The organism is Paraburkholderia sp. RL17-368-BIF-A (assembly GCF_046054045.1).
GTDB lineage: Bacteria > Pseudomonadota > Gammaproteobacteria > Burkholderiales > Burkholderiaceae > Paraburkholderia > Paraburkholderia graminis.
The window spans coordinates 1-57,671 of record NZ_JARESN010000023.1; the positions used below are offsets into that span (position 1 = coordinate 1).

The following is a 57,671-nucleotide window of genomic DNA, read 5'->3' on the forward strand; positions in this document are numbered from 1 at the left end:
AGCTTGAACCCGACAAATGGGCCCGCATTTCTGGCACGCTCAGCGCCCGTATCTGCAGCCCGGACAAATACACCTACGGCTATCTGAATGCCGCGGGCTATTACATCGTCCGTCTGGATGCCGACTTCGGCAACTGGCCCAAGGGTGGTGAGAGCGTACCGCTGCGGCTTGCAAAGCCGTTCGCGGGCAAGCTGCAAACCGGCATGCACTTCGTCGCGCTGGACAACGACGAGGCCGTGATTGCCTTCCGGGACGGCGATCCTGACAAGCCCGAAATCACCGCGTTCCACCATCACAGCCAGGCGCGCGACCTGGTGACGAATGACCGTCGCTGGCTCTCACGCAACATGATCCGCACGCAGGCGAACAACAAGCTGCGCATGGAAGACTGGGCGGGCCAGGAAGGCATCAAGCTGAGCACCGAGCATTCGGGCAAGTCGCAACTCAATCTTGGTTACCTCGTCAACAGCAAGCTCGAATATCGGGGCGAAGGCTATGAGCTAAGGTCATCGGGTTGGGGGGCGCTGCGCGCGGGCAAGGGCATCATGGTCACGACTTATGACCGCCCCGGCGCGAGCCGCAAGCAGCTCGACATGCAGGAAACCATTGCGCAGCTGGAAAGCGCGCTGGCGATGGCGAAGGCCCTCGCTGCGTCCGCCAGCAGCGCGAAGGCCGAGCCTGCCGACACGGGCGCACAGCAGCAGATGAAGGAGGATTTCGACGGCCTGAAAAAGCCGGGACTGCTGATGAGCACGCCCGCATCGGCGGGCATTGTCGCGGGCGACGGCGTGCAGTTCGCGGCACAGGGCAATATCAACACGGTGGCCGGCAAGAACGCCGACTGGAGCGTGACGAAACGCTTCACGGTTGCGGCGGGCGAGAAGATCTCACTGTTCGCGCAGAAGCTCGGCATCAAGATTTTTGCGGCCAAAGGCCCGGTTGAAGTGCAGGCACAGAGCGGCCCGATGTCCCTGATTGCGGACAAGGACGTCAACCTTGCCAGCGTCAACGGCAAAATCAACCTTGCCGCGGCCAAAGAAATCATCCTCGAATGCGGTGGTGCATTCGTCCAGATCAAGGACGGCAGCATCACGCTCGGCGCTCCGCTCGACCTGTTCATCAAGACCATCACGGTGCAGAAGAAAGGCAAGGAATCTCGTGACCCATCGTTCCCGGTCATGCCTGACGGGAATCTCTACGAGCAGGACTTCAGGCTCGTGAATCACGCAGATAATGCGCCCCTTCCAAGCGCGAATTACGTAATTACCACGTCTGGCGGAAGTCAGGTGTCCGGACAGGCATCGGACAGCGGCATCACCAGGCTCGTAGTCACGAGTCCTGCGGAACAGCTCAAGGTGCGTCTAACGGACGAAAGCACTGACAACTACCACCTCCACTACTGCGACGCATTTGGACGCGTAGTGTGCGGCGGCGACAACAGTGTCAACCGAATCGTCTGAAACGGATTTATGAGGAAAATATGGGACCGCGTGCTCCTAAACGTGCCGAAGAGCCAAAATACGGCGGCGACGAAACTCGCCCTCGAGCCACCACACCGGTAACACCGCTTGCCAACCCGCTAGACAAGGCATATCTCTGTGCAAAGTGCTGCAGGGCGCTGATACAGCCAGATTTGAACCGCTTGAGCTATCCAATGTATCAGCGGACAGTGACACGCTCGATATGGGCCGACAACGAAAACGCCAAGCCAACACAGCATTGGCGATATAAAGGGGAGGTCGGTTACGACATGACGAAAAATCCCCCCGCGCCGATCATGTCAGCCAAAGAACCGCTTCGACCGAGCACGTTCCCTCTTTCGGCGTTGCATTCGATCAACCGAGACCCTCAAGCGGCAGCGGAAGAGGCAGCTGACGCAGCAGGCAATCTGCTGACGCGGGACGAACTTGAATTGGCCGGTGGAAAGCGCCTGCGCATTCCAGACGTAATCGTACTTCAATGTCCACCGACCCTCTTGGCGGAGTTGAAAGCTGGTACGGCCGAAGACCGACACTTCTTTCCAGTGCAGCCGAACATCGAACGTATAGTTGAGGTCAAATTCGACGGCGATTGTCTAGACCTGCTGCAAGCACGAGCCTACCTAAGAATTGCCGGCCAGAAAGCTGAGTTCAGTCAATTGCAGCCAGAACATCCTGATGGGGACTGCGGTTGCCGCTGTCGCCAAGGAAGAAAGAAGCTTGCTCCGTCGCCAGTTCCTGAAACAAGCCGCGTACCGAGGCGAATGCCGCAACAACGTCAAGCACTGGTTACCATTCAACCTGATACTTTCCCTGGTGGAATGCGCCCGCTCAGTGAGACTTTGCAAGAGACGCCAGCCAGTCAGGTATCGGGTTGGTCACTTGTTCTTGTTGGCGCGCTAGTAGTTGTGGCGATTGCCGCCGCTCCCGAAACTGGCGGAGCCTCACTGATTCTGCTTGCCGCTCCCTGATCCGAGGTTATTGATTTATGACACATCAAGAGCTTTCCGACTACGCCTACGACTGCGATCATGTCGCTCCAGATAGCCTGAGCACGACTATCGTTATGTTGTCAAATTGGTACTACGCGCTACCTTGTTCTTCACCGATGGCTACACGCCTGAAGCTAGGCGCGCCCTGCAAGCATGCTTCGAAGATTACCTCGCCCACTTTGCAAAAGAACTGAAATGGGGCTGGGATCCACAACCAGCTAGTGGAAAACCGACTCCTTGGAAGTTGGACGATCGTCTAGCGGAAGTCGCCAAAGATGCTTTCCTATCGGTAAAACCCGATGATTCGATTGTGGAGGGATTTGCGAGTAGCTTGAATCCCCACTATGTTGGCGACTACGGAATCCAGTGTCTAACAAGTGCGAAGTGGGAACAGGCAGTCGGCCAAGACACGTCCTATATAAGCTTTTGGGTCCCGTACGATGCCGCTCATAAGGGGAGCTGGGACGGCGGTAGCTTTCCGCTTCATGATTTCCTTCTGTCATGCTGCAACCGACTCAACGTTACACAAGGGTACGCAGGTCTGGCAATCGCGCTCCCTCACGAGTACGCGCGCTGGGAGTCATACGAACTGGAACTTGCTCAAAACTACTACGGAGTCGAGATCGACAATCCGATTAACGTCCTCGGGATGATTGAAAACTGGCAAGGCGTTAAAGGTGCAAACTGGTACACCATTCTCGGCAAGCATTATGCGAACAAGCTGGGGGGCGGCAAAGCGATCCGCTCGAAACTTCCAGATCCAGCATTCCACGCTTATGACACTTCAGGTGGCGGAGTATTGATCCGCGCCGGAAAAGAGCCACAAATGGCTCCTGTCGAGGAAGGCTTACCCTCTCTCTATGTTGCGGTCAACGACGTAATCCGCCCGGTTCGGACGACGGAGATCCGCTCTATCGGTATGGGTTCAAACGCCGGGGAGCTTCGCTTTAATCTGCGCTTGACTGACCTCTGGATGCGCCGTTTTGATGCGCCAGGTATCTGGCCACCGGCACACCCTTGACTGCTATCAATTCTTTCTACGAAACGTGGAAGGAGGCATTAGTGTATGGCGATAACTCGCCAGGGCAGCGGGCCGACCGGCATGGAATGACGTTTGTGTGACGACCACTGAGCCTATCGGCCATCGCGTCCACTGCCCTTCTTCTGTCCGCCCTCCGCCTGGATTTTCGTTCGCATTGCCCATGACCTACCGCGCCATTACAGTAACCCTTGACGACATAGGAGGCGTTGTTTTTGAGAAAGACAGGAGTGGCGGCACGGTCGCCACGATGTTTAACGTAACAATCGCTGGACGACGTCAGTACGCCGTGAAGATGGACGGCAAGCCGAGGCTTGAAAGCGGCACGGTAGTGACCGCAGTACTGCGCGACCCGGATAACTGGCAGACACTGGTCGGCTGGCTGGATCACGCGACTGGGCAGATCTGCGGCGTCAATTCGCCCGTAAAGTCTTTGGGTTCGTTTGTCGTTATTGCCGTTATCTCAGCCGCTTTTTCAATTAAGTGGTTGGGTGAAGTCCTCAGTGGAGGCGCCACTACGGTCGGAACCGTCGTTTGCCTTCTCGCGGGTTTGGCGATGAATGCATGGGCGTTCTCCCGTTGGCGGAAGTCAGCGACGGTGTACAAACTGGTGAGGCCATGAAGTTGCATCGCTGCCACTGCGTTGCGCCTGGGGTTTTGCCACCTTTCGGCGCGGAATGGCAGATGTCATCCATAGGCTATTCGAGACAGCGATTGGGAGAATGGCCGTTTTCCCTGCACCGCAGCGGGCGAGCGGGGAAACGTAGGTGAACAAATGTTCGAACGACAGCGAGGAATACATTTTTCCGCGCAGGCCGCGATGAAAGCGTACCAAGGGCAGAGTACTCAAACCCGCCCCTCCCTGCCCATACATCACCCGCCTGCAAATTCAGCCATCGCATCAACCACTTGCGCCGACTATAAGAACGTTGTCCACAGCCCTATGAACAATTTACGTGGATAACCCCGCTCCCCCCGCCGCCTCTTCCCGCGACTGAACCTGCAACACCGCATCGCGCTTATCAAGCAGATGCTGCCGAAGAATCGCGCTGAGCTTCTTGCCGTCGCGCGCCTCGAGCGCCTTCAGCATTTCATCGTGATCGTGAATCGCGCGATCCCACTTCGGAATCTGAAAATTCGATCGAAAGCGCAGCGCCTGCAAACGCCGGTTCACCGACACATACGTCTGCCGCAGCGCCGAATTGCGCGCGGCCTCGTTGATCTTGTCGTGAATCGCCTGATTGCGGCTGTAGTACCCGGCCAGATCGTTCTGCGCGCGACAAGCGAGCATTGCGTAATGCAATGCCTTGATCTCGGCGAGCTCGGCCGCCGTCATCCGCTCGGCCGCGAGTTCGCCCGAGAAAGCCTCGAGACCGCTCATCAGTTCAAACGTCTCGCGCAGTTCGGCTTCCGACATCTTCGACACCGACGCGCCGCGATTCGGCGAAATCTCGATTAGCCCTTCAGCGGCCAACACCTTCAGCGCCTCGCGCAACGGCGTGCGTGAAATGCCGAGCGTTTCGCACAACTCGCGCTCGTTCAACTTCTTGCCCGGCTCCAATACGCCTTCGACGATAAACCGGCGAATGTGCTCGACCACCGTGTCGTGCAAACGCTGACGCTCCACTTTCGGCAACACTGCCGAACCCGCCGAACCTGCTTCAATTTCAGAATTTTGCATACAAACGTCCTTAGATGCCTCTCCAGCGCAATTTTATCGGATCACCGCCGACAACGATACAGCGCGGGTAAACACCTGTGCCCGCACGCAATTTTCGCCTTTCGCTCGCGCAACTTCGTCTGATATAGTTTTTTGCATGCAAAATTCAATCGGAGGAGCGTAATGCTGAAGCTAGATTTCCATCCCGCTGGCCGTCACTTCCTGCAAATCCCTGGGCCGAGTCCCGTGCCGGATCGCATCCTCCGGGCGATGAGCTATCCCACCATCGACCATCGCGGGCCGGAATTCGGCGAACTGGGTTTGAAGGTGCTCGACGGAATCAAGAAGATCTTCAAGACGCAGCATCCGGTCGTGATTTATCCGGCGTCCGGCACCGGCGCATGGGAAGCGGCGCTCTCGAACACATTGAGTCCCGGCGATCACGTGCTGATGTACGAGACCGGCCATTTCGCGACGCTCTGGAAAAAGATGGCGGAGAGTCTCGGCCTGAAGCCCGAGTTCCTCGGCCTGCCGGGTATCGAAGGATGGCGGCGCGGCGTTCAACCGAACCTGATCGAAGAACGGCTGCGCGCCGACACGCAGCATTCCATCAAGGCAGTGTGCGTCGTGCACAACGAAACGTCGACGGGTGTCACGTCCGACATTGCCGCCGTGCGCCGCGCAATCGACGCCGCGGGCCATCCCGCGCTGTTGCTCGTCGACACGATTTCGGGCCTCGCCTGCGCCGATTATCGCCACGATGAGTGGGGCGTCGACGTGACGGTGTCAGGCTCGCAGAAGGGCTTGATGCTGCCGCCGGGCATCAGCTTCAACGCAATTTCGCCGAAGGCTCTGGCCGCCAGCAAGCACGCAAAACTGCCGCGCAGCTTTTGGGACTGGAGCGACATCGTCGAGATGAACAAGACCGGCTACTGGCCGTACACGCCGAACACGAATCTGCTCTACGGCCTTCACGAGGCAATCGACATGATTCTCGGCGAAGGGCTCGACAACGTCTTTGCGCGTCACGAGCGTCTTGCCGAGGCGACGCGTCGCGCGGTGCGTGCGTGGGGGCTCCAGATTCAGTGCGCCGATCCGACCGTGTATAGCCCGGTGCTGACCGGCGTGATGATGCCCGAGGGCATCGACGCCGACGCGGTGCGCAAGCTCATCTACGAACGGTTCGACATGTCACTCGGCACGGGCCTCGGCAAGATGAAAGGCCGCATGTTCCGCATCGGCCATCTGGGCGATTGCAACGATCTGATGTTGCTCGCTACGTTGGCCGGCTGCGAAATGGGCATGCGGCTCGCGGGCGTGCCGCTCGACGAAAGCGGTCTGCCTGCCGCGATGGACTGGTTGAGCGAGCCGACGCAAGCCTCGGGTTTGAAGGCGGCAGCGTAAGCGGGGCCGCATCAATAACAACAAGCAGGCATCAACGAAGTCAGTTCCGTCATGAAGCCGCGCAGTAGAACGCGGCCCCGAACAATGCGATGGCGAGGCGGCGCGTGCCGTCTCGCGACGACGAAGCGCGCCATCTCAGGAACGCCGTCGATACATGCAAATGGAGAGAGACGATGAAGCGGTTTCGTGTGACCAGTGCGACCAGTATCGTTCTATTGATGCTCTGCATCATGTACTTCATCACTTACCTGGACCGCGTCAACGTCAGTACGGCGGCGGCGGGCTTCGGCAAGGAATTCCATCTTTCGCATACGGAAGTCGGCCTCGTGTTCTCGGCTTTCGCGTATCCGTATCTGCTTTTCCAGATCATCGGCGGATGGGTCAGCGACCGTTTCGGCGCTCGACGCACGCTGCTCGCGTGCGGCGCGGTGTGGGGCATCGCGACCTTGCTGACCGGTTTTGCCGGTGGCCTCATCTCGCTGCTGGCGGCGCGCGTGCTGCTCGGTTTCGGTGAAGGCGCGACCTTTCCGGCGGCGACATCCGCGATGGCGCGCTGGGTCGCGAAAGAAAAACGCGGTTTCGCGCAGGGCATCACGCATGCGGCGTCGCGCGTCGGCAATGCGGTCGCGCCCGGCATCGTCGTACTCGTGATGGCGAACTGGGGATGGCGCGAATCGTTCTACATCTGCGGTGCGTTCAGTCTGTTGTGGGTCGTCGTGTGGGCTTTGACGTTCACCGAGCATCCGAAAGACCATCCGCGTATCACGAAGGAAGAACTCGAAGTGCTGCCCGCGCCGAAAGCAAAGTCGGCGGGCGTGCCCTGGGGCAAGCTGTTTCGCCGCATGGCGCCGGTCACGATCGTCTACTTCTGCTACGGCTGGACACTGTGGCTGTTCCTGAGCTGGATTCCGCAGTACTTCCTGCACAGCTATCACCTGGAATTGAAGAAGTCGGCGATCTTCGCTTCCGCCGTGTTTCTCGCGGGTGTGGTCGGCGACACGCTCGGCGGCATCGTGACCGACTTCATCTATACGCGCACGGGGAGCCTGAAGCGCGCGCGTAGCTGGATGGTGTCGGTGTGCATGTTCTTCTGCCTGCTGTCGCTGATTCCGCTCATGTTCACGCACAACCTGTATCTGTCGATGGCGTGTCTCGCGTCGGGCTTCTTCTTCGCCGAAATGACGATTGGACCGATGTGGGCGATTCCGATGGACATCGCGCCGGACGCCTCGGGCACCGCGAGCGGCATGATGAACACGGGCTCCGCGCTCGCGGCGATCATCTCGCCGGTGGTAGGCGGCTTCCTGATCGACTATTTCGGCAGTTGGGAATTGCCGTTCGTCGGCAGCATGCTGTTGATGGCGCTCGGTGTCGTGCTCGCGTTCCGCATGCAGCCGGAAAGCAAGTTCGCAGGCAATGCCGCGGACAAGGGGCAGGTTTCCACCAGCATGGGCGTGTGAGCGATGCTCAAGTCCCCTCACGCCGACGCAATGAAGCCGGGCGCCTCGCCCCTCAGCCGCCTGCTTGCCGATGCCCGCCGCGATCATGCGACGCTCGGCAAGCCGCAGCCCAACCTCACGCCCGCCGACGCCGACGCAGCCTATGCGATCCAGCACGAGATTCTGGCGATCGGCGGCGCGCGCATCGGCGGCTGGAAGATCGGCGCCAAGTCGCCAACGGGCCCGATCCAGGGTGCGCCGCTGCCGCGCATCGACTTGCATTCCGACGGCTCCACGTTGCCGCGCGCGGCCTTTGCACCGTTGGGGCTGGAACTCGAAATCGCCTTCCGCTTCGGCCGCCGCTTCGAGCCTTCGGCAACGCCTTATAGCGAGGCCGACGTGCACGCGGCAATCGGTTCGTTCGGCGCGACGATTGAAATTGTCGCGAGCCGTTTCGCCGCGTGGCCCGACATCGACAAGCTCGCGCAACTCGCGGACTTGCAGAACCACGGCGCGCTGATCGTCGGCGAATTCATGCCGTATCACGACGATTTTCCGTTTGCCTCGCCTGCGCTGCGCTTCGATTTCAACGGACGCGATGTCGTCGAACTGACGCCCGCCAACCCGGCCGGCGATCCGCGCCGCTTGCTCACGTGGCTCGTCAATCACGCGACATCGCGCGGCATTGCGGTGACGCCGGACATGGTCGTCACCACGGGTTCATACACCGGCATGTTCTTCCCGCGAAGCGCGGGCCTCGCGCACGGACGCATCGAAGGACTGCCGTCCGTGAGCGTCACGCTGTACTGAACCTTCGCGCGACGCACGCAATGCACGCAATGCACGCGACGCACGCGACGCACGCAACGCAATAACCATCGACGTTATGACGAATCCCACTTCCGCTTTGCTGGTCAAGCCGATTCATCTTGTGCCGTCCGCCGCGCGTCTGAGGAGTCCGCTCGCGCAGCATCTACGCAAAGCGTTGCGCGGCGACGTGCTGTTCGATGCGGCGAGCCGCGGCCGTTATGCGACCGATGCGTCCATCTACCAGATCATGCCGGTCGGTGTCGTGGTGCCGCGAGATCAGGATGATTTGCGCATCGCGCTGGACATCGCGCGCAGTGAAAAAGTGCCGCTGCTCGCGCGCGGCGCCGGCACGAGCCAATGCGGACAGACTGTCGGCGAAGCGCTCGTGATCGACACGAGCAAGTGGCTCAATAACATCGTCGATTTCGATGCGGACGCACGCACGGTTACCGTCGAGCCAGGCGTCGTGCTCGATCATCTGAACGCGTGGCTCAAGCCGCATGGCTTGTGGTTTCCCGTGGATGTGTCGACGGCAGCGCAATGCACGATCGGCGGCATGGCGGGCAACAATTCGTGCGGCTCGCGTTCGATCGAATACGGCAACATGGTGCACAACGTCGAGGCCATCGACGCGATTCTCGCCGACGGCAGCGAAGCGCGTTTCGCGTCGTTGCGCGACGCGCCGCAAGGCGCGCGCTTGCAGCAGATATTCGAAGGCGTGAAGCGGATCGCGGAGCGCGAGCGCGACGAAATCGCGGCGCGCGTGCCGAAAGTGTTGCGCCGCGTGGCCGGCTACAACATCGATCTGTTCGATTGTCAGAACCCGCGCGCTTATACCGACGACGGCGTCGCCAACCTCGCGCATCTGCTGGTCGGCTCGGAGGGCACGCTCGCGTTCAGCCGTCAGTTGACGTTGAAGCTCGCGCCGCTGCCCGCGCACAAAACGCTCGGCGTGGTCAACTTTCCGACCTTCTGGCAGGCGATGGATTTCACGCAGCACATCGTCAAGCTGAGGCCGGTCGCGGTTGAACTGGTCGATCGCACGATGATCGATCTCGCGATGAGCAACCCCGCGTTTCGTCCGGTGGTCGCGAAGGCGCTGGTCGGCGAACCGCAAGCGGTGTTGCTAGTCGAGTTCGCCGGCGAATCGCGCGACGCACAACTCGAGTCACTCAGGCAGCTCACCGAATTGATGGCCGATCTCGGCTTGCCTGGCTCCGTCGTCGAAATGCCGGACATGAATGCGCAAAAGGCGCTGTGGGAAGTGCGCAAGGCCGGGCTCAACATCATGATGAGCATGAAGGGCGACGGCAAACCCGTGTCCTTTATCGAAGACTGCGCCGTGCCGCTCGAACATCTCGCCGAATACACGAGCAAGCTGACGGAAGTTTTTCATCGGCATGGCACGGAAGGCACCTGGTACGCGCACGCAAGCGTCGGCACGCTGCATGTGCGGCCGATTCTCGACATGCGCCGCGACGGCGCCGTCAAAATGCGCGCGATCGCCGAGGAAGCCGCGGCGCTGGTGCGCGAATACAAGGGCGCCTATTCGGGCGAACACGGCGATGGCCTGTGCCGCGGTGAATGGGTCGCGTGGCAATACGGCCCGAAACTGAACGAGGCGTTCAGCGAGATCAAAACGCTGTTCGATCCGGACAACCGCTTCAATCCCGACAAGATGGTGCGTCCGCCGAAAATGGACGACGCGCGCTACTTCCGCTTCGCGCCAGGCTATCGCGAACGGCGCATCGACACCGCGCTCGACTGGTCCGCGTGGAATGTCGAACGCGATCCGCTGACGGGCCGCGAGAGCGCGCCGGGCAGCGGCAACGATCTGTCGGGCGGTCTCGCGAAGGCCGTCGAGATGTGCAACAACAACGGCCACTGCCGCAAGTTCGACGCGGGCACGATGTGCCCGAGTTATCGCGTGACGAAAGACGAGCAGCATGTGACGCGCGGGCGCGCGAACACGTTGCGCCTCGCGGTCTCGGGACAACTCGGCGAAGCCGGCCTTGCAAGCGACGACGTCAAGGACACGCTCGATCTCTGCGTATCGTGCAAGGGCTGCAAGCGCGATTGCCCGACCGGCGTCGATATGGCGAAGTTCAAGATCGAGGCGCGCGCGGCGCGCGTGAAGCGGCACGGACTGACGCTGCGCGACAAGCTGGTTGCCTTCATGCCGCGTTACGCGGCAACGGCGAGCCGCGTGCCGGGCCTCATCGCATTTGCCGACAACGTGCCGCTGCTGTCGACGTGGTTCAAGCGTTCGGTCGGCTTTGCAAGCGAACGGAGCTTGCCGCGTTTCGCAAAACCGTTTCTGTCGAGCGCGAAGCCGACTGTGAACGCGCGCGGCGCGGCGTTGAACGAAGTGCTGCTGTTCGTCGATACGTTCAATAACAACATGGAGCCCGACAACGCGCGGGCCGCGCAGAAGGTGTTGGAAGCCGCGGGCTACACGGTGCATTTCAACACGCGGCAAGGCGAGCGGCCGGTCTGCTGCGGGCGCACGTTCCTGGCCGCAGGGCTTGTCGATGAAGCGAAGCACGAAGCGCGGCGCATGCTCGATCTGTTCAAGCCCTACGTGGAGCGCGGCGTGCCGATTGTCGGACTCGAGCCTTCGTGCCTGCTGTCGTTGCGCGACGAATTCCTGCACTACGGTTTCGGCGACGAAGCGAAGCGGCTCGCGAAACAGGCGTTTCTCTTCGAAGAATTCCTCGTGCACGAGCAACAGGCCGGGCGCTTGCAGCTTGCGCTGAAGCCTTTGGCGACGCAACAGGCGCTCGTGCATGGCCATTGCCATCAGAAGGCGTTCGACGCCTTCACGCCCGTCCAAACGGTGTTGAAATGGATTCCTGAACTGACGGTATCGACGGTGGAATCGTCGTGCTGCGGAATGGCCGGCAGCTTCGGCTACGAAGCGGAGCACTACGCGACTTCGCAGGCGATGGCCGAGTTGTCGCTACTGCCGGCGGTGCGCAAAATGGACGCCGGCACGATCATGGTCGCCGACGGCACGAGCTGCCGTCATCAGATTCATGACGGCGCGGGTGTCGAGGCGATCCACGTCGCGCGCGTGCTGGCGATGGCGCTGCAATGACACGGCGCGGGCGCTGCGCTAAAAGCCCGCTGCTATCTCACACCGCCGACATAGCCTGCCGGTACGCGCCCGGCGACACACCGACGCCTTCGCGGAAACGATGGCTCAGGTGGCTGGCGTTCGCATAGCCGCATAATCCGGCGACTTGCGCGAGCGGCAGCGCGGTGGTGCGCAGCAGCGTCCGGGCGCGCTCGAGCCGCTGCTGCGCGATCCATGCAGCGGGCGGCAATCCGAACGACGTGCGGAACATCCGCGCGAGGTGAAACTCCGACAATGCGGCGACACTCGCGAGTTCGCCGAGCGTGAGCGGCTCGGCGAGATGGCTCTCGATGTAATCGCGCAGACGCCGCCGCGTCCCGACCGACAAGCCGCCCTTCAGCGCGACGCCGCTGCGCCGCACGCCTTGCGCCTGCAGCAGCAGACTCAGCACTTCATGCGCGGTTTCGTTGGTGCGCAGCAAGCCGTCGGCATCGTCCCAATGCTCGTTGGCGAGCGACTGACATAACCCGGCAATGCGCGCATCCTCGAAATACGTGCGATCGGCGAGCGTCAGCTCGCGCGGTTCGCGGTCGAGTTCCTGCACGGCGCGCTGCGTGAAGTGCTCGGGCAGAAAATACAGGTGCATGAAGTGCATATGGCCGCGCACCCACCAGCGCGATTCGTGATCGCCGGGCAATGCGCACAGCCGGGACGGCGCACCATAACGCCCGGGCATTTTCTGCCGCTCCGTGCGATAGCCGCCGTCCAGATAGCAGGACAGCGTGTGATGGCCTGGTCGCTCGTAGACGGTTTCGGCGACTTCGGTGTCGCGCGTCCAGACGGCAATCGCGAGACCGTCGCCGAGCCACGCGAAGCGGTCCAGATTCGCATTCGAGGTGCCGAGCGTGTGACATACCGACTGAATGCCGAACGGCGTTTCAGTGGCGTCGATGACGGGGACGGGCGGGCTCGTGTTCACGGAATGGGCGGGTGTCTTTCTTGCGAGGAATAGTCACAAGTATACGACCCGCCGCGCATGACGACACACGCCCCGGCGACGCGCGCCAAAAAATGCGCAATCCTGGACAAGTGCCGCGAGCCGCGCCGACGCATAGTCGAACTCCCGTATCCGCTGCTTGCAGGCTTGACCATGAATCTCTTTCTTTATGCCATTACCGTCCTGATCTGGGGCACCACGTGGATCGCGATCAAATGGCAACTGGGCTCGGTGCCGCCGCCGGTGTCGATCGCGTGGCGCTTCTGGATCGCGGCGTTGGTGCTGTTCGCGCTGTTGCGCATCATGCGCCGGCCGATGTGGCCGCCGCGCGCCGCATGGCGCTTTCTGTTCGCGCAGGGGCTCGCGCTCTTCTGCGTCAACTTTCTGTGCTTTTACTACGCCGAACAGGTGGTGCCGAGCGGGCTCGTCGCCGTCGTATTCTCGACGGCGCCGCTTCTCAATTCGATCAACGGACGGCTTTTCATGGGGCGCCCGTTGCAGCCTTCGGCGATTGCGGGCGCAATGCTCGGCCTCGTCGGCATCGTGTGTCTGTTCGTCCAGCAGATGAGCGGGCATCTCGGCGATCACGCGGCGTGGCTCGGGCTTGGCATCGCGTTTCTCGGCACCTTGTGTTTTTCGGCGGGCAATCTGCTGTCGAGCCGCATGCAATCGATGGGCTTGCATCCATTCGCCACGAATAGCTGGGCCATGCTGATCGGCGCGAGCGTGCTGACTGTGGGCAGCGTGGTCGCCGGTTTCCCGTTCGCGATCGAGCCCTCCGCGCGTTACGTCGGCGCGCTCGCGTATCTCGCGATTTTCGGCTCGGTGATTGGCTTTACCGCGTATCTGATGCTGGTGGGGCGCATCGGCCCGGAGCGCGCGGCCTATTCGACGGTGCTCTTTCCGATCGTGGCGCTCGCGGTGTCGACGGTATTCGAAGGCTACCAGTGGTCCGCGTTGGCCGTGGTCGGATTGCTGCTCGTGGTGGCCGGCAACCTCGTCGCCTTCGACATGACCCGGCGCATCTTCGGGCGACGCGGCCATTGCACGAACATGAAGGCGTAAGGACATAACGACATAGAGACGACGACGCACGGACGCCGCGTTCATCAAAGCCATCGGTGAGCTATTTCGGGAGCGCTGCGAACCTCAGCGCGCGGGCCCGTGCGGCGAATCGCTGCGGGCTCGTCGCGCGGATCACGAATAGACGGCAACGCGCGATCGGTATATAACAAACGTGAAAGGATCGCTCGTTTACCGAAGCTTCAACGGGGAGATGCATCATCATGACGCAAGACGTAACGCCCACGCCCAAGCCGCCCACCGGCGACCGGCCCGATCTCGACAACCTCGACGCGGCGCTCAGTCACGTGAATCAGCAGGTGTCATCCGGCAGCATTGCGTCGGGTGCCGCGAAGGGCATTCTGTACAGCCTGATCGAAACGCTAGGCACGTTCGTCGGCGATCCCGACTTGCCCGAGCATGCGCGTTCCGGTTACGAAGGCTTGCTCGAAGCCGCCCGCGAACTGCGAGCGAAGCTGGAGCACTGAGCGGACTCTCGCGGCTCGCCGCTTGACCCTTGACGATTGCGGCCGGTTATCGCGATAGAGCCTGTTTGCGGGCCGAATCCGCTTCTGTGATAAAAAGGCGCACTGTTTCCAACATTGCGCCTTTTCCATGTTCTCTGTGTCCGCTATCGCGTTATTAGCCGTCGGCATTGTCGTCGTGCTGATCACGCCGGGCCCCACCAATACGTTGCTCGCGTCGGCTGGTCTGCGCCAGGGCGTGCGGCGCTCGCTGCCGCTCATAGCCGCCGAACTCGCCGGCTATCTCGTCGCCATTTCCGTCTGGGGACGCTTTCTCGCACAGGCCGCGCACGCGCTGCCCTGGCTGCCCGCGCTGCTGCGCGTGGCGGCGGGGACGTACATCGCGTGGCTCGCCGTCGATATGTGGCGCGCGGCCGTCGCGTTGCCGGACTCGACGGAAAAAGCGAGCGGCACACTGCGCCTGTTCATCGCGACGCTGCTCAATCCCAAGGCGCTGCTGTTCGCGGGCACCATCTTTCCGGCTGCTGCTTTCGTGCTTTGGCCGGCGTATCTGCTGTCGATGCTGATATTCGCGTGCCTTCTCGCGCCGATAGCGCTCGCCTGGATTGCGTTCGGCGCGGCACTCGGCAGCGGCAAGCTCGGCTGGCTCGATCCGGCGAAGATCCAGCGCGGCGCGTCGGTCGTGCTCGGCGTGTTTTCGCTGACGCTTGCATGGTCGGCGTTGCATTGACGGCACGCGCTGAAGGCGTGCCTATGCGCTCGCTTTCGCTTTCGCTTTCGGTTTCACGTCTTCGGCTTCGGTTTCCGCTTCGTTGTCACCCGCGCTGAGCGCTTCGCGCCATTCCGGCGCCGCCGACGTGATCTGCAGATGCGGCGTGCCGTGCCAATCCGCACACCGTTGCAACGCGCGCCGCAGATCGCCCGCGAGCCGCGCGCTTGGGCGTGCGCCCGCTTCCAGGTGCACCGATTTCAATTCGAAAACGCCTTCTGCGCGGTGCGCTTTCGCATCGACGCGGCCGACCAGACGCCCGCGGCTTAGCAGCGGCAGCACGAAGTAGCCGTATTTGCGCTTCGCTGCCGGCGTATAGCACTCGATCGCGTAGTCGAAGTCGAACAGCGCGGCCGCGCGTTTGCGATCCCACACGACCGGGTCGAATGGCGAGAGCACCGTCGTCACCGTCGATGCGAGCTTGCCGCTCGCGGCGTCGTCGAGCATGGGGCCGAAGTCGCGATGCACGAACGTGTCCTGCTTCCAGCCGGGCACCTGCACAGGAATCAGTTCCCCTTGATCGGCAAGCGCATGAAGTTCGTCGCGATACGGACGGCGCGGCAGCCGGTAGTAGTCCGCGACCCAGTCGGCCCGCGCGACGCCGAGCGCGCGGCACGTGCGGCGCAGCAGTTCGTCGGCGACGGCCTGTTGCGGCGGCAGATCGCGGGCGTCGTCCCAATGCGGCAACACGCGTTCGGTGACGTCGTAGACGCGCTGAAAATTGCGCCGCTCGGCCACCATCAATTGCCCGATGGCGAACAGCACTTCCAGATGACGCTTCTCCGGCTTCCAGTCCCACCAGCCGTTGCCTTTGCCCGACTCGCGAGCGAAATCCGCCGAGCGCACGGGGCCCGTTGCTCGAATGTGTTCGAGCAGTGCGTCGATGTCCTTGCGATGTTTGTGGTGCCAGTCGGCCGCGTATTTCCAGCCCATGCCGCTCGGGTCCAGCATGCGATGGCGCAGCAGTCCGTAGTCTTCGATCGGCAGAAAACAGGCTTCATGCGACCAGTGTTCGAACAGCTTGCCTGCGGCGAGATGTTCGTCGAGCCATTGCTGCGGATAGGCGCCGAGCCGGCTAAAGAGCACGAGATAAGGACTGCGCGCGACCACATGAATCGTGTCGATCTGCAATTGCGCCATGCGGCGGATTGCTTCGAGCACGTCGGCTTTGGTGGCCTTGCGGCGCGGCGGCGACAGCAGACCTTGCGCGGCCAGGTGGAGTGTGCGGGCGGCGGAAAGCGAAAGAGTCTTCACGCGGACGTCGTTCAGTAAGTGACTGCGATGAAGCGGGCAGAAAGCCCGCCTGAATCAGCAGACGCTACTGTAGCGTGAATGCGTCGGCGCTGTGGTTGACGTCGTGACGAGCGAAGCGCGCAGTGACAAGCGAAGCGGCGAGCGGCCGCGTTGCTCGCTCCGACGATTACCAGCCGCGGCCGTGGTGCTTGTCCCAGCCGCGATGATGACGGCCGTGATCGTGATGCCAGCGGCGCTCCCGGTAATAGTCGTCGCGATAGCCGTAACCGTAGACCGGCTGAGGCGCATAGACGACCGGCGGCGGCGCGTACATGACCGGCGGCGCGGCATAGACGGGGCCCGGCGTGTTGACGAACACGCCGACGTCGACGCGAGCGGAAGCGGCAGTCGATGCGCAGGCGGCGGCAAGTCCGAAGGCGGCGAAGACGATCGCGCGTGTGTTCATGCTTTTCTCCTGTGTCCCAGCAAGACAATGGCTGTTTCGACGGTCGGCATTCACTGTCGAATGGCTGACGTCTATCTTACGAGGCAGAAAGAAAAGCAGGTGCAACGAGTTGCAGGCGTGTGTAACAGGGGATTACTTCGGAGGGGACTACTTCAGGGCCGCCGCCCCGCGTGTGGCGGCGGCAGCGGCCCTTGCATGAGCCCGCTTCAGGCCACGGAGGCGACGGCTTCGTCCGCGGAAACGGCCAGCAGTTGGTGAATCTGCGCGACCACGGCCGCGCCTTCGCCGACCGCCGCCGCCACGCGTTTGGTCGAGCCCGCGCGCGCGTCGCCGATCGCGTACACGCCTTTGACGGTGGTCGCCAGATCGCAAGCCGACGCGCCGTCTGCGCCCGTGCCCGTCAATACGAAGCCCTTCTCGTCAAGTTCCACGCCGCAGGTGCGCAGCCAGTCGGTGTTCGGGTCCGCGCCGGTGAAGAGGAACAGATGCCGCGTGTCGATCTGCTCGGTGCCGTCGGGCAAAGGCTTTTTCAGGGCGACCGCCGCGAGTCCGCTTTCGTCCGCGATGAGCTGGCCGATCTCCGAATTCGGATGAACGACGACGTTCGGCAACGAGCGGATACGGTCGATCAGATAGCGCGACATGGTCGCCTCAAAGCCGCTCCGCCGGATCAGTACGTGGACCTTGGCCGCGTGCGTCGCCAGATAGACGATGGCCTGGCCGGCCGAATTGCCGCCGCCCACCAGCACGACTTGCTGGCGCTTGCACAGCTTCGCTTCGACGGGCGACGCCCAGTAGTACACGCCGCGTCCCTCGAAACGGTCGAGTCCTTCCAGCGCGGGGCGCCGGTACACCGCGCCGCTCGCGATGACGATGGTCCGCGCGCTGATATGGCCGCCGCATTTGAGCTCGAGCCGGTACGGCGCCTCGCCGCAATGCAGCGCCTTCACATGCACAGGAATGGCGACGTGCGCGCCGAACTTCTGCGCCTGCACGAACGCGCGGCCCGCCAACGCCTGACCGGAGATGCCGGTCGGGAAGCCGAGGTAGTTTTCTATTCGCGAGCTCGCGCCCGCCTGGCCGCCCGGCGCGCGGCTGTCGAGCACGATCACCGAGAGACCTTCCGACGCCGCATAGACCGCGGTGGCGAGCCCGGCCGGCCCCGCGCCGACGATCGCGACGTCGTAGACCATGCAGTCGTTCAGATCGGGCAGCAGGCCGAGCGCGGTTGCCAGTTCCGGCATGCTCGGATGGCGCAGCACTGAGCCGTCGGGGCAAATCACCAGCGGCATGTCTCCGTCCTGCGCGCCGAACTGCTCGACGAGGCGCAACGCGTCCTCATCGCATTCGTCGATCGTGGAGTGCGGATGGCCGTTGCGCGACAGGAAGCCTTGCAGCATCACGAGCCGCGCGTCGGTACTGCTGCCGATCAGGATCGGCCCGCCCGCGCCTTTCTCGATCAGCGATACGCGCCGCAGAATCAGCGCGCGCATGATGCGCTCGCCAAGCTCGGCTTCCGCCACCAGCAGCGCGCGCAGCCTCTCCGGCGGAATCAGCAACGCCTTGACGTGAGTGAGCGCCATGCCGTTGACGAGCGCGTGACGCCCGGACAGTTGACCGACCTCGGCGAGGAAATGCCCCGGCCCGTGTTCGCCGATCACCACTTCACGGCCGATGCCGTCGCGCTGGGAAATCTTCACGCGCCCTTCGAGCAGCACGAACATGCCCGGGCCGGTGTGGCCCGTCTCGAACAGCAGCTCGCCAGCCTGCCATTGGCCGACTTCGCCGAACTTGCGCACGCGATCGATTTCCGCCGCGGTGAGCTCGGGAAACATCTGGTGCATGCGCGTCGACAGATTGGAAAACGGTGCGTCCGCGACTACCGCATCGGGCTGTACTTCGGGTTCTGCAGTGGAAAGCATCGAACCGCTCCCTCGATGTTCGTTGATTGACTGAACGAAGGCGCGACGGCGCGCATCCGCCAGCGCGCGCGCCAGCGAATGCGCCGCGCGCGGCGTCAGACCGCTTTCGGCGCGATGTGCTCGACGGCGGCTTCGGGTGGCGGCATGCCGGGCAAGCCCTCGACGGGCCGGCCGGAGTCGCGCCAGGCTTCCATGCCGCCGCGCAACGGCAGCACATCGTCGAAGCCCGCTTCGTTCAACTGCTTGGCCATCCATGCGGCCGAAATTTCATTCGGGCACGAACAGTAGATCACCAGTTTCTGATCGCGCGGATAAGTGGCGACGATTTGATCGAGCTGCCGTTCGTCGGCGAATTGCGAGCCGGGAATCACGAACGGATCGAGCTTGCGCTTCTCGTGCGAGCGGATGTCGAACAGCACCGGCGTGTTGCCCGCGGCGACCAGCTCGGCGAGCTCGTCCACTTCTATGCGGGCGGACGCGAGCTTGTTGATCAACTGACGACGGCGAATCCAGCGGTACACCGCATACAACAGCAGCAACGCGATCGCGACCGCGCCGGCGGTGCGCCCGAGACGCCCGGCGGCTGCGAACACCATGTCGATCTGACGCGCGAACAACGCGCCGACGATGAGCCCCGTGCCCGACCACAACGCGGCGCCAATGCTGTCGTAGGTGAGGAAGGTGCGGTAGCGCGTGCCCATTGCGCCCGCCATTGGAATCGACACGATCGACAGGCCGGGGACGAACTTGGCGACGGCCAGCACGCGCACGCCCCAACGCCCGAAAAAGCGCTCGGTTTTCTTGACGCACGTGTCACGCGACAGCGACAGACGGCAGATCGTTTTCAGCGTATTGCCGCCGTACAGCCGGCCCGCCAGATACCAGGCGCTGTCGCCGATCAGCGTCGCGAAGATCGACAGCACGAGCACCGGCAGCAATTCCGTGCCGACGGAGCCGGGATGCATTGCGGCCATCGCGCCGAACAACACGAGCGACGGCATGGCCGGCACCGGCAGGCCGATGGAGGCGGCCAGCACGTTCACAAAGATGAGCGCCGGGCCATATTGCTCGACGAGGTCATGTAGCATCGACTTACATCCGCGGCCTTTTCAGGCACGGCGCGCAGTAGGGAAGCAAAGGAGAATGGAGCGATTATGGACCATTTTCAAGACGTGCAAAGCCCTTGAAATGCCCCGGTTATTCGGGGTTGGAAGCGGCGTTGGAAGCGCTACCGCCGCGCGGCCCGGATTCTAATAATCAGAAACGATTAAAGCTCGCGCGCTCTGAATAAAATCGGCGCGCGAAGACTGCGGGAAGGACGAGCAACAGAGCGGCGAGCATCAGAACCGCGAGCCTCAGAACCGCGAGCAACAAACGCCGACTGCAATGCCGGCGAAAACCGCTGCCTACGCGGCGCCCACCGCAAGGCGCCGCACCTTTGCGTTATTGACGATGATTGTGCTGCTCGCCGGGCAACTCGGCGCCGTGCGCGCGAATCGCGGCAATCAGTTCCGCCGGCGTGATTTCGTAGCGGACTTCCCGATGGATGCCTGGCTTGCGCTCGTCGACTTCGACCAGAAGGATGCCTTTGCCGTCTTCTGTCGACTCGAGGCGCAGCGTGCGCAGTTCACGCCCGGTTGCGTCGTCGTATTCGGTGAGCAGGGCCATTGACCCGGAGGACCCGGTAGTGCGCATCGAAGTTGTCCTTGTTCCGTTGTTGATCGAATCATTGTACGGGCAGCATGACGCGCCGTCTGTCGCGCAATGTTGACGCTTTTGGCGATTGCCGGCGCCTCCGCCTGCAAGCCCGAGCGCCGCCGTGCGCGTGGCCTTGCGGGCCGCGAGTCCATGCAGGCGATGACGTTCGCAGTGACAATGAGTTTAACGGAGTCGTCGCGACGACGGCTGCATTTTTCCTGCCCCGTCGCGGTGCAATCGTTCTTCGACGTTGTCATGCGCATGACGCGCGGTACGGTTAGACGCGACGCGCAACCGCGTGCGCGCTTATCGGCAAAAACGCCCGATGCAAAGCGCACCTGAAGAGATCATGAGGCGCGTGTCGCAGCCTCGGCCCGCAACCCTTGCGCGCCGCGACGCTATAGCGGCGGACGATCACGCTCGTCACGCATGCGCTCCAGCTCCCGCATCTCCGAGGCGCGCAGCGGCGCGTCGGCATCGAGAAAGAACTCGTCGAGTTGCGGCGGCGCGATGGCGGTGCCGCTCAACATCGCATGAACCTGTCCGCGATGATGGATCTGATGCACGAACACATGCGGAAGCACGTTGCCGATGCGTTCGCGTTGCACGCCGATCGACGGACCCCGGTCGATTTGCACTTCGCGCTGCAAGTCGTCGGCCGTCAGCGATTCGCAGAAGCTCAGCAGCGCGTGGTCGCTGTCCGCCTGAGCCTGCCATAGTTGCGCCGCGTGCGGATAGGGCACTTCGTCGTCGAAAATCGTGAGGCCCTGGCCGCCGTCGATCAGCGCGTCGAAGTAGTAGCGGTCCACCAGCAGAATGTGATTCAGCGTGAGCTGCAACGACGGAAAGAAGCTCACCCGGTGCGCGGCGAACGCTTCGTCGCTCAAGCTCAGACACGCGCGGTAAAGGCGCAGGTTGGACCACGCGTTGTTGCGCGCCATATCGCTGAAATGCTCAGACAGCGCATCGCGCGGCGCAGCGCCTCGCGAGTCGGAACGAACCATGTCTGCCTCCGTGGATGGTGTGCGCACATCGACCTCTGCGCCTGAACAGCATAGACCGCGCACAAAAAAAACGGCCCGTCTTGCGACGGGCCGCTAAACGCCGTTGTTACTTGGGTCAGTCCGCCCCATGCATTCATCGGGCACTGACGCATGCATCGTGGGTCGCCAATTCATCGCTGTCGAGGTGGGAGTAATGCTGATCTATCCGATCAATGCGTAAGGTCAATGCGTGAAAGGTCAATGCGTAAAAGGTGCCGGATGCGTCGCGCATCATCTTCAAAAAGACTACACTGCGCCGGTATAGGTCAGCAGACGTGGTTTGCCAAAGATCGCAGCGGTCTGCCTGCGCGAACCGCAACGTACTTGGGCCGATGCAGAAAATCCTTGATCGTACTCAAGAGTCACTCGCTCAGGCGTTTGCCTCGCTCGCAAAAAACGCGAAGCGCCAGCGGCGGGTTTATCTCGCGACAATCGGCTCATTGATGCTGATGGTGGTGATCTTTTCGCTCCTGCTGGCTGTGGTCGCGGGGCTGAAGCAACTGGAATACCGCCGTACGTTCGCCACGCAAAGCGCCACCGACCTGTCGCTGCTTCTGCATCGCAAAGAGTCGTTCTTGCGGCGCACCGAATTCACTCTCGACTATTACTACAGCGCGACCCAGGTGCGGCGCGCACCCGAAGCGGTGGAGCGATCCATCGCGCAGACGGGCGCGGCGCGCGGCAAGGTCGACCGGGTCGACGCGGAATTCGACATCGTCATCGGCCAGGCAACACGCGCGGCGTGGGGTGCGCAGTTCGGCGACAAAGTCTGGCGGCTGTATGAATCCGCACAATCGACGCTGGTCACGCAGCAGGCGTTCGAACTCGCGCAGCACGCGACGCTGATCGGCCTCGATGAAAATTACGCCGTGATTTTGCCTTCGCTCGCGGATTCGGCAACCGACGTTGGAGCCGGGGCCACGCGGGCGCCGCCGCCGCAAGAGGCGGTAATCGGCACGTTGCGCGACACGATCGAGCACGAACTGCAAGCGCAAACAGGCAAGCGCGTGCCCGGCAAAGGCGAGCACGTGTGGATCGGACCGTATCGCGATCCGCTGCGCAACACGCCGGTCATCTCGGTGGTGAGTGCCTACTACGAAGGCGACAAGCCTGTCACGCTGATCACCACAAGCGTTTCGCTCGACGTGCTCGCCGCGCGCCTTGCGCCGCCCGGCGGCGCGGGCGCGACTTTGCTGATGGGCCCTGACCGGCGCATTCTCGTATCTTCCGCCGCGCTCAGCGCGCAAACCGGCGCGAGGCTGCAACGGACGATAGCCGCGACCCCGTCTCACGCCTTCCACTTCGGCCGCGAAGGCGCGATTTTTCACGAGCCGTTGATGCCGGGCTTCGGCTCGCTGGTCGGCTACGTGCCGTGGGGCGCGCTCGCCGTGGCGCTCGGCTGGCAGCTCGGCGTGATCGGCGGGCTCGCGTTGCTGGTGCTGCTGGCTATCGCGCTGACCGCGCGCTTCTTCGGACTGCGGCTTCTGCGCAGTGCGTTCGCCGAGACCTCGCGCGCGCTGGAAAGCGAGACGCTCAATCACATTCTGGTGAGCGCGACGCCGGTCGGACTGTGCATCGTCCGGCGAAGCGACTGTTCGATATTGACGGCGAATGCACTCGCCACCGAACTCCTGGGTATCGAGCCGGGCACGAGCCGCCTGCCGCCGCATATTGCCGCCGAGTTTTTGACGAAGGTGCCGGAGCAGGTGTCGGCGGCCGCGTTGGCGCGGATTGCCGCTTTCGTCGCACCGGCGAGGCCCGTGCAGGAAGTTCAGCCGGCGCCTTCGCAAGCGTCCTCGGCGCCGGTTCAGACGGACAGCACGCCCGCCCGCTTCCTGCAGTTCACCTATGCGCCCGCTCGTTATGCCGGCGAGGACGTGTTGTTCTGCGCGATCCTCGACGTGACCGCGCAGCACGAGCTCGAACAGCAACTGCGGCAAGCGCAGCAGACGTCGGAAGCGATGATGCGCGCGCGCACGAATTTTTTTGCCGCGATGAGTCACGAAATCCGGACGCCGTTGAATGCGCTGCTCGGCAATCTCGAACTGTTCGCGCGTACGCCTGGGCTCGACGCGCATGCGCAGCGGCTCGCCAGTCTGAACGTGGCGGGCGATGCGCTGCGCCGCGTCGTCAACGACATTCTCGATTTCTCCAAGATCGATGCGGGCGAAATGCTTCTGGTGCGCGCGCCCTTTGCGCTGCTCGACGCATTCGAGAACATCGCGCTGTCGTATGCGTCGATGGCGGGCGATCGGCGCGTGCGTTTCTATTCGCTGCTTTCGCCCGCGATCGATCGCATCGTGATCGGCGACAGAATGCGGATCGCGCAGGTCATCAACAATCTGTTGAGCAATGCATTCAAGTTCACGTCGAGCGGCAAGATCACGCTGCAAGCGGAACTCGCCGACGACACGCCAGGCCACCCGGTCCTGAAGTGCCGCGTCTCCGATTCGGGGCCGGGCATGAGCGAGGAACTCGTGGGGCGGCTTTTCAAGCCGTTTGTGCAAGGCGAGGCGGGCGCCTCGCGCGGCGCGGAAAGCACCGGCCTTGGACTCGCGATCTGCGCGCGGCTGTGCGAGTTGATGGGCGGCGCGGTGTCGGCGGAAAGCGTGGTGGGCGTCGGCAGCGTATTCAATGTATCGATTCCGCTGGTTGCGTCGCCTGACGAAAAACCTGCGCCTCAGGCGGCAACGCGTGGACCGCTGCTCGCGCTGTTTCCCGATCGCGAGATCGTCAATCTGCTCGACCGCTGGCTCGAACACTTTGGCTGGAGCGCGCACGTCGTCTCGACGCTGGCTGACGCGCAGAACTGGCTGCGGACGAACTGCGCAATGGCGCTGATTGTCTCCGACGCATACGATCTCGAGGCGATCGCGAGCTTGCGCGCGTTGCAGCCGCTGAGCGCCGTGTGGATCACTCGCGAGGGCCCGGCGCGACCGCGCGCGCGTGATGAAGGCGTGCTCGAAGTGACCGAATTCAGCGCCACGGCGATTCGCAGGGCCATCGAGCAGGCCGTCGACGGCGTGCCTGTTGCTGCGGTGTCCGCATCGGCGGCAGCGGCGGCATCGGAGATGGACGCATCGAACGCATTGGACGCGGCGCCTGCTCCGGCGCCTTCGGTGGCGACGCATCCGGCGTTGCAAGGGCTCAGGGTTCTCGTTGCCGAAGACAATCCGCTGATCCAGAGCCTGATCGCCGAACAGCTTGCGACGCTCGGCTGCGTGCCGACCATCGCGCCAGACGGCGAACAGGCGCTCGCCACGTTTCAGGCGAAGCGTTTTGACGCCGTGCTCACCGACATCCACATGCCGGCGATGGACGGCTATCGACTGCTTGCCGCGCTGCGCGAGCGGGACCAGCAGGTGCCGGTGCTTGCCTTCAGCGCGGTCGCGGAGAATCAGGAGGCGCATAGCTGGCGCGAGCGCGGCTTCAGCGGTCATGTGTCGAAGCCCGCTTCGTTGAGCGAACTCGAGGCTGCGCTGGTCGCGGTGGCGCCCGTCGCGAAGGACAGCGCGGCGCGCACGACAGAGCCGGCGTCCGCTGCCTCGGCTGCAAGCACACTCACCGTCGATGAGAGAGCGCGCTACACCGCGATGCTCAAGGAGCATTTGAAGAACGACTTGCCGCGGCTTCTCGCCATCGTCGATGAAGAAGACCGGGAGGCGCTGGCCGGCTGGGCGCATAGCGCGAGCGGCGCGTTCGTGATCGTGCAGGAGCCGGGATTCGTCGAGGAATGCAGGCAGTTGCAGCGGCTATGCAACGAAAGCGAGAGGTGGACGACGGAGATGGACGAGCGCGCCGTGTCGCTGCACGAAGCGTTGTGCGATCGCTATGGCGTCGACGAAGCGTCGGCGCATTGAGTCGGCGCATAGATCTAAAGAGAGAAATCTTCATTTTTCACGAATGCAGTGATTGAAGCGGCGCCCTTGCCAAGGGTCCGACGGACAAGGGCGCCGCTTGCAGTTCAGTCAACGCAGATCCGGTTGATGGACCGGACTTGCGTCCGATCCATCACGGCACTTACCACTGATACGAAGCACCCATGCCAACCGTCGTGTCACCCGCGCTGGTGCCCGCGCCGGCCTTGATCTTCAGGTTGTCAGTGATACGCGCCGAGATGCCGAGCGCCACAGCCTGCGCACCCTTGTACGAACCGCCGCCGATACCGACCGCGATCCTTTTGTCCTCATCGACGTCCGGGATCATCGTCAGCGCGGTGGCTGCCGCAATACCCGAGTAAGCGCTCCTGGCGACCTGGTTGACGCTGTTCTGCACCGAGTTGATCTGCTGATCGACGTAGGTCTTTGCCGTCATGCCGGCCGGCAGATTGCCGATCGCGTCGTTCAACTGACCAAAGTTGACTGCGTCGTGCGTCGCCGTACCGGCTGCGACGTTGGCGACCTGGCGCTGGTTCGTTGCCGAGCCCACCGACACCGTGTTGTCGCGGTCTGCCACCGAGTCGGAACCCAGGGCAACCGAACCCTTGCCGGTCGCCTGAGTATTGGCGCCGATCGCAGTTGCACCTTCACTGCTTGCGTTGGCATTGTTGCCGGCTGCAATCGACTGGTTGCCGCCGGCATTGGCGCTGGCACCCATCGCAGTCGAATACGAGCCAGTTGCGCTAGCCATCTGCGTGTCCTGGTTGCCGTCTGCTGCAAACATCGGGTTGCTGGCTGCTTTGGCAATGTCCGTCGCCGTCGAGATCGCTGCGTTCATCTGGTCGACGTTGACTGCGTGGTTACCGGACGTACCTGCCGCCACGTTGCGGATTGTCGTGCCGCCCGCAGCACCGTTACCCATCGTCACGCTGCTGTAGTTGGTCGTACCATCGGCGTTGTGGTCGTACGTGACTGCCGCGTTGGTCGTGCCGTTCGGGTTGATGATGCCCGAGGCCTTCAACTGAGCGAGGTTCACTGCGTCCGTGTCGGCCGTGCCGGCTGCGACGTTGGTGATCTGGCGTTCGTTGCCCGCCGAGCCGACCGACACCGTGTTGGCACGATCAGCCGCCGAGTTCGAACCCAGTGCAACCGAGTTCGTCGCGAGAGATTGCGCGTTGCCGCCGATCGCCACCGATTCCGCGCCCGTCGCCTGTGAATCCGGCAACGTCGTGTTGGCGTGGAAGTACCTGGTAGCGACGCCGCCATTGGTGATGTTGTTCAGCGTGTTGTTGATGTTGGTGATGTCCGACGTGTTCTGCGTCGTACGGCCGTCCAGATTGGTGAGCGCATCACCCACGTTGTTGACGGTCGTGCCGCCCACCAGGTACGCCGGGTTCGTGATCGTGCCCGTCGTCGTGTCGTAGGTCGAACCGCCGCCCAGCGACGACGCTGTGCTCGTGCCGATCTGGTTCACCTTCGCGTCTTCCGACTGCAACTGGCTCACGTTCACCGCATCGGTCGCATTCTGACCTGCTGCCACGTTCGTGATACGACGCTCTGCACCTGAAGCGCCTACCGACACTTCGCCGCCGGCTGCCGTGGCTGCCGAGATTGCGCTGCCGCCAGGGTTGAAGCCAGCCGTCGCCAGCGTCGCCGAGTTGGCCACCGAGTTAGACCCCAGTGCCACCGAGTTCGCGGTCGTCGCCCGAGCATTTCCGCCGATCGAAACTGCATCCGTGCCCGTTGCCGACGAGTCCGCCAGCGTCGAGTTAGCGTTGAAGTACTTGATGCCGCCGCCGCTGCTGATGTTGTTGACGACGTTCGTCAGGTTCGAGACGTTCAGGTTCGTCGCGTACAACTGCGAACCGTTCACCGCATCCACGCTCGTGGCGTTGAGCGCGCCTGCTGCTACACCGGTCAGCGTGCGCGAACCTGCCGTACCCGTGAAGTTCACCACCGTGCCGCCGGTATCCTTTGCCACCGTGACGTTGCGCGACGTCGGGTCCTGCTGCACGAGGCCGACCGTACCGTTGTTGATGTTCTGCGTCAGGCTGCCGATATTCGTGGTGTTCTGCGTCGTACGGCCGTCCAGATTGGTGAGCGCGTCACCCACGTTGTTGACGGTCGTGCCGCCCACCGGGTACGTCGGGTTCGTGATCGTGCCCGTCGTCGTATCGTAGGTCGAACCGCCGCCCAGCGACGAGGCCGTGCTCGTACCGATCTGGTTCACCTTCGCGTCTTCCGACTGCAACTGGCTCACGTTCACCGCATCGGTCGGATTCTGACCTGCTGCCAGGTTCGTGATACGACGCTCTACACCTGAAGCGCCTACCGACACTTCGCCGCCGGCTGCCGTGGCTGCCGAGATTGCGCTGCTGCCCGGGTTGAAGCCTGCCGTCGTTAGCGTGCTCGAGTTGGCAACCGAGTTGGAGCCGAGCGCTACCGAGTTCGCCGTCGTCGCCTGTGCGTTGCCGCCGATCGCCACTGCATCCGTGCCCGTTGCCGACGAATCCGCCAGCGTGGAGTTAGTGTTGAAGTACTTGATGCCGCCGCCGTTCACGATGTTGTTCACCGTGTTGCTCAGGTTGTTCACGTTGTTGTTGATCGTGTTGACCTTCGCGTCTTCCGACATGAGCTGGCTCAGGTTCACCGCGTCCGTGGCGTTCAGGCCCGCTGCGACGTTCGTGATGCGACGCTCTGCACCTGCCGCGCCCACCGACACCTCGCCGCCGGTTGCCGTCGCCGCCGAAATCGCCGTGCCGCCGAGCGGCGTGAAGCCTGCCGTCGCCAGCGTCGTCGAGTTCGCCACCGAGTTCGAGCCGACCGCTACCGAGTTCGCCGTCGCTGCCGACGCTCCGGCACCCAGCGCGGTGCCGGAGCTACCTGTCACCACGCTGCTGTGACCGACAGCGACTGCGAATGTGGTTGCCGACGTGTCGGCACTATTACCCAGCGAACTTGACTGACCACCCGATTTTGAGTCTCCGCCAATTGCAATCGAATTGTTGAGAGTCGCCGCATTGGTGGCGCGTTGACCGATCGCGATATTGGCAATGCCAGTGGCGGTTGCATTCTGGCCGATTGCAACAGCAGCCGTACCGTTGGACATACTTAGCTGGCCCACGGCAATCGCACCACCGGAGGATGCGGCCGCGGCCCCACCGATCGCGATTGCCTCGGAGCCAATCGCCGACGAATCCGCCAGCGCGGAGTTCGCGTGGAAATACTCGATGCCTGCGCTGAGCTTGTCGCCTAACTTGCCCAGGGCTGAATCGACCGTAGCGAACGCCGAACTCACGTTGTTAGCCGGGCCCGACGTCCCATCGATTGCATTCGCTTGCGGCAGCGCGTAGCCAGGCGCAACGATCGTGCCGTTCGCCGCCATCGTCGTGCCTAGCGCGGCCGCCGTGGTACTTGCCGTACCGTAAAGCTGGGAACCGCTAATAGCATTCAGGCTTGAGGCTGTTACTGCTCCTGGCGCCAGGCCGTCCAACAACACGTTGGTGTCGGACACGCTCATTGTGAGCGTGTTCTGGGTCATCGTGCTGGCCAGGTAGTACGTTATGTTTCCAGCCTGGAGCACGATGCCGGCAGCTCCAGACGGCGAGCCGGATTCGAGGAGGGCATAGTAGTCGCTGGAGGGCACGTACCGGCTTGAACAGCCACTAGCAAATGTCGAATTACTGGAGACCTGGTCTTTTCCATTATTGTCATACAGACACAGAACGCTTGCAGATGCGGGCAAAGAAAAAATCGCAAGCGCAATGCCCGCTGTACCGCCTAACGACCAGGAAATAGCGCTCAGCCTACTTTTACAAGCGGGTTTCGAATTTTTGCTTATTCCTTTTGCATCTTCCTGCGCAGCCACCCAAGTGCCGGTTGACTCGTTCCAAACCGAGCGAAATGCTTTATTCATTTAAAACCCCTTATTGAACAAATATCGTCACGCGTTCTGTCGCTGCTCAACTCAGGCTTGGGAGTGGACGTGACGATTACTGCGCTCGGCTCGTCACAATTAAATCGCCCAAAAATCAAATGAATCGCACACCGATTCACGATTTTGCGACGACTGCTCGTCCACTATGGATTTGAATTCAGCTCGATAGCTAAGTCACACCCCGTCTCAAAATTGCCGGCAACAACCGAACTTTATGAGACTTGAACGATGGCTCAATAGGACTATTCCTAAATTCAACGGAAAATTCAGAAATCAGCGGTGACGGAGATCAAGAAAATGCAAGACGCAAGAATGTGGTGCGGACGCTTTTAGGAATTGTCCTAACGAAAAGTACCGCAAGGTGTGGTAGCGCCGAAATGCTTGAATAGTCGCCTCAATTTCAGCAAGCGAAAATATCAGCGCCGGACATGTGCATTGAATGTCGGAAAATACTGGTCGTATTAGATTTAATAGAAACGTCGCCGCCTTCCCCGCTGCATGCAATTATTAATGGTCACAATGGGACTTTTTACATCGCCCGTTTTAATCCATTCGCATTTGATTCAGATAATTAGTCCGCTCTGAATAACCCGGACATCATGGAGAAGGCAATTGCCCATTCAACCGATTCGCGATTGCTCGAACGATATCGCGAACATCTGGTGAAGGCCGTGGCACGGCACACGGCCTGAAGCTGCGTCAGAACGAATTGCTCAGGATGGACGACCGAGCCAGTGCTGAGGCCTCGACGCTCAGCCCGGCCGTCGCGCGATGAAGTCGATTTCCACCAGCGCGTCACGCGCCAATGCCGTTACGCCGATGCACGTCCGGGCAGGCAGCGCGTCGGCGGGAAAGTACGCGCGATAAGTGTCGTTCATCGCCCCGTAGTCGCGCTTGAACTCGGTGAGGAAAATGCGCACGGCAACCACGTGTTGCAAGCCGAGTTCGAGACCTTGCAGCACGAGCACGAGGTTGTCCATCACGCGCTTCGTCTGCGCGACCACGCCTTCGGGAAGCGGCGCGGCGTCGTCGGTGGGCGAGGTCGGCATCTGGCCGGTGAGGAAGACCCAGCCGTCGGTTTCCACGGCGTGCGAAAACGGACCGACTGGCGTCGGCGCGCCGGGGACCATCCAGAAAGCGGGGGTAGGGCTCATGGAGATTGCACCTCACGGCTGCGAATGTGGGTTGATACGATAACCGATCAAAAGTCGCGACGCGTGGCCGACGCCGATGTCTGGACATCGTGGAGTCACTTACTGATTCGCGAGCTTCGCGAACGTCGGGATCGCGTCGGCCATTGCTTTCGGCTGCTCAGGCGCCATCGCGTGACCTGCGTTGGGCAACACGACACAGTCACCCGCTCTCCGAGCATGTTCTCGAGCACTTGCGAAAATCGGCGAGGCGCCACTGCGTCGTTCTCGCCCATTTCCGGCACCGTCGATCGCTTTGCGCACACGGACACCAAGAGAATGATTGCAGCGAGACCCTGTTTCGTGGAGGTAGTGACTCAATTGAATTTGCTATTCGAAGCCGGATATGACATGACTACTGATAGGTAGTGATACTAACGTTCTACGCGGCCAGCGCGGAAACTTGACGCCATGACTGGCTAGTTCATCTGCGGCTGCTCGAGCCCGCTACTGTCGAAAATCGCGAGCGCATGCTCCGACTTCAGGAACGCGAGCTACCGAGATTCGCCACCGCGTGGATCGCGATTTTGCAGGAGAAGTTAGCGCGGTTGACGAGCAACGAGCCGTGGAAAGAAGATGTCGTCTGGCTCGCAAACGAGACGGGCGACTCGCCGTGCCAGATGCTGATGGGCGGGTTCAGGAGCAGCAGTCCCTGAACCCGCCCAAGCCCTTCTTAAACCAGCCCCGTCGTGTAATAAACGGCGATCACGAAGAACACCGCCAGCGTCTTGATGACCGTCACCGCGAAAATGTCGCGATACGACTGACGGTGCGTCAACCCGGTCACCGCCAGCAGCGTGATCACCGCGCCGTTATGCGGCAGCGTGTCCATGCCGCCGCTTGCCATTGCGACCACGCGGTGCAGCACTTCCATTGGAATATGCGCCGCCTCCGCACCCTTGATGAACACGTCCGACATGGCCGCGAGCGCAATGCTCATGCCGCCCGACGCCGAACCGGTAATGCCCGCCAGCGAACTGACCGAGACGGCCGCATTGACGAGCGGATTCGGAATGCTCTTCAGCGCGTCGCTGACCAGAACAAATCCCGGCAATGCCGCGATCACGCCGCCGAAACCATACTCCGACGCCGTATTCAGCGACGCCAGCAGCGCGCCCGCCACGGCGGCCTTCGTGCCGATCGCAAAGCGCTCGCGCACGCGGCCGAACGCGGTGACCACGACCATGACGATGCCGAGGAGCAGCGCGCCTTCGACAGCCCAGATTCCCAGCACGGTTTTGATCGTCGTGGTGAGCGGCGTGTGAACGCCCGGCAAAATATCCGGCGCGACGGTGTACGACGTGCCGTACGCGTCGGGGATCCAGCGAGTCAGGAAGAAGTTGGCGACGCCCACCAGAACCAGCGGCGCAATGGCCAGCAACGGATGCGGCAATTGCTTCGACTCCACGCGCTCCGGCTCGTTGACGAGTTCCGTGCCGTAGCCTTCGCCGGTTGCCATCGCCGAGCGGCGGCGCCACTCGAGATAGGTGAGACCCACCACGATGATGAACAGCGAGCCGATCACGCCGAGCGCGGGCGCGGCCCACGACGTCGTCTTGAAGAACGTCGTCGGGATGATGTTCTGAATTTGCGGCGTGCCCGGCAGCGAATCCATCGTGAACGAGAATGCGCCGAGTGCGATGGCGCCGGGCATCAGGCGCTTCGGAATATTGCTCTGGCGATACAGTTCGGCGGCGAACGGGTAGACGGCGAACACCACGACGAACAGCGAGACGCCACCGTAGGTGAGCAGCGCGCACACCGCGACGATCACCGCATTGGCGCGCGAGCGGCCGATATAGCGAATCGCGGCCGCCACGATCGACTCCGAGAAGCCGGACAGTTCGATGACCTTACCGAACACGGCGCCGAGCAGAAACACCGGGAAATAGAGTTTGACGAAGCCGACCATCTTCTCCATGAAGATGCCCGTGAACACGGGCGCGACGGCGGCGGGATCGACCAGAAGGACGGCGCCGAGCGCGGCGATCGGCGCGAAAAGGATAACGCTGTAGCCGCGATACGCGGCGAACATCAGAAACGCCAGCGCGGCAAGGACGATGACAAAGGACATTGAGTCTCCAGAAGCTTGGTTTGTTCTACGTGTACGCCGTCTCCCGCTGACGACGGCATGGCGCCCGCGAACGCAGGTTCCATGCCATGCGGCCGGCGTTGGCTCGCGCGCTGACGCGGCGGGCCAAAAGCCGGCAAAACCGGGAGACGTGGCGCCGCCGATTGTACCCAAACGTCTCCAAACGGGGACGTCAATCGTGCGAAGTGTGTCCGGTATTGACACGAAATCCGCATGGCGATGGGGTTGCCGGCGATCTCTACGTTGAGATAAGCTTGTCCACGAAAAGAGACAAGCGACAAATAGAACGATAGCCGGAGACAGCGACAACATGATGAACGACTGGGCGGGACTTCCCGCCATCTACGGCGACGTGCTGCGCCGCGCGATGGATTCCCTCTTCCGCACATTCGAGAACTTCAGCGAAGGCACGTTTATCGTCGACGCCGACGCGCGCGTCGTGTGGATCAACAAGCGCTATGCGGCGCGCTTCGGCTTTGCCGACCCCGAGCAGGCGATTGGCCGCGATTGCGAAGCGGTGATTCCAAACAGCCTGATGCGCGAGGTCGTCAAAACCGGCAAGCCGATTCTGCTCGACATTCTCGAAACGGACCGCGAGCCGCTCGTCGTCACGCGTCTTCCGCTGAAGGACGACGCCGGTGCGACGGTCGGCGCCGTCGGCTTCGCGCTGTTCGACGAGTTGAAGGCGCTCACGCCGCTTTTTTCCCACTACTCGCGCGTGCAGGAAGAGTTGATCGCGACGCGTCAGTCGCTCGCGCAGGCCCGCAGAGCCAAGTACACGTTCGGCAGCTTCGTCGGCACCAGCGCGGCCAGTCTCGAAGTGAAGCGCCAGGCGCGCCGCGCGGCGCAGCTCGAATCGCCGGTGCTTTTACTTGGCGAGACCGGCACCGGCAAGGAATTGCTCGCGCATGCGATCCACGGCGGCTCGGCTCGCGCGAATCAGCCGCTCGTGACCGTCAACGTGGCCGCGATTCCGGACACCCTGCTCGAAGTCGAATTCTTCGGCGCGGCGCCTGGCGCCTACACGGGCGCGGATCGCAAGGGACGGGTCGGCAAGTTCGAACTGGCGAACGGCGGCACGCTTTTTCTCGATGAGATCGGCGACATGCCGCTGCCTTTGCAAGGCAAGCTGCTGCGCGTGCTGCAGGACAAGGAGTTCGAGCCGCTCGGCTCCAACCGGATCGTGCGCGCCGACGTGCGGATCATCGCGGCCACCTCCGCGGATTTGCCGGCGCTGGTCGCGGCGGGCCGTTTCCGCGCCGATCTGTTCTATCGGCTAAACGTGCTGACGATTCATGCTCCGCCGCTGCGCGAGCGCACGTCGGACATCGAAGCGCTCGCGTACGCAATGCTCGAGGACCTGTCGACGCAGGCACGCGGCGGCAGTCACTACGAATTGCAGGACGACGCGTTGCGCCTCTTGTGCTCGTATGCGTGGCCAGGCAACGTGCGCGAGTTGCGCAATACGCTTGAGCGGGCCGTGATGCTGTCGGACAGCGAACGGATCGACGCGCGCGCGCTTGCGCCGTTCATCGGTTCGGGACAAAGCGGCGCGCAAGGCGCGACGGCGCAGACGCCGGACGGCTCATCACAGACGGCTGCGAGCGGCGCGGATGCGGCGCGCGAGCCATCGTCATGGAGCGACGCGATGGCGGCGTTCGAAAAGCGCTTCCTGAGCGATGCGTTGCGAGCGAACGGCGGGCGCGTGATCGAGACCGCTGCGCAAATCGGCATGGGGCGCGCGACGCTGTACAAGAAGATCGCGGCACACGGCATCCAGGTTTGAGCGGAGCGGGCCTGCATCCTGTCACGCAGCGTCATGGCTGCGTGGCACAATCGCGTGATCGAAAAACAAGACGTGATCGGGGTTTCATATGAACCGGAGCTTCTCTTTCCTTGCGCGCTATCTCGGCCTGATGCTGGCGGTGTCAGCCGGCGCCGCGCTGGGCGGCTGCGGCAGCAGCGCGCCGCTGTTTCTGTCGGACGGCCGCCCGACGACGCTGGTCGAATGCCCCGCGGGTTCCGACTCCTGCGCGCAGCAGGCGGCCGCAAGCTGCAGCGGCGGCGCGTTCGACACCGTGCGCCAATCCACGAGTAACGGCACGCTTAGCCTGATCTACGCCTGCCGCGCGAAGTAACGCGATGCGCGCCGCGTCATGCGGCGCGCGGCCGGACTTTCACTGTCTTCTGCGATTCGCAACCCGTCGACGGGCTGCGCTCGCCTTCCTCTAAAAAGCGGCTTAATCCGCGCGCCGTTGCCTGCGCTCTCCTCATTACTGAGCGTACGCGTTTCCCGATACGTGCATCCGCGTCATAAATATATGCTTCTAATGCGGCGAGACGAAGGAAGTTCCACTATGCGCGCCGCATAATGAATTTCGATTTGACAAGATTTATTCCGAACGGATCGACAGCAATAAAAAGTCACTGTATTTTTTCGCACTGGAGTGAAGTCGGTGCGGAAGGTAACGGAACCCTGAATTAAGCGGCAGTATTCTATTTTCACAGGTTCGCTAACGCATGCGATCAGCAGCTTTTGCCGGATAGGGAGGCCAATCGGCAAAAGGCGGGAAGAACTTGCCGACCAAGAAAAACAGGCTTTGAGAGCGGCACAATCTGTGCTTAACGTTGCGTTTCGAATTAAGTCAACGAGCATTCCGGGGAAACGAATGAATCACCATCAACTCGAAAAAGACATCCGACATCTAGAACACGTCATTTCACACATTTCCGCTGAAGACCGAATACCGCTGTCTTATTGGCGTAACCGCATCGATTCGGTTTCCGGCGCGGTTCGCGTGCCAACGCAAGTCAATCGCATCAAACGGCTGAATGCCGCGCTCGCCGCACTCGAGGAGCGCCAAAAAGCCTGAGGCGATAGCCTCTGCTGTCGGCAGCGGTTTTTCGCCTCATTACGATCCATCGACGAAGCCAGGCCGGACAACATCGATATGCAAGCAGTGGGATTTTCATCGCCTCGGCTCGCGATGCTGACGGGTACGTTGCTGGGCTACGTCGAACGAGGCGATGTGGCCGGCGTCGTCGCGCTCGTCTGGCGGCGCGGCGCAACCGCATACTTCGAGGCGCTCGGTCTGCGCGACGAAGCCGTGTCATTGCCGATGGAGCGCGACACGCTGTTTCGCATCGCGTCGATGACCAAGCCGGTGACGAGCGCCGCCATCCTCATGCTGGTGGAAGAAGACCGGCTCACGCTCGACGCGCCGATCGCGCAGTGGCTGCCTGAATTCGCCGCGCCGCGCGTGCTGCGCGACCCCGGCGGCCCGCTCGATCAAACCGACCCGGCGCGCGCGCCGCTGACCGTGCTCGACTTGCTGACTCATCGCGCGGGCTTCGCTTATCACTTCACGGCGACCGGGCCGCTAGCCGAAGCCTATGCGGCCGCCTTCAACGGTCTCGACGCGCGCGCCGATGTGAACGCGTGGCTCGCACGCATCGCCGGATTGCCATTGATGTTTCAACCGGGCTCGCGCTGGCATTACGGCGTCGCCACCGACGTGCTCGGCGCATTGATCACACGAGTGACCGGCATGCCGCTGGGCGAGTTTTTCCGCACGCGGATTTTCGAGCCGCTCGGCATGCGCGACACCGCTTTCTCGGTGCCCGAGCCGCAGCTCGCCCGCCTTGCCACCGCCTATGGCGTCGATGTCGGCACGCGGCGGCGCGTGGTCGAGGATCACGCGTCGGCGAGCCGTTGGGCGAACCCGGCGCGCTTTCAAAGCGGCGGCGGCGGGCTCGTTTCGACCGCGCAGGACTATCTGCAATTCGCGCAGTTGCTGTTGCGGCGCGGACGCGTCGGCGACACGCGCTTGCTCTCGCATCGCTCGGTCGATCTGATGCGTTCGAACTTTCTGACGCGCGAGCAGCGCCGCCTGCCGGCGTTCGGTCATGCGATGTGGGCGGGTCAGGGTTTCGGCCTCGGCTTGTCGATCGTCGACGATCCTGCGCAGCAGTTGCCGCAAGGCTATCGTTCGATCGGCTCTTTCGGTTGGCCCGGCGCTTTTGGCACGAGCTGGTGCGCCGATCCGGTGGAAGATCTTATCGGCGTCATGCTGATTCAGCGCCGTTCAATCGATCCGTTTCCCATGGCAGTCGACTTCGAACGTCGCGTGTACGATGCAATTGACGATTGAGCGCGCGCCTCGCCGATGGTCCGCCGCTCGTTCAAGCGCCGCACGATGACGGGCTTTCTCTTTCCAGCGTTTTTTGGTCTGATAGCGTCCGCATGTCGGTCCGCCACAATCAATGGGAGCATTTCGTCATGGCCTCTTACAAGCAGTTGACCGCTCAGCTCGAAAAGCTTCACAAGGAAGTTGCGGCGGCTCGCGAAAAGGAGATCGCGCAGGCGATCGCCGACATCAAGCAGAAGATTGCCGAGTACGACCTGACGGCCGAGGAACTCGGCTTCGCGAAAACTCGTACGGCGGCGAGCAAAGGCGCTGCGGTCGCCAAGTATCGCAACCCGAAAACCGGCGAGACGTGGAGCGGGCGTGGCCGTTCGCCGGGTTGGCTTGCGGGCAAGAATCGCGATCGTTATCTGATCGACGCGTAGGGCGCGATTGCGCCATCCATCACTCTCAGGTGACGATGCCCGCGGCTTTTTTCGCACCGCTGCACAAGTCCCGAAAACGCTCACCTTTGCTTCAAATTCCCGATTCGACTGGTGAATAGAAACCGGCGGCTTGCACCTGGCGGCATTGCTTCGGTGAGCCTGGTTTCTCTGCGGCGCGCACCGGCCGCGAGGTGAGCCCGGCGCAAGCATCGGGTGTCACCGACGCGCCGAAAACCCGCGCCAGCCTTTGCTGGCGGGCATTCCCAGGCTGTGCGAAGAATCCGGCGAAGCTCCCGCTGCGTCCGTCGGTCTTTCACGGATAGGCGTCGGTGCGCGGCTCGCGCGGTATCGTCGGTGCAATAAGCACTTCGCGGATGCTCACCTTTCGCTGTCCTCCACGCCTCGTCGCTGCTAGTCCCGAAAACCCTCACCTTTGCGCGCGTCGTCACCGGCAACGCGATGCGTCGTAACGTTCGTCCGCATTCGTCGGGACAAACCCGGAGTTGAGTTCGCCTCATACCCCGGATCAAAACTCATCGATACATGGTCGCGGACGCCGAACGCCACAATCGGTCATCCACTTAACTCGACGGAAAGACCATGAGCGTATCGGCGGACAAACAACTCTTTATCGGCGAAGGATTCGAAGGGCCGGGCGTGAACCTCGCGCATATCAACGTGCTGGTCGGCCCGCGCAACGGTCCCGCAGGGCAAGCGTTCGCGACGGCGCTGGCGACGCCTTCGGCGGGTCACGCGCCGTTCGTCGTCATCGCGCGGCCGGGCGTGCCGACCAAGCCGTTGACGCTCTACGTGAACAAGGCGCAGATCGGCAGCGAGTTTCACGGCAACGCGACGTGGGGCGCGTCGCAGGCGGGCATCGCGAAGGCAGTGGCCGAGTCGCTCGAGAACGGCACGCTCCCGGCCGAAGCGGAGAACGACTGGGTGGTCGTGTCGGCGAACTGGGTCAATCCGGCCACCGACGACCTCGACGCCGTCTTCGAAAACAACTACCGCGCGTGCAGGAACGCCATTGTCGCGGCGATGAAAGGCCTGCCGCATCGCGACGAAGTGTTCGCGGCCGCGCGCGACGTCTCGAATCCCTTCTACACGCCGAAACAACGCTGACCACACGCGGAGCGCGGCGCCGACCGCACGCGCCGCATCCGAACTACAAGGAGACAGGTTTCATGGAATACATTCGCCTCGGCCAATCCGGCCTGAAGGTTTCGCGCTTGTGCCTCGGCACGATGAACATGGGCACGCCGCAGTGGAAGCCCTGGATTTTCGACGAAGCGCGCAGCGAGCCCATCGTTCGACACGCGCTCGAAGCCGGCGTCAATTTCATCGACCTCGCCGATTTCTATTCGACAGGCGTCGGCGAAGAAGTCGTGGGCCGCATTCTGAAACGCCTCGCGCGCCGCGAGGAAATCGTCGTGACGACGAAGGTCGGCTACGACATGGGCGTCTATCAGAACGCCGGCGGCCATTCGCGCAAGCACATCATGGACGGCATCGACGGCTCGCTCGCGCGCCTCGGCATGGACTACGTGGACATCTACATGCTGCATTTCTTCGACGTGACCACGCCGGTCGAGGAAACCATGAGTGCGCTGAACGATATCGTTCGCGCGGGCAAGGCGCGCTATATCGGCGTATCGACCATGTACACGTGGCAGTTCGCGAAGATCATGCAGGTCTGCGAGCGCAACAGCTGGCATAAGCCGATCAACATGCAGTTGCAGTTGAATCTGGCGTATCGCGAAGAAGAGCGCGAGATGATCCCGTATTGCCAGGATCAGGGCGTCGGCGTGTCGGTGTTCAGTCCGCTCGCGCGCGGCCTGTTGACGAGCGACGCCAACTCGACGCGCAATCAGACCGACTTCTTCACCGCGCAAATGTACGGCGATAACGTCTCGCGCGAAATCGCGGCGTCGGTCGCTCGCGTCGCCGCGCGGCGCGGCGTGTCCGCGGCGCAGATCGCGCAGGCATGGGTGCTCAACCACGAAGGCGTAGCGAGCATGCTGGTCGGCGCCGATACGCCGGCGCAGTTCGACAGCGCGCTCGCCGCGCTCGGCACGACGCTCTCCGACGACGAGCTGTTCGAACTCGAACGCAATTACACACCGTGCGATCTGATCAACGATTACACCGCCGGCAAGCGCATTGCGCGCGAGCCGCGGCTTGCGCAAGGCGCGTTCGTCGAAAACCTGGAGAAAGCGGCATGAGCGAACTTCTTCGAACCGGACATTACATCGGCGGCGAGTGGTGTGAAAGCGCGGAGACCTATCCCGTCCGCAATCCCGCGACAGGCGAAGTGATCGCGCAAGTCGCGAAGGGCGGCGCGGCGGAGACGGCGCAAGCCATTGCCGCCGCCGAGCGCGCGCTTTCCGCGTGGCGCTTGTTGACCGCGAAAGAGCGTGGCGCGCGCGTCAGGCGTTGGGGCGAGTTGATGCTCGAGCATCGCGATGCGCTGGCCGAGCTGTTGACGCGCGAACAAGGCAAGCCGCTTGCGGAAGCGCGCGGCGAAGTCGGCTATGCGGCGAGCTTTTTCGAATGGTTCGCGGAGGAAGCGAAGCGCGCCTATGGCGACGTGATTCCGAGCCCGAATCCGAACGCGAAGATCATCGTGACGCGCGAACCCGTAGGCGTCGTCGCGGCCATCACGCCGTGGAATTTCCCGCTCGCGATGATCACGCGCAAGGCCGGTCCCGCGCTCGCGGCCGGTTGCACGATGGTGCTCAAGCCATCGGAAGAAACGCCCTTGTCCGCGCTTGCGCTGGCCGTGCTGGCCGCCAAAGCGGGCATTCCGCCGGGCGTGTTCAACATCGTTTCCGGCGATGCCGTCGCGATCGGCGGCGCGCTCACCGAATCCGACGTGGTGCGCAAGCTGTCGTTCACCGGCTCGACGCGCGTGGGCAAATTGCTCGCGAAGCAGTCGGCGGATACGTTGAAAAAGCTCTCGCTCGAGCTTGGCGGCAATGCGCCGTTCATCGTTTTCGACGATGCGGACATCGACGCCGCCGTGCAAGGCGCGATGGCTTCAAAGTTTCGCAACACCGGGCAAACCTGCGTGTGCGTCAATCGCTTCTATGTGCAGGACGGCGTCTACGACGCGTTCACGCAGGCACTCGCACAGGCCGCGCGCAAGATGCGCGTGGGCGACGCGTTGCAAGGCGACGTCGAACAGGGTCCGCTGATCAATCAGGCTGCGTTGAGCAAGGTCGAAGCGCACGTCGCCGACGCATTGCAGAAAGGCGCCAAGGTGTTGACCGGCGGCAAGCGGCACGCGCTGGGCGGCACCTTTTATGAGCCGACGGTTCTCGTCGATGCATCGAGTTCGATGCTGATCGCGCAAGAAGAAACCTTCGGGCCGGTCGCCGCGTGCTTTCGCTTCAAGACCGAAGACGAAGCCGTTACCGCTGCCAACGCAACGCCGTTCGGACTCTCGGCCTATCTGTACACGCGCGATCTGGCGCGCGCGTGGCGTGTCGGCGAGGCGCTCGAAAGCGGCATGGTCGGCATCAACGAAGGGATTCTGTCCACCGAAGTCGCGCCGTTTGGCGGCGTGAAGCAATCGGGCCTTGGCCGCGAAGGGTCGAAGTACGGACTCAATGAATACACCGAGCTTAAGTACATGATGATGGGCGGCTTGGGGCGCTGATCGTTGGACCGTTGGCGGATGTCGTTACGCGGCATCCGCCGCTCAGAACAAACACAGGAGACAAGATGAATAATCAGGATATCCAGGCAAGCGCGCTCGGCCTCGCGCCTGCGTTCCCCGCGGCGGCGTCGTCCGCGACGCGCGCCGTTTCCATCGACGACGTGCCGCTGAACGCGTTTCACGTCAAGATTGCGGGCCTCACGTTCGGCGCGCACTTCACCGAGGGCTTCGCGCTCGGCACCATCGGCTACGCGCTCGCCGCGATGAATCGTCAGATGCCGATCGACGCCTTCTGGATGGGCATGATCGGCAGCTCGGCGTTGATGGGCATTTTTCTCGGCAGCCTCGTGTTCGGCTGGCTCTCGGACCGGCTTGGCCGGCAGAAGATTTTCCTGATGAGCTTTGTCATCATCACCGTGGCTGCGTTCGCGCAGTTCTACGTGCACTCGCCTTTCGAACTGTGCTTGCTGCGCGTGCTGATCGGCTTCGGCATGGGCGGCGACTTCGCCGTCGGACATGCGATTCTCGCGGAATTCTCGCCGCGCAAGCATCGCGGAACATTGCTTGGATCGTTCAGCGTGATATGGACCGTCGGCTATGTGGTCGCAAACGTGCTGGGCATGCATTACGCCGATGCGTCGCCCGATGCGTGGCGCTGGCTGCTCGCCTCGGCGGGAATTCCTGCGGTGATCGTGCTGGTCGCGCGCATGGGCACGCCGGAGTCGCCGCGCTGGCTGCTCGGCAAGGGCCGCGTTGCGGAGGCGAAGTCGGTCGTGCTGAAGCACTTCGGCGAAAACGTGACGCTCGACGGCGTGCACGACGAACACGCGCAAACGGCTAGCGGGTTCATGCGTCTCTTCGAAAAAGACCTGATTCGCCGGACGATTTTCAACTGCGCGTTTTTCGTGTGTCTCGTCATTCCGTACTTCGCGATTTACACGTTCCTGCCGACCATCCTGAAAGCGATTCACCTGAACAACGATTCCGGCGCGGATCTGCTGCTGAACGGCTTTCTCGTGCTTGGCGCACTGATTGGGATCTGGCTGACCATCAAGCTGTCGCGGCGACTCTTCCTGATCGGCTCGTTTGCGGTGACGTGCGTGTCTCTGATCGCGTTGAGCGTGCTGCCGGAATCGGCGACGCTCGCGATGATCGTCGCGTTCGGCATTTTCACGCTGACCATGTCGGCGTTCTCGAATCTCGTCGGCGTGTTCCCGCCGGAGTGCTTTCCGACCGAAGTGCGCGCGTGCGGCGTCGGTCTCGCGATTGCGTGCAGCCGGCTGGGCTCGGCGGTGGGTACGTTCCTGCTGCCGCTCGGCATTGCCGGCTTCGGGTTTCACGTCACGATGATGGTGCTGGCGGCGGTGCTGCTCGTCGGCATGGTTGTGTCGATTGCGTGGGCGCCTGAAACGAAGCATTTGACGTTGAACCAGGCGAGCGGCGGGTAGGGCGTATTTGCCGGGAGCGGGGGCCGGAACTCGGAAGCCGGGCGCCGGGCGCCGCGAACCGCGAACCGCGAACCGCGAGCCGCGCGAATTGCCCGGCGGCCGGCGCCAAGTTCCGCTCGCCACGGCGACCACTACGGCACGAAGGCCCGACCGCCCGCGGACCACTGCAACGACCTAACGCACTCTCCGCCTCCGCAATCCCCCTCCCCAGACAGCCGCCCCTCGCGGGCGGCTTTCCCACGTCCGGCGTCCCGGCGTGTATCATTCGTTCCCTGCGCTGTTCTGCGCTGGCGATTATCCGTATTGTCGAACGCTCGTTCCCGACCTGTTTTCCGACGCGGCCCGGTTGCCATAGTGATGCGGGTTCCCGACCCGACTCCCGCAGCTCGACGCCGCCGCGCCACGCGCGGCAGCCCGGAAGCCAGCCGCTTCCGAAGACCGCCGAACCCCTATCCGTGACCGCCAGACCCGATGTCAGTCTCCGAACTCAAACGCCGCCGCACCTTCGCGGTTATTTCCCACCCGGACGCGGGTAAGACCACGCTGACCGAAAAACTGCTGCTGTTCTCGGGCGCGATTCAGATCGCCGGCACCGTGAAGGGTCGCAAGAGCAATCGCTACGCGACATCCGACTGGATGGAGATCGAAAAGCAGCGCGGCATTTCCGTGGCCAGCTCGGTGATGCAGTTCGAGTACGGCGACGCGGTGATCAACCTGCTCGACACGCCGGGCCACGAAGACTTCTCCGAAGACACGTACCGCGTGCTGACCGCGGTCGATGCCGCGGTGATGGTGATCGACGGCGCGAACGGCGTCGAAGCGCAAACGCTCAAGCTGCTCGAAGTCTGCCGCAGCCGCAAGACGCCGATCGTCACGTTCATCAACAAGCTCGACCGTGAAGTGCGCGAGCCGCTCGACCTGCTCGACGAAATCGAACAGCATCTGGGCGTGGCGGCGGTGCCGTTCACGTGGCCGATCGGCATGGGCAAGGAATTCCAGGGCGTCTACGATATTCAGCGCGATCAGGTTCGCGTGTTCCGCGCCGGGCAAGATAAGGCGGGCGGCGACGTCGAAACGCTGCAAGCGCTGAGCAGCGAGGAAGGCGAACGCCGCTTCGGCCAAAGCTGGGTGAAGGCGAAGGAAGAGATCGATCTGATTACCGGCGCCACGCCCGATTTCGACCGCGAGCAGTTTCTTGCCGGTCAGCAGTCGCCGGTGCTGTTCGGCTCCGCGATCAACAACTTCGGCGTGAAGGAAATTCTCGACGCGCTCGTCGACCTGGCGCCGCCGCCGTCGATGCGCATGACCGTGCAGCGTCCGGTGATGCCCGACGAGCCGAAGTTCACCGGCGTCGTGTTCAAGGTGCAGGCGAACATGGACCTGGCGCACCGCGACCGCGTGGCGTTCATCCGCGTGTGTTCGGGGCGTTTCGAGCGCGGCATGGCCGTGAAGGTGACGCGTTCCAACAAGACATTCCGCGCGAATAACGTGGTGACGTTTCTGTCGCAGCGGCGCGAGACCGTGAGCGAGGCGTATCCGGGCGACATCATCGGTATTCCGAATCACGGCACGCTGAGTCTCGGCGATACGTTGACCGAAGGCGAAGCGCTGCAATTCGTCGGGCTGCCGTTCTTCGCGCCGGAAATTTTTCAGACCGTCGAAGTGGTCGATCCGATGCGCGCCAAGCAGCTTGGCGAAGCGTTGAAGCAACTCGGCGAGGAAGGCGCGATCCAGGTGTTCCGTCCGGAAGTGGGCGGCTTGATGATCCTGGGCGCGGTTGGTCAACTGCAGTTCGAAGTGGTGTCGCATCGGCTGTCGACTGAGTACAAGGTCGATGTGCGCATGGCGCCCGCGCGCTACCGCATGTCGCGCTGGGTCACTTGCGACGATCCCGCCGAACTGCGTCGCTTCACCGATTCATACGCGGCGCGGATCGCGCTCGACGCATCCGACGCACCGACGTATCTCGCTTCGCATGTCTCGGAAATCGAAGTCGCGCAAAAGGCGTGGCCGAAGATCGTGTTCAACGAGTTGCGCGAGCATTCGGGCGCGCCGTTCAAGAAGGCGATGTAACGCAGGCGGGCCGCGAGCTCACAGCGGCTTACGTAACAAACTTACGCAACAACAAAAAGCCGCGTGGTGCAGTCATGCCCACGCGGCTTTTTCCATTCGATTGCGGGCTCATTGCCTGCATAGGCGCTGCCGCCGGACACGGCTCCATCAGCCCATCTTCAACACTTCTTCCCGCAGCCAGGCCGCAAACGCCTGCACGTATTCAAGCGCGGCGTGCTGCGGCGCGACGTCGAGCCAATAGCCGAACGGGCCGGCCACTTCAACGTCCGAGAAGCGTGCAAGACTGCCGTCCGCGAGTTCCTCGACGATCATGTTCCTGTCGACGATAGCCAGTCCCGCGCCCTTGCGCGCCGCGCGAATCGCCTGTTCGAGCGTCGAGAATTCAATGCCGTTTTCCGCGTAACGCGCGGGCAGCCCCGCCGTGGCCAGCCAGTTCGGCCATAGGTCGAGCCTTGCGTCGTTGTGCAGCACATGCAGCGCGGGCATGTGTTCAAGCAGCCTGTCGAGCGGCTCGCCGAGCAACCTCGGCGCACCCACGAGCACATGGCGCTCGGTCATCAGCAGTTCGGAATGCGTATCGGCCAGCGCGTGCCGGCCAAAGCGGATGTTGCAATGACAGTCCGTGGTGGGCTCGGTGCGGATCGACAATTCGACGTCGGGCATTTCGTCGGCCAGCGAACCGAGCCGCGGCGAGAACCACTGCGTCGCGAACGTGGGCGGCACGGCAACCACGAGACGGCGCCGGCCCTTGGCCGCGGTGATCTGACGGAAGCCGCGCTCGATCGTATCGAATGCGTCGGACAGGCAAGGCAGAAACTGCACGCCCACCGGCGTCAGGCGGATGCCCTTGTGGTCGCGCTCGAACAGCTTCGCGCCGAGCGATTCCTCGAGCAGCTTGATCTGCCGGCTGACGGCGCCTTGCGTCACGCACAGTGCGCTCGCCGCGCGGTTAAAGCTCATGTGGCGCGCGGTTTCCTCGAAAAAGCGCAGCGCGATGAGCGATGGCAAGCGTCGCATACATCACCTTCTGATTCTTTGACATCCGGGGGCAGTGCGGCCGATGGGAAGGCGCGCGGATCGTCTGCGATTGTCGCACTGAAGCGCGATATTTTGCCTGCGCACGCTAAAAAAATCCGGGCGCGCGGTCGCGTTAATCAAGCGTCGATTGACGGCGGCCAAGGCTTGCGTTCGAGAAGCGCCGCGCGATCGCTCCACTTCGCCTATCCTGACGAAGACGCGCGCGTCGACGCCCGAGCGGCGCGCCCTTTCATCTGCGGAGCGCCTGTGACCGTTCGCAATCTCGACGCGTTGTTCCGACCGAAATCCGTCGCCGTGATCGGCGCTTCCGAGCGGCCGGGCAGCACCGGCGCGATGGTGTGGGCGCGGCTCCTGGAAGGCGGCTTCGACGGCCCGCTGTGGCCCGTCAATCCGAAGTACCACACGCTCAACGGCCACGCCGTGATCGCCGATGCCGGCGACTTGCCTCAAGCGCCGACCGTCGCGCTGATCTGCACGCCGCCCGCGACTTGGCCTTCGATCATTCACAAGCTCGGCGGCTTGGGCACGCGCGCGGCGATTATCGTCGGCGAAGCACGCTGCGATGACGACCGGCTCGCGTTGCGGCATGCGCTTTCGGCGGCGCGGCCGCATCTGCTGCGGATCGTCGGGCCGGGTAGTCTCGGCGTCGTGTCGCCGGCGCTGCGCGCGCATTTCGGCGCGCCGTCGTGCACGGTGAAGGCGGGCGGCGTCGCGTGGGTGTCGCAATCGAACGCGCTGACCAATGCCGTGCTCGGCTGGGCGCACGCGCGCGGCCTCGGTTTTTCGCACGCGGTCGCGCTGGGCGGCGAGGCCGACGTCGACGCGGGCGACGTCCTCGACTATCTGGCGAGCGATCCCGGCACGCGCGCGATTCTGCTCGAACTCGACAGCGTGCGGGCGGCGCGCAAGTTCATGTCGGCGGCTCGCGCCGCGGCGCGCAACAAGCCGGTGCTCGCGCTGCGTTCGGGCCGCGCCGATCCGGCGGACGCGCTTTACACCGCTGCCTTCCGCCGCGCGGGCATGGTCCGCGTGGATGCACTCGACGATTTGCTCGACGAAATCGAGACGCTCGGCGTGGGCCGCGTCGCGGCGGGCGCGACGGCGACGCTGATTACGAGCGACCGCGGCCTCGCAACATTGGCCTGCGACGCCTTCGCCGCCGCCGGCGATACGCTCGCGCCGTGGCCGGAGGAAGCATCGCAGGCATTGCAGCAAGCGTTGCCGAACGTGATCGGCGGCAATCCGCTGCAACTCGGCGACGACGCGCGTCCCGAGCATTTCGGCACCGCGCTAAAGCTGCTGGCGCAACATCGCGGCACCGGCACAGCTTTCGTCGTGCATGCATCGACGCATAGCGCGCCGGTCGACGAGGTCGCGCAGGCATTGATCGCGAATCAACGGTTCGCCTATCGCGGTCTGCTCGCCTGTTTCTTTGGCGGTGTGGACGCGGCTACGCGCGATGCGTTGCACGCGCAAGGCATTCCGGTTCACACGACGCCGCAGCGGCTCGCCCGCGCGTTCGCACGTCTCGTCGATTATCGGATGGGGCGCGAATTGCTGATGCAGACGCCGGAGGGTTTGCCTGCCGAAGTCCCCGACGCAATCGACGCCGCGCAAGCGCAGGTTTGCGCGGCGCTCGCGGCAGGTGAGCACCAACTAACCGGCGAAGCCGCGGCGGGCCTATTGGAGCGGTTCGGGCTTCGGGTCGAAAACGAAGCGGGCGGCGCGCATGAGGCCAAGCCGATAGTCGGCATCGCGGTCGCGCTTCACGATGACGATAACTTTGGCCCGGTGTTCCGCTTCACCGCGCCATCCGCCGATGGCGTCTCCGAGCCGTTGCGCGTGTACGGCCTGCCGCCGCTGAACCCGGTTCTCGCGCGCGACATCGTCACGCGGTCGCCTTATGCGCGGCTCGTCGCGCCCGAGCCGGCGCTCGCTGCGCTCACGGCGCTGTCGCACGCGGTGTGCGATGTGAAGGAGATCGTCGGATTGTCGTTGACGCTCAATGTGTACGACGATCACGTCGCGGTGCTTGAGCCGATCGTCAGCATTGCGGCGAAACGCAGCCGGCTTGCGATCGTGCCGTATCCGCGCCGTTTCGAAGAGACGCTCGACTGGGAAGGTCTGCGTGTGACCGTGCGGCCGATTCGCCCGGAAGACGAGGCCGCGCATCACGATTTCGTCGAAGCGATGACGCCTGAGGATTTGCGCTTGCGGTTCTTCGGCGCGGTCGGCAGCTTCGATCATTCGCAGCTCGCGCGCATGACGCAGATCGACTACGACCGCGAAATGGCGCTGATCGCGACCGTGCGGGACGAAGCCGGCGCTTCGCGCACGCTCGGCGTGGTGCGCGCGGTTGCCGATCCCGATAACGAAACGGCCGAGTTTGCGGTGGCGATCCGCTCGGATCAGAAGGGGCGACGGCTCGGGCGGTTGCTGACGGACCGGATCATCCGGTATGCGCGGGCACGCGGCACGCATTGGCTGGTGGGCGAGGCGCTGCGCGAGAACACCGCGATGATCGCGCTCGCGAGAGCGAGCGGCTTCACGATGACGCCGACGGAAGATCCGGGCGTGGTGGGGTTTCGGATGGCGCTGGATGAGGGGGGGGATAAGCAGGGTTAGCGATGTCAGCGGCATGTGCGCCATTGAAGGATCGTTATCCGTTCGCCGACTTTCTACTGACGCCGCAGTGATGCTTGACGCACATTGACCCAGCCAAACAGACAACTGCACGCTGACAAGCCAGCGGGACGTTCAGAGATTTCGTCAAGCATCCCAACAGAAGCGTGAATAGAATATTACGACTTAATTACGCTTCCTTTCGAGTGTCGTCGCGCGTGCTCTATACGCTTGCTCGCATGACGATTTTATTTAGCTGTCTTAACAGGTTGACAGATGACTAAGAAAATTACCCGCGAGACAAGCGGGCGCGTCACAGAGCCGAATTATCGCTTCGCCGTTCTTCCCGCCATGCTGGCGGCGGCCTTGGGCTGCAGCAGCACAGCATGGGCCGTCGAAGGCGGAATGGTGGCCGCAGGCGCGGGCACGATCAAAACGCAGGCGAACAAAACGACGATTTCGCAGTCAAGCGACAAGATGATCGTCAACTGGAAGAACTTTAATATCGGTCAGGACCAGTCGGTGGTCGTCAATCAGCCGGGCACGAGTTCAGCGCTGCTGAACCGTGTGACCACGGCAAGTCCTACACAGATTGACGGTGTGCTGAAGGCGAACGGCAGGGTGTTCGTGGTGAATCCGGCGGGCGTCGTGTTCGGCAACGGCGCCAAGGTCAATGTCGGAAGCCTGGTGGCGTCCACGCTGGATATGAACGACCAGCAATTCATGGAAGGCGGCAAGCTCGTCCAGAATAAGCGCTACCTTAATTTTTCTGCCGGCGGCGGAGAAGGCAAGGTAACGAACAACGGTCAACTGACCGCGCAGGAATCCGTGGCGTTGCTCGGGCCTCAGGTTGTTAACAACGGGTCGATTCGCGCTAAAGACGTCGCGCTCGGCGCTGCCAATGGCGTGGCGATGGCCATCAACGACTCGGGCTTTTCAGTCCAGGTGGGTCGGCAGGCGGAGCAGGCATTGGCCGCCAATTACGGTGTGATCGTCGCCAAGGGCGGCAACGCCACGCTGTCCGCTGCGGCCACTGGCGCGGTGCTCGGCACTGTGATTCAGAACAACGGCCAGATCGAGGCAACCAGTGCGTCGGCGGGTCAAGGCGGCACTGTCCAGCTTGCCTCGCGCGACGGTGGCAAGATCAGCGCGAACGGTCAAATGACGGCTGACAGCGGTATCTCGATCACGTCCTCGGCCGTCAGGGGAAATGTGGCGCCAGCTTTCTATCAGATGTTCGATTCGTCCGCCGCTCCCCGGGCAGTATCTCCCGCACCTTCAAGCCGTGAAGTGACCGTCGGCGCCGGGGCAACCTTGAAGACCGGCGGCTCCGTACAGGTTCACTCTGACGGCGGTCGCGTGGATATGAACGGTCTGATCAACGCTGGTGGCGATGTCAACATCGGGTCCGCAGCCTACTACGGCGACAACATGACTGTGCCTGACGCCAGCGGCGTCGTTACGACGAATGGCCGCATCAACGCGAGGTCCGTGTATCTGGACGGGGCTGATGTCAACGTGAATGCGCCGATTCGCGCTCTCGACAGTGTGTACGCTCAAACCTACACGGGCGATATGCATCAACGCGCCAATGTGATGGCGACCACGGGCTCGGTTAACATGATTTCCGGCGCGAATCTCGTCCAGGCCGACGGCGTCAACACGTCTGCTGGAACCGGCGTTACCCTGAAGTCCGAATCGCGCTTACCGGTCTGGCCGCGGCGCCCGAACGGTTCATTGCGCCTGGCGAATGTCCAGGCCAAGACCATTAACATCGACGGCGGCGACGTTACGCTCACTGGGAACGTGAAGGCGGACGGCAACATTTCGGTCAATTCCAGAATGTACAACCCGCCGTGCCCCGCAGACATGGCGTGCATAGCGGTAATGGCCGGCGGCCAGCTCTCGCAAACGGGTAACGTGGTTAGCGGCAATGGCGACGTTGCGCTGCACGCGGACGCTTCCCTGTCACAGAGTCGGTTCTCGCGTACCAAGGCAGGCAACAACGTTACGCTGAGTGGCCGCAATGTTGAAACGGGTACCGTGCAGGCCGGAAACCGGATCACCGTCGACGCGAATTTTGCCCACCTTGGTGGAAAGCTGACGGCGCAAGAAATCAACCTGCCGGCCAACACAACGAACAAGGACGGCAATATCCGCATCTTGCCGAAGTCCGCGAACCTCTAGGCACTACGGCTGGCGCGACGAGGTGACGCTCGTTGCGCCAGCGGCTTTTATTCATGAAGCGAAATAGCGCGCAAGAATGAGACGCAGAGGTGTGTACCACCTCTGTTCGTCTTTTTGCGTGCTGCCGCGTCGCTTCACCATTTTCCCGTTTCCCCTCCTGACGTCGCGGCCGCTCGTATGAGCTGTCGCCGACGCGCTTGGCTATCCTTCATGCCGAAAGCCGCTGTTCGATTCAGATATTTGCGCCAGAGTCTTGGCGGCGCATGGTTACCGCTATTTGGTTTGACTGCCTGGCATGCTACCGCTCATGCATACGAGCCAACGAACGCCGGTTCTTTGCTTCGGCAGAATCCTGAACTTAAGCAAGGCGTCGGAGTTGAGCCCGGAATGGTTCCAGCGATGCCTGGGGAGCCGTCGAATTCGCACGAAGCAAAACCCGACAGCGGCGAGTTCACTTTCCCCGTGTACGGTTTCGACTTTGGCGGTGCGCTGTCTGACGAGGAGCAACAGCGCGTCGATGAATTCCTCGCGCCGTGGCGCGGGCGTAACGTCACGCTGTCACAGCTGCGGTTGCTGCGCGATGCGCTTACCACCGTGCTATACCACGGCGGCGATTCTCTCGTACGCGTCATCCTCCCTCCGCAGACAATGACCGTCGGTATCGTGCACTTCGAGATCGCGCGCGGACACGTTGAATCCGTCAATGTTGAAAACCACTCCGATGTCGCCACCGACCGCCTGCGCGAAATCATTGAGTCGACCCATGACGGAGCACCTTCCTTGCGCGACATTGAGCGCAACACGCGTCTTGTTGAAGGTATCCCCGGCATTGACTCGACTGCGTCGACGTTGTCGGCGGGAACGGAGCCGGGTGGCACGATCGTCACGGTGGACGTGGTGCCGGGAAAACGCTTCTACGGCGCGGCAGTCATGGACAACGCCGGCTCGAGACAAGCGGGCTGGCGCCGCGTTGGGCTGACCGGCGGCATCAACAATCCGTTAGGACTAGGCGATCAGTTGCAGGCGACGGTCTATGCCACGCCGCGCTTCATGCAGATGCGCGGCGGACAAGACGGGCGAACTCGCCTCGGCCGCATTTCCTACGACATGCTGACGGGTCTCGGAGCGAGCCGCGCCGGCGTCGCGTACTCGCATGTGGATTACCGGCTCGGTGGAATCTTCGCAGGTCTGGGAACGGGAGCGGCGAACGTCGTCAGCATTTATGGCAGCAGTCCGTTGATCCGTTCAGACGCGGCCAGTCTCGATGTAGGCGCCGGTTTAGACTTCAAACGTTCGAGCGATGAGCGGTTCGGCGACATACTCCGCACGGATCAGCGCAGTGTCGTTGCGTCGGTGCGCGCGGAAGGTGTCGCGGCGGGCGAAATCGGCGAGCGCCGAAACGTTATCCAATACAGCGCAGTGCTTAGCCGAGGTACGTCAAAGCTGAGAGAGGCGGACTACTCAGGTAGCGCGCCGGCGCTGAACGGCCGGCGATTCGACTTCTACAAAGCCGAGCCATCTTTCGCTTACGTCCAGGCCATTACACCGACCATCCGCGCGACGATACAAGTGCGCGGCCAATACGCCAGCCGCAGTCTCGACAGTCAGGAAAGAATGGGGCTTGGCGGTCCGCTTGCCGTGCGCGCTTATGACCAGAATGCGGCCTCGGTCGACGACGGGCTGATCTTGTCGATTGCCGCCAGCAAGTCCCTAAGTATGCTGCCAGGCGCATCTGTGCAGGTGTTTTATGACGACGCGCGAGGTCGAACGCGCGCCGACGGCCCAATGCCCGCCGCTTATGCGCGGCTGCAGGGTTACGGCATTGGCGCCAGCTACGGCGGCAAGGGCGTCGCCGCGCAGCTAAGTTATGCGATGCGTGCGGGCCGGCCGCTCGCTCAGACTGCGCGACAGCAGACCTGGGTCACTGTGTCCGCGACCTTCTAGGAAAGGCGGCAATAACGACGCCCGCAGCGTCTCGTTGCTTCTAAATCAGGGCCGTTGGCGCAGGTGTCACGCCCCCAACTTCCCCGCCGCCTCATCAACCTGCGCCCGCGTCACCGCCAGCTCTTCGAGCCACGCATCCGCGTACACCGCACCGGTTTCACGCTCCAGTCGCGCGATCGTCGCCGCGCAACGATTGGCATCTTTTGGCGTCGCGATAAACGACTTCACCGACTGCCCCGCCTTGAACGCATCGAACAGCGGTACGCGAATGTCGTCCGGCAGCGCGCGCGTCGTCCATTGGTACGGCTTGCCGTTGAACGTGAACGACGGCGGCAGCACGCGCTCCTTCTTGGCGGCCGGAATCAGGCCATAGGTACGCGCCGCTTCGCCGATCTGTTCCGGCGAAAACAGCTCGTCCGGGCTGATGTCGAATTGCTGGATGAAAGTCTCGATGCTCTGCATTGCCGCCGCGCGATCGTCGCGGCGCTTCTGCGCATGAGCGACGATGTCGCGCAGTTCGTCGGCTTCTTCCGGTGTGATCGTGAAGCTCGATTGCTTTTGCTGGAGTTCGGAAAAACGCTGGAATTCGGAGTCGGTCAGAAGTTTCGCCATTGCTTATCGGTGGATGCGCACGAATGACTTCACGCGGCGTCGTTTTTTGAGAGGGCCGCCATTCTAAACCATATGCGCACGCGGCCCGCTTCTAATCAAACTTGCCGCCGCGAATTCCATCAACCACGCGCCACGCACATCTCAACTGCACTTCCACCACACCTCAAACCGTCTGCTCGCGAAACATCGAAAGCGCCTGCACCGTTTCACGCAGCAGCGTCGTTGCGGCCGCGAGCGTGGGCGCGACATATTCGTCGATACGCTTCAGATACGGGCAGGTGAGCGCCGCAATCGCCTGGCCGGACGGGCCGAGAACCGGGAATGTGACGTCGGTCACGCCGAACGTCTGCTGGCTGTCCTTCTGCGAAAAACCGGCCGCTCGAATCCGCTCGCACGCGGCTTCGAGCGCCTCGCGGTCTATCGTCACTTCGCCCTTGACCTTGGTGTGCTCGGCGAGCATCTGCGCGCGCTGTTCGACGGTCTGGAACGCGAGCATCACGCGGCCCGAACCCGTGTCGATCAAACCGACGCGCGAACCGAGCCGCACCGACATGCCCCACGTGCCCGGTCCATCCACTTGCGCGATGACGAGCAGATTGCCGCGGTCGTACACGGCCAGATGGCACGATTGTTCGGCGGCATCGGCGAAACGTTGCATCAGCGGCAACGCCTCGGAGATGAGCCGGTTCATCGGCGGATGACGATGCGCCAGCGCATACAGCTTCAGGCTAAGCGAATAGCGGTCGCCGCCCGTGGAGCGCACCACGTACTGCCGCGCGACAAGGCGCTCGAGCATCCGATACATCTCGCTCGCGTTGCGCCCGAGCAGCTTCGTGATCTCGGCGCGCGTGAGCCCTTCCTTCTGCTCGGCCAGCAACTCGAGGATGTCGAGGCCCTTGTCGAGCGCGGGCGCGCGATAACGGTCGGCATCGTCCTTGTCTTCTGCGTCCATCGTGAGCGAGTTCCGTGAGCTGTTCTCAGTAAGTGGCGCTTGAGTGTAAGTGCCGCAGCGCGCTCCGTGCGCGCCGATGCGTCCAGGGAAAACACGGACGGTTGGTGCAGTGCACTTCGCTTGACTTCGAAAAGTCCGTATATGAATAATACGTTCATTGGTGAATGAGCGCACGCCAAGATTCGCACAGAGTCGCCAATGCACATAAGAAAGCGCAGGACGAAGTGCCGGCATCCACGACCGGTTCACGCAGTTCAACAACGCATATCAGGAGACACAGTCATGTCGTTCGCGAAAGAGCCGAAGCCGGCTCGCCAATCGTTTTCCCGTTCGTTCCGTCAGTCGCTCTTCACGGTGGCCGCGTCCGCGTGCATCGCCGGTTTGAGTCTGGGCGGCGCTGCGCAGGCCGCCGAGGCAGGCAAGGTCGGCCTCGGCCTGCCGCTGCTGACGTCGCCGTTCTGGCAGTCGTATAACAACTATCTGCCGAAGTACGCGAAGGAGATGGGCATCGACATCCTCGCGCCGGTGAATTCGAACGGCGATCCGGTACAGCAGATCACCGACATGAACAACCTGTTGAACCTGGGTGCGAAGGGCATCGTGGTCGGCCCGCTCGACTCCGCCGCGATCAGCCGCGCGCTCGACGCCGCGACGGCGCGCAACGTGCCGGTCGTCGCCGTCGATGTCGCACCGACGCAAGGCAAGATCGCGATGGTCGTGCGCGCCGACAATCACGCGTACGGCGAGAAGGCGTGCAAGTACATCGGCGAACACGTGAAGTCGGGCAAGGTCGTGCAGATCATGGGCGACCTCGGTTCGGTGAACGGACGCGACCGCTCCGAGGCATTCCGCTCATGCCTGAAGGGCTTTCCCGGTTTGAAGCTGCTGGAAATTCCGGCGAGCTGGAAGGGCGACGTGGCGGCTACCGGACTCGACAGCCTGCTTACCGCGAATCCCGACGTGAAGGCGATCTACATGCAGGCGGGCGGCGTGTATCTGTCGCCGACGCTGCAAACGCTGCGTCGCAAGCAAATGCTGTTTCCGGCCGGCGACGCAAAGCACGTCGTGATCGTCAGCAACGACGGCATTCCGCAGGAATTCGACGCGATCCGCCGCGGTGACATCGACGCCACCGTGTCGCAGCCCGCCGATTCGTACGCGAAGTACGGCCTCTACTACATCAAGGCGGCGTTGGCCGGCCAGACCTTCAAGCCGGGCCCGACCGATCACGGCAGCACGATCATCCAGCTCGCGCCGGGCATCCTCGAAGACCAGTTGCCCGCGCCGCTCGTCACGAAGTCGAATGTCGACGACAAGGCGCTGTGGGGCAACACCGTCAAATGAGCGGCGACATGAGCGGCGACATCAGCGAGCGCGCTTCATCCATGCGAATTGCTTCGGTGGTCGAAGCATTGTCGGTCACCAAACGCTACGGCTCGACGGCGGCGCTGAACGACGTGAGCATTCGCGTGATGCCCGGCGAGTCGCATGCGCTCGTCGGGCGCAACGGCGCGGGCAAGTCGACGCTCGTGTCGATCCTGACCGGCTTGCGCAAACCCGATACCGGCGACGTGCGCTTTAACGGCGAGCCCGCGCCGCCCCTCGCCGACCGCGATGCATGGCGCGAGCGCGTGGCCTGCGTGTATCAGCATTCGACGATCATTCGCGACCTGTCCGTCGCGGAAAATCTGTTCATCAACCGGCAGCCGTCGCGAGGCGGCGTGATCGACTGGCGAACCATGCGCCGCGACGCGCGCGCCTTGCTCGACCACTGGAAGATCGACGTGCGTGAAGACGCGCGCGCCGGCGACCTGAGCGTCGAGGCGCGGCAACTCGTCGAGATCGCGCGGGCGTTGTCGTACGGCGCGCGCTTCATCATCCTCGACGAACCCACTGCGCAGCTCGACGGCGACGAAATCAAGCGGCTCTTCCGGCGTATCGAGGAATTGCAGCGCGAAGGCGTGACCTTCCTGTTCATCTCGCACCATCTGCAGGAGGTGTACGAGATTTGCCAGGCGGTCACGGTGTTGCGCGACGCGCGGCATATCGTCAGCGCGCCGGTTTCCGCGTTGCCGCGCGAACAGTTGATCGAAGCGATGACGGGCGAACGCGGCGGCCTTCTGGTCGCTGACGCGGCGGCGCGCGAGCCGTTGCGCGCCGACACCGCGATTGCGCTGCAAGTCGACCGGCTCAGCGGCGCGGACTACGAAGACGTGTCGTTCGCCGTCAAGCGCGGCGAAGTCGTCGGCTTGACCGGCGCGACGAGCAGCGGCCGCACAAGCGTAGCCGAAGCGATTGCCGGCTTGCGCGCGGCGAAGCGCGGCACGATCAGCGTGGACGGCGTGAGCCTGCCGCCCGGCGATGTGCCCGCGGCGCTCGCGCACGGCATCGGCTGCGTGCCGAAAGACCGCCATCACGAAGGGCTCGTGTTGACGCAATCGATCGCGGAAAACGCGTCGATGACGATCGCGCGGCTCTTCGGCAAGTTCGGCATCGCGACGCCCGCAAAGAAAAACGCGTTCGGCCAGAAGATGATCGACGCGCTCGGCATCGTCGCTCAGGGACCGGAGCACGTCGTATCCGGCCTATCGGGCGGCAATCAGCAGAAGGTCGTGATGGCGCGCGCACTCGCCACCAATCCCAACGTGCTGGTGCTGATCGACCCCACGGCGGGCGTCGACGTGAAATCGAAAGAAGCGCTGCTCTCCGTCGTGGATCGCGTGCGCGAAGAAGGCAAGGCCGTGCTGGTCGTGTCCGGCGAACTCGACGATCTGCGCACCTGTGACCGTGTTCTCGTCATGTTCCGTGGCCGTATCGCCGCGGAATTTCCCGCGGGCTGGCAGGACCAGGATCTGATTGCATCCGTTGAAGGAGTAAGTCTCCATGAAGAATAGTGTGCCCAGTCCCGCGTTCGGCGCGGCGCAGGCCCAGGTCCACGCGCAAGCGTCCGCATCCGCATCTGCATCGGCTTTGCGCGGCAAACGCGGACGCTCGCAATTTGCCCGCTTGCGTGAACTCGCGCTGTTGCCGGCGCTCGTGCTGCTGATCGTGATCGGCGCGTTCGTGAGCCCGAGCTTTCTCACGCGTGCGAATCTGATCAGCGTGCTCGGCGCGTCGGCGGCGCTCGCGCTTGTCGTGCTCGCCGAATCGCTGATCGTGCTGACGGGCAAATTCGATTTGTCGCTGGAATCGACGGTCGGCATTGCGCCGGCCGTGGGCGCGATGCTCGTGATGCCGGCCGCCTCGGCCGGATTCGGCACGCAATGGCCCGCCGCGGCCGGCTTGCTGGCGATTCTCGCGGTCGGCGCAGTAGTCGGCGCGATCAACGGTTTTCTGGTGGTGCGTTTGCGGCTGAACGCGTTCATCGTCACGCTGGCCATGCTGATCGTGCTGCGCGGCATGCTCGTCGGCGCGACCAAGGGCGGCACGCTGTTCGACATGCCGCCGTCGTTCTTCTCGCTCGCGACCACCATCGTGCTGGGCTTGCCGTTGTCGGTGTGGCTCGCCGCGGTGGCGTTCGCGATCGCCGCCTTCATGCTGCGCTATCACCGGCTCGGCCGCGCGCTCTATGCGATCGGCGGCAATCCGGAAGCGGCGCGCGCGGCGGGCATTCGCGTCGAGCGCATCACGTGGGGCGTGTTCATTCTCGGCAGCATGCTGGCTTCGCTTGGCGGCCTGATCGTGACCGGCTATGTCGGCGCGATCAATGCGAACCAGGGCAACGGCATGATCTTCACGGTGTTCGCGGCGGCGGTGATCGGCGGCATTTCGCTCGACGGCGGCAAGGGCACGATGATCGGCGCGCTCTCCGGCGTGCTGCTGCTCGGCGTCGTGCAAAACCTGCTGACGCTCGCGCAAGTGCCGTCGTTCTGGATTCAGGCGATCTACGGCGCG

The 57,671-nt window shown here is 62.9% G+C and carries 43 protein-coding genes and 1 pseudogene (1 of these 44 running past the window's edge); 29 read left to right on the plus strand and 15 right to left on the minus strand.

What is annotated here, in order from left to right:
• The 4 genes from P0D87_RS28095 to P0D87_RS28110 form a co-directional block, all read left to right on the plus strand.
• Positions 1–1,460, plus strand: a 1,460-nt coding sequence (locus P0D87_RS28095) for a DUF2345 domain-containing protein (protein ID WP_408637087.1), incomplete at its 5' end; no start/stop codon positions are given.
• A gap of 194 nt (positions 1,461–1,654) precedes the next feature.
• Entirely contained in the window at positions 1,655–2,449 is a 795-nt protein-coding gene (locus P0D87_RS28100) for a hypothetical protein (protein WP_149029229.1), read from the plus strand.
• A gap of 124 nt (positions 2,450–2,573) precedes the next feature.
• A complete protein-coding gene (locus P0D87_RS28105) occupies positions 2,574–3,491 on the plus strand; it encodes a type VI immunity family protein (protein WP_408637088.1) in 918 nt (305 codons plus the stop codon).
• Between the two features lie 181 nt (positions 3,492–3,672).
• The gene (locus P0D87_RS28110) at positions 3,673–4,131 is read left to right on the plus strand and encodes a hypothetical protein (RefSeq protein WP_053859753.1); all 459 of its coding nucleotides are present in this window, start codon (positions 3,673–3,675) and stop codon (positions 4,129–4,131) included.
• A gap of 330 nt (positions 4,132–4,461) precedes the next feature.
• Here P0D87_RS28110 and P0D87_RS28115 read toward each other — a convergent pair whose 3' ends face one another.
• Positions 4,462–5,190, minus strand: coding sequence for a GntR family transcriptional regulator (locus P0D87_RS28115; protein WP_006047482.1), 729 nt, complete (start codon positions 5,188–5,190; stop codon positions 4,462–4,464).
• A 162-nt stretch (positions 5,191–5,352) separates the two neighbouring features.
• Between P0D87_RS28115 and P0D87_RS28120 the strand changes: the two genes are divergently transcribed.
• From P0D87_RS28120 to P0D87_RS28135, 4 genes are all read left to right on the plus strand, one after another.
• Positions 5,353–6,573 carry a pyridoxal-phosphate-dependent aminotransferase family protein gene (locus P0D87_RS28120; protein ID WP_053859752.1) on the plus strand — a complete coding sequence of 407 codons (1,221 nt, stop codon included), beginning with the start codon at positions 5,353–5,355 and terminating at the stop codon, positions 6,571–6,573.
• Between the two features lie 173 nt (positions 6,574–6,746).
• Positions 6,747–8,033: an MFS transporter gene (locus tag P0D87_RS28125; protein WP_053859751.1), complete on the plus strand. Its 1,287-nt coding sequence runs from the start codon at positions 6,747–6,749 to the stop codon at positions 8,031–8,033.
• A 3-nt stretch (positions 8,034–8,036) separates the two neighbouring features.
• Complete coding sequence (locus P0D87_RS28130; protein WP_006047485.1) at positions 8,037–8,822, plus strand: 2-keto-4-pentenoate hydratase; 786 nt, start codon at positions 8,037–8,039, stop codon at positions 8,820–8,822.
• A gap of 76 nt (positions 8,823–8,898) precedes the next feature.
• Entirely contained in the window at positions 8,899–11,919 is a 3,021-nt protein-coding gene (locus P0D87_RS28135; protein WP_053859750.1) for an FAD-binding and (Fe-S)-binding domain-containing protein, read from the plus strand.
• Between the two features lie 37 nt (positions 11,920–11,956).
• Here P0D87_RS28135 and P0D87_RS28140 read toward each other — a convergent pair whose 3' ends face one another.
• Positions 11,957–12,877, minus strand: a complete 921-nt coding sequence (locus tag P0D87_RS28140; RefSeq protein ID WP_006047487.1) for a helix-turn-helix domain-containing protein — start codon at positions 12,875–12,877, stop codon at positions 11,957–11,959.
• A 171-nt stretch (positions 12,878–13,048) separates the two neighbouring features.
• Here P0D87_RS28140 and P0D87_RS28145 point away from each other — a divergent pair, with 171 nt between their 5' ends.
• From P0D87_RS28145 to P0D87_RS28155, 3 genes are all read left to right on the plus strand, one after another.
• Positions 13,049–13,960 (plus strand): DMT family transporter, encoded by a 912-nt coding sequence (locus P0D87_RS28145; protein ID WP_029967329.1) that lies wholly within the window; start codon positions 13,049–13,051, stop codon positions 13,958–13,960.
• 221 nt (positions 13,961–14,181) lie between these two features.
• Positions 14,182–14,445, plus strand: coding sequence for a hypothetical protein (locus P0D87_RS28150; RefSeq protein ID WP_006047489.1), 264 nt, complete (start codon positions 14,182–14,184; stop codon positions 14,443–14,445).
• A gap of 127 nt (positions 14,446–14,572) precedes the next feature.
• Positions 14,573–15,172, plus strand: a complete 600-nt coding sequence (locus P0D87_RS28155; protein WP_053859749.1) for a LysE family translocator — start codon at positions 14,573–14,575, stop codon at positions 15,170–15,172.
• A 21-nt stretch (positions 15,173–15,193) separates the two neighbouring features.
• Here P0D87_RS28155 and P0D87_RS28160 read toward each other — a convergent pair whose 3' ends face one another.
• The 6 genes from P0D87_RS28160 to P0D87_RS28185 form a co-directional block, all read right to left on the minus strand.
• On the minus strand, positions 15,194–16,465 hold the full coding sequence (locus P0D87_RS28160; RefSeq protein WP_053859748.1) for a winged helix-turn-helix domain-containing protein: 1,272 nt from the start codon (positions 16,463–16,465) through the stop codon (positions 15,194–15,196).
• 166 nt (positions 16,466–16,631) lie between these two features.
• A complete protein-coding gene (locus P0D87_RS28165) occupies positions 16,632–16,910 on the minus strand; it encodes a hypothetical protein (RefSeq protein ID WP_053859747.1) in 279 nt (92 codons plus the stop codon).
• 206 nt (positions 16,911–17,116) lie between these two features.
• On the minus strand, positions 17,117–18,832 hold the full coding sequence (locus tag P0D87_RS28170; protein WP_006047493.1) for an FAD-dependent oxidoreductase: 1,716 nt from the start codon (positions 18,830–18,832) through the stop codon (positions 17,117–17,119).
• A 95-nt stretch (positions 18,833–18,927) separates the two neighbouring features.
• Positions 18,928–19,920, minus strand: a complete 993-nt coding sequence (locus P0D87_RS28175) for a DedA family protein/thiosulfate sulfurtransferase GlpE (RefSeq protein WP_006047494.1) — start codon at positions 19,918–19,920, stop codon at positions 18,928–18,930.
• Positions 19,921–20,275: 355 nt separating this feature from the next.
• Entirely contained in the window at positions 20,276–20,527 is a 252-nt protein-coding gene (locus tag P0D87_RS28180; protein ID WP_006047495.1) for a hypothetical protein, read from the minus strand.
• Positions 20,528–20,928: 401 nt separating this feature from the next.
• Entirely contained in the window at positions 20,929–21,534 is a 606-nt protein-coding gene (locus tag P0D87_RS28185; RefSeq protein ID WP_053859746.1) for a DinB family protein, read from the minus strand.
• A gap of 371 nt (positions 21,535–21,905) precedes the next feature.
• On the opposite strand from P0D87_RS28185, the gene P0D87_RS28190 reads away from it, so the two are divergent.
• Positions 21,906–25,433: a response regulator gene (locus P0D87_RS28190; protein WP_053859745.1), complete on the plus strand. Its 3,528-nt coding sequence runs from the start codon at positions 21,906–21,908 to the stop codon at positions 25,431–25,433.
• 160 nt (positions 25,434–25,593) lie between these two features.
• On the opposite strand, the gene P0D87_RS28195 is transcribed toward P0D87_RS28190, so the two are convergent.
• The 3 genes and pseudogenes from P0D87_RS28195 to P0D87_RS28210 form a co-directional block, all read right to left on the minus strand.
• Positions 25,594–28,992: a YadA family autotransporter adhesin gene (locus P0D87_RS28195; RefSeq protein WP_408637089.1), complete on the minus strand. Its 3,399-nt coding sequence runs from the start codon at positions 28,990–28,992 to the stop codon at positions 25,594–25,596.
• 255 nt (positions 28,993–29,247) lie between these two features.
• A pseudogene (locus P0D87_RS28200) lies at positions 29,248–29,367 on the minus strand (ESPR-type extended signal peptide-containing protein); the annotation flags it as partial.
• Positions 29,368–30,140: 773 nt separating this feature from the next.
• Complete coding sequence (locus P0D87_RS28210; RefSeq protein ID WP_053859743.1) at positions 30,141–30,542, minus strand: RidA family protein; 402 nt, start codon at positions 30,540–30,542, stop codon at positions 30,141–30,143.
• A gap of 506 nt (positions 30,543–31,048) precedes the next feature.
• Here P0D87_RS28210 and P0D87_RS28215 point away from each other — a divergent pair.
• The gene (locus tag P0D87_RS28215; RefSeq protein ID WP_053859742.1) at positions 31,049–31,234 is read left to right on the plus strand and encodes a hypothetical protein; all 186 of its coding nucleotides are present in this window, start codon (positions 31,049–31,051) and stop codon (positions 31,232–31,234) included.
• A 17-nt stretch (positions 31,235–31,251) separates the two neighbouring features.
• On the opposite strand, the gene P0D87_RS28220 is transcribed toward P0D87_RS28215, so the two are convergent.
• Positions 31,252–32,652, minus strand: a complete 1,401-nt coding sequence (locus tag P0D87_RS28220) for a GntP family permease (protein WP_006047500.1) — start codon at positions 32,650–32,652, stop codon at positions 31,252–31,254.
• 328 nt (positions 32,653–32,980) lie between these two features.
• On the opposite strand from P0D87_RS28220, the gene P0D87_RS28225 reads away from it, so the two are divergent.
• The 10 genes from P0D87_RS28225 (at position 32,981) to P0D87_RS28270 (ending at position 44,422) form a co-directional block, all read left to right on the plus strand.
• Positions 32,981–34,456 (plus strand): sigma-54 interaction domain-containing protein, encoded by a 1,476-nt coding sequence (locus P0D87_RS28225; protein ID WP_006047501.1) that lies wholly within the window; start codon positions 32,981–32,983, stop codon positions 34,454–34,456.
• Between the two features lie 88 nt (positions 34,457–34,544).
• Positions 34,545–34,808 (plus strand): hypothetical protein, encoded by a 264-nt coding sequence (locus P0D87_RS28230; protein ID WP_006047502.1) that lies wholly within the window; start codon positions 34,545–34,547, stop codon positions 34,806–34,808.
• A 531-nt stretch (positions 34,809–35,339) separates the two neighbouring features.
• The gene (locus tag P0D87_RS28235) at positions 35,340–35,543 is read left to right on the plus strand and encodes a hypothetical protein (RefSeq protein WP_006047503.1); all 204 of its coding nucleotides are present in this window, start codon (positions 35,340–35,342) and stop codon (positions 35,541–35,543) included.
• 78 nt (positions 35,544–35,621) lie between these two features.
• Entirely contained in the window at positions 35,622–36,821 is a 1,200-nt protein-coding gene (locus P0D87_RS28240) for a serine hydrolase domain-containing protein (protein ID WP_053859741.1), read from the plus strand.
• 128 nt (positions 36,822–36,949) lie between these two features.
• Entirely contained in the window at positions 36,950–37,240 is a 291-nt protein-coding gene (locus P0D87_RS28245) for an H-NS histone family protein (RefSeq protein ID WP_006047505.1), read from the plus strand.
• Positions 37,241–37,840: 600 nt separating this feature from the next.
• On the plus strand, positions 37,841–38,365 hold the full coding sequence (gene fae / locus P0D87_RS28250; RefSeq protein WP_006047506.1) for a formaldehyde-activating enzyme: 525 nt from the start codon (positions 37,841–37,843) through the stop codon (positions 38,363–38,365).
• 62 nt (positions 38,366–38,427) lie between these two features.
• The gene (locus P0D87_RS28255) at positions 38,428–39,465 is read left to right on the plus strand and encodes an aldo/keto reductase (RefSeq protein WP_053859740.1); all 1,038 of its coding nucleotides are present in this window, start codon (positions 38,428–38,430) and stop codon (positions 39,463–39,465) included.
• Complete coding sequence (locus tag P0D87_RS28260) at positions 39,462–40,901, plus strand: NAD-dependent succinate-semialdehyde dehydrogenase (protein WP_053859739.1); 1,440 nt, start codon at positions 39,462–39,464, stop codon at positions 40,899–40,901. The genes P0D87_RS28255 and P0D87_RS28260 overlap by 4 nt, the downstream gene beginning before the upstream one ends.
• A 65-nt stretch (positions 40,902–40,966) precedes the next feature.
• Positions 40,967–42,349, plus strand: coding sequence for an MFS transporter (locus P0D87_RS28265; RefSeq protein ID WP_053859738.1), 1,383 nt, complete (start codon positions 40,967–40,969; stop codon positions 42,347–42,349).
• 471 nt (positions 42,350–42,820) lie between these two features.
• Entirely contained in the window at positions 42,821–44,422 is a 1,602-nt protein-coding gene (locus P0D87_RS28270) for a peptide chain release factor 3 (protein WP_006047510.1), read from the plus strand.
• A 147-nt stretch (positions 44,423–44,569) separates the two neighbouring features.
• Here P0D87_RS28270 and P0D87_RS28275 read toward each other — a convergent pair whose 3' ends face one another.
• Positions 44,570–45,439, minus strand: a complete 870-nt coding sequence (locus P0D87_RS28275; protein WP_029967355.1) for a LysR substrate-binding domain-containing protein — start codon at positions 45,437–45,439, stop codon at positions 44,570–44,572.
• Positions 45,440–45,706: 267 nt separating this feature from the next.
• Between P0D87_RS28275 and P0D87_RS28280 the strand changes: the two genes are divergently transcribed.
• The 3 genes from P0D87_RS28280 (at position 45,707) to P0D87_RS28290 (ending at position 52,213) form a co-directional block, all read left to right on the plus strand.
• The gene (locus P0D87_RS28280) at positions 45,707–48,085 is read left to right on the plus strand and encodes a bifunctional acetate--CoA ligase family protein/GNAT family N-acetyltransferase (protein ID WP_053860784.1); all 2,379 of its coding nucleotides are present in this window, start codon (positions 45,707–45,709) and stop codon (positions 48,083–48,085) included.
• Between the two features lie 273 nt (positions 48,086–48,358).
• Positions 48,359–50,269 carry a two-partner secretion domain-containing protein gene (locus P0D87_RS28285; protein ID WP_053859737.1) on the plus strand — a complete coding sequence of 637 codons (1,911 nt, stop codon included), beginning with the start codon at positions 48,359–48,361 and terminating at the stop codon, positions 50,267–50,269.
• A 210-nt stretch (positions 50,270–50,479) separates the two neighbouring features.
• A complete protein-coding gene (locus tag P0D87_RS28290) occupies positions 50,480–52,213 on the plus strand; it encodes a ShlB/FhaC/HecB family hemolysin secretion/activation protein (protein WP_321175879.1) in 1,734 nt (577 codons plus the stop codon).
• A gap of 66 nt (positions 52,214–52,279) precedes the next feature.
• Here P0D87_RS28290 and P0D87_RS28295 read toward each other — a convergent pair whose 3' ends face one another.
• Positions 52,280–52,825 (minus strand): hypothetical protein, encoded by a 546-nt coding sequence (locus P0D87_RS28295; RefSeq protein ID WP_053859735.1) that lies wholly within the window; start codon positions 52,823–52,825, stop codon positions 52,280–52,282.
• A 163-nt stretch (positions 52,826–52,988) separates the two neighbouring features.
• On the minus strand, positions 52,989–53,777 hold the full coding sequence (locus P0D87_RS28300; RefSeq protein ID WP_006047516.1) for an IclR family transcriptional regulator: 789 nt from the start codon (positions 53,775–53,777) through the stop codon (positions 52,989–52,991).
• A 282-nt stretch (positions 53,778–54,059) separates the two neighbouring features.
• On the opposite strand from P0D87_RS28300, the gene P0D87_RS28305 reads away from it, so the two are divergent.
• The 3 genes in view from P0D87_RS28305 to P0D87_RS28315 are tightly spaced (at most 8 nt apart) and all read left to right on the plus strand, a layout consistent with a single transcriptional unit that may run on beyond the window.
• Positions 54,060–55,121, plus strand: a complete 1,062-nt coding sequence (locus P0D87_RS28305; RefSeq protein WP_006047517.1) for a sugar ABC transporter substrate-binding protein — start codon at positions 54,060–54,062, stop codon at positions 55,119–55,121.
• Positions 55,122–55,129: 8 nt separating this feature from the next.
• Positions 55,130–56,671, plus strand: coding sequence for a sugar ABC transporter ATP-binding protein (locus P0D87_RS28310; RefSeq protein WP_053860783.1), 1,542 nt, complete (start codon positions 55,130–55,132; stop codon positions 56,669–56,671).
• On the plus strand, positions 56,661–57,671 hold the 5' portion of the coding sequence (locus P0D87_RS28315; RefSeq protein WP_053859734.1) for an ABC transporter permease. The gene runs 57 nt beyond the window's last position; only the first 1,011 of its 1,068 coding nucleotides appear in the window; it begins with the start codon at positions 56,661–56,663; the stop codon falls past the right edge of the window. The genes P0D87_RS28310 and P0D87_RS28315 overlap by 11 nt, the downstream gene beginning before the upstream one ends.

Excerpts from the sequence above, each read along its gene's own strand:
- P0D87_RS28100 (WP_149029229.1), top strand. The coding sequence starts at position 1,655 with ATGTATCAGCGGACAGTGACACGCTCGATATGGGCCGACAACGAAAAC.
- P0D87_RS28110 (WP_053859753.1), top strand. The coding sequence starts at position 3,673 with ATGACCTACCGCGCCATTACAGTAACCCTTGACGACATAGGAGGCGTT.
- P0D87_RS28115 (WP_006047482.1), bottom strand. The coding sequence starts at position 5,190 with ATGCAAAATTCTGAAATTGAAGCAGGTTCGGCGGGTTCGGCAGTGTTG.
- P0D87_RS28120 (WP_053859752.1), top strand. The coding sequence starts at position 5,353 with ATGCTGAAGCTAGATTTCCATCCCGCTGGCCGTCACTTCCTGCAAATC.
- P0D87_RS28125 (WP_053859751.1), top strand. The coding sequence starts at position 6,747 with ATGAAGCGGTTTCGTGTGACCAGTGCGACCAGTATCGTTCTATTGATG.
- P0D87_RS28130 (WP_006047485.1), top strand. The coding sequence starts at position 8,037 with ATGCTCAAGTCCCCTCACGCCGACGCAATGAAGCCGGGCGCCTCGCCC.
- P0D87_RS28135 (WP_053859750.1), top strand. The coding sequence starts at position 8,899 with ATGACGAATCCCACTTCCGCTTTGCTGGTCAAGCCGATTCATCTTGTG.
- P0D87_RS28145 (WP_029967329.1), top strand. The coding sequence starts at position 13,049 with ATGAATCTCTTTCTTTATGCCATTACCGTCCTGATCTGGGGCACCACG.
- P0D87_RS28150 (WP_006047489.1), top strand. The coding sequence starts at position 14,182 with ATGACGCAAGACGTAACGCCCACGCCCAAGCCGCCCACCGGCGACCGG.
- P0D87_RS28155 (WP_053859749.1), top strand. The coding sequence starts at position 14,573 with ATGTTCTCTGTGTCCGCTATCGCGTTATTAGCCGTCGGCATTGTCGTC.
- P0D87_RS28165 (WP_053859747.1), bottom strand. The coding sequence starts at position 16,910 with ATGAACACACGCGCGATCGTCTTCGCCGCCTTCGGACTTGCCGCCGCC.
- P0D87_RS28170 (WP_006047493.1), bottom strand. The coding sequence starts at position 18,832 with ATGCTTTCCACTGCAGAACCCGAAGTACAGCCCGATGCGGTAGTCGCG.
- P0D87_RS28175 (WP_006047494.1), bottom strand. The coding sequence starts at position 19,920 with ATGCTACATGACCTCGTCGAGCAATATGGCCCGGCGCTCATCTTTGTG.
- P0D87_RS28180 (WP_006047495.1), bottom strand. The coding sequence starts at position 20,527 with ATGCGCACTACCGGGTCCTCCGGGTCAATGGCCCTGCTCACCGAATAC.
- P0D87_RS28185 (WP_053859746.1), bottom strand. The coding sequence starts at position 21,534 with ATGGTTCGTTCCGACTCGCGAGGCGCTGCGCCGCGCGATGCGCTGTCT.
- P0D87_RS28190 (WP_053859745.1), top strand. The coding sequence starts at position 21,906 with ATGCAGAAAATCCTTGATCGTACTCAAGAGTCACTCGCTCAGGCGTTT.
- P0D87_RS28195 (WP_408637089.1), bottom strand. The coding sequence starts at position 28,992 with ATGACCCAGAACACGCTCACAATGAGCGTGTCCGACACCAACGTGTTG.
- P0D87_RS28210 (WP_053859743.1), bottom strand. The coding sequence starts at position 30,542 with ATGAGCCCTACCCCCGCTTTCTGGATGGTCCCCGGCGCGCCGACGCCA.
- P0D87_RS28215 (WP_053859742.1), top strand. The coding sequence starts at position 31,049 with ATGCTCCGACTTCAGGAACGCGAGCTACCGAGATTCGCCACCGCGTGG.
- P0D87_RS28220 (WP_006047500.1), bottom strand. The coding sequence starts at position 32,652 with ATGTCCTTTGTCATCGTCCTTGCCGCGCTGGCGTTTCTGATGTTCGCC.
- P0D87_RS28225 (WP_006047501.1), top strand. The coding sequence starts at position 32,981 with ATGATGAACGACTGGGCGGGACTTCCCGCCATCTACGGCGACGTGCTG.
- P0D87_RS28230 (WP_006047502.1), top strand. The coding sequence starts at position 34,545 with ATGAACCGGAGCTTCTCTTTCCTTGCGCGCTATCTCGGCCTGATGCTG.
- P0D87_RS28235 (WP_006047503.1), top strand. The coding sequence starts at position 35,340 with ATGAATCACCATCAACTCGAAAAAGACATCCGACATCTAGAACACGTC.
- P0D87_RS28240 (WP_053859741.1), top strand. The coding sequence starts at position 35,622 with ATGCAAGCAGTGGGATTTTCATCGCCTCGGCTCGCGATGCTGACGGGT.
- P0D87_RS28245 (WP_006047505.1), top strand. The coding sequence starts at position 36,950 with ATGGCCTCTTACAAGCAGTTGACCGCTCAGCTCGAAAAGCTTCACAAG.
- fae (WP_006047506.1), top strand. The coding sequence starts at position 37,841 with ATGAGCGTATCGGCGGACAAACAACTCTTTATCGGCGAAGGATTCGAA.
- P0D87_RS28255 (WP_053859740.1), top strand. The coding sequence starts at position 38,428 with ATGGAATACATTCGCCTCGGCCAATCCGGCCTGAAGGTTTCGCGCTTG.
- P0D87_RS28260 (WP_053859739.1), top strand. The coding sequence starts at position 39,462 with ATGAGCGAACTTCTTCGAACCGGACATTACATCGGCGGCGAGTGGTGT.
- P0D87_RS28265 (WP_053859738.1), top strand. The coding sequence starts at position 40,967 with ATGAATAATCAGGATATCCAGGCAAGCGCGCTCGGCCTCGCGCCTGCG.
- P0D87_RS28270 (WP_006047510.1), top strand. The coding sequence starts at position 42,821 with ATGTCAGTCTCCGAACTCAAACGCCGCCGCACCTTCGCGGTTATTTCC.
- P0D87_RS28275 (WP_029967355.1), bottom strand. The coding sequence starts at position 45,439 with ATGCGACGCTTGCCATCGCTCATCGCGCTGCGCTTTTTCGAGGAAACC.
- P0D87_RS28285 (WP_053859737.1), top strand. The coding sequence starts at position 48,359 with ATGACTAAGAAAATTACCCGCGAGACAAGCGGGCGCGTCACAGAGCCG.
- P0D87_RS28290 (WP_321175879.1), top strand. The coding sequence starts at position 50,480 with ATGCCGAAAGCCGCTGTTCGATTCAGATATTTGCGCCAGAGTCTTGGC.
- P0D87_RS28295 (WP_053859735.1), bottom strand. The coding sequence starts at position 52,825 with ATGGCGAAACTTCTGACCGACTCCGAATTCCAGCGTTTTTCCGAACTC.
- P0D87_RS28300 (WP_006047516.1), bottom strand. The coding sequence starts at position 53,777 with ATGGACGCAGAAGACAAGGACGATGCCGACCGTTATCGCGCGCCCGCG.
- P0D87_RS28305 (WP_006047517.1), top strand. The coding sequence starts at position 54,060 with ATGTCGTTCGCGAAAGAGCCGAAGCCGGCTCGCCAATCGTTTTCCCGT.
- P0D87_RS28310 (WP_053860783.1), top strand. The coding sequence starts at position 55,130 with ATGAGCGGCGACATCAGCGAGCGCGCTTCATCCATGCGAATTGCTTCG.